The sequence below is a fragment of the Leucothrix arctica genome, assembly GCF_003172895.1.
Lineage (GTDB): Bacteria > Pseudomonadota > Gammaproteobacteria > Thiotrichales > Thiotrichaceae > Leucothrix > Leucothrix arctica.
In genome coordinates this window covers 1-57,671 of the sequence record NZ_QGKL01000004.1, presented here as the reverse complement: position 1 = coordinate 57,671, position 57,671 = coordinate 1, and the positions used below count along the sequence as shown (strand labels likewise).

The following is a 57,671-nucleotide window of genomic DNA, read 5'->3' as shown; positions in this document are numbered from 1 at the left end:
GTTTTGGTCGGATCAATACGATATTAAATTGCAAACGGCAGGCTTGTTTGAAGGCTATGACGAAGTGGTGGTTCGAGGTAATCCTTCTGAAAATAAGTTTTCGGTGTTCTACCTGAAAGCAGGGCGGGTGTTAGCCGTTGATGCTATTAACTCACCGATGGAGTTTATGATTGCTAAAAAACTTATTTTGGCGAAAGCAGTGCTTGAAGCATATGTGATACGTGACATGTCGATAAAGCCTAAAGATTTTTTGGGCTAAATTAATAGCGTGTTAGTAATGATGCGGATTGCAGTCGCTACCTCGGTGATAGAGATGTTTGAAAGGAGAAGGCTTGGTCAGAGTTGTCTCAAATTATAAATGTCTCACCCTTCGATGATTCAGATATTTCTCGTTTAACATTTACAAGTATTTCTTGGGTTTCCTGTAACAAGTACGCATAAAATCCATCCTTCAGTAGTGTCCGTTCTTGAACATCCATTGGTATAAATCGGCTCATCTCATCCTGAAACGGCTTACCATGAATAATATCAGGCAGGCGCTCTCGCATTTCATCCAGCTTGGTTAAGTAGTCGCTAATTTTATAGTCCTGAATCTTATTGTTAATCCAATCAGTATTTAGCGTAGCGCCTTGCTGTTTTAACCAACGCAAGTCCCAAATGTCACGGTGTCTGACATAGCGATGTGTATTGACTAGCGAAATGACTTTATCTGCCATGACTTCATTTAGTGACTCACATAAAACAAGGGTGTCGCTGTACCCATCGGGTAGGAAGTCATAGTTCACTTGTAGCGCACGTGGTTCTCGTGAGTAGCTTGGAATGTTGGCTATTTCAAGTTTGATTCGTTGCCTTGGTAGATCACGGCGTTCTGGTGATGTAACGATAGAGATTTGCCATTTATCAACATTAACCCCTTGGTATTCAGGCGCGTTTTTGAGCTCTGGTGGTTCTTTCACACTGACTTCAAGCTGGTAACGGTTACCGACATAGTGTTCGATACACGCTTTTATATCCAATAGTTTGTTGGTAGTAAAGTCACGTCCCCCTGTGAAGTCTAAGTCTTCACTAAACCTTGGTGAGCCATAGCAGAGTCTTAAGCTGGTACCGCCTTGGAAGGTCAGAGCGTTGAGTAGTCCTTCGTTATCCAAGGTGAAGAGTATGTCGTAGTGAAGGAGCTCTTTTTCGATAACAGGGCGCATATGGTTGCGTCCTGACACTGCCATCGCACGTTCAACTAGGGCTGGAAAGTCTGCTTGTTCAATCATGTGCCAGAGCCTTTTCGTCAACTAAGTGTAAGTTTCTGCCAACACGTTTTAGGTCTCGCCAAGCTGCATTGGCTTTGGCAAAACGTAATGGGCGGTTTACATCCAAAACATTTTTTAAAATATCACTGACGGCACGCTTAGTATGTGTGAACTCAATGGTGCCGTAAGGTGTTTTGTATGTACCTTTTCTGCCTGTAGTCATCACGGTTAGATGGTCGATGGGGATTTGAGAGATAGCACCATACTCAGAGAGGGCAGACTCAAGGCTGACGTAGTTGTATTCACCACGACGTAAGGTTTTAGCGATGTGTTCGATGGTGTTGGCGCCTGAGTGACTGCTGTGTGTGTATAAATAAGTGCCTTTCCCTACGCGTGTTAATAAGCCACTTTTAACTAAGCGGTTAACACCTTCTTTCAGTGTTTTTGGTTTGTCGTTAGGGAATAGTTTGCTGAGGTCGCTTAGGGTGTAAATATAGCGACCTTGCTTATCCCAGTGACTAAAGGTGTTGGTTGCAGATTGTTGATTCATAATTTAAGTCTACGTTTTGACTATTCATATATAGTCTATATGTAGACTTACTGCATGGCAAGTTTAGGATTTATAGGGGATGCTGTGAATAGCAGCAGTTGATTGGTGTTGGAATAGACTGCAACCTATGTGAATAAAAACAGGCTCCGATGATTTAATCATAAGGAGCCTGTTTCAGTTTAATGACTAATAATTAAAGCGCAGTCGTCGGCCCAAACACTTCGTAATGAAGCTGTTCATCTGTAAACCCAATCTCATTCAATAATGGTTTTAGTGCCTTCATAAACGGTAATGGCCCGCAGAAATAGACATGCGCTGATTTATTAGTAATCCAATTATTTAAAATTTCAGCAGTGATGTAGCCCGAATGGTCACCACCATCCCCCGTTTGAAACGCTTGTTTGAAGTTAATCGCTTCGCTCGCAATCAACGCTTGAATTTCAGGTTGGAATATTTGGTGTTCCTTACTTCGGCTGCACTCAATTAATGTAAGCGGTGACTTGTCAGTAGCGTTAGCTAGAGACTGTTGCAGCATTGAAAATAACGGCGTAATACCAACACCACCTGCAATGAAAACATGCTCTGGCGCATCTTCGACCAAGTTGAAACGACCATATGGGGCGCTCAGTTGTACGGTGTCACCTTGCTTATGTGCATGAAGGTCTTTTGAAACGATACCTTGAGACTCACTTTTGACCGAAAGACGGTAGTGGTTCGGTTCGCTTGACCAGTCTGATAGCGAGTATTGGCGAATTTGGTTAAAGCCACCAGCAACAGCAGGTAACTTGATAGACACGTATTGGCCACCTAAAAATTCCAATATTTCCTTTTCATCCGTCGGTACTAAAACAAACGAACTGACTTCTGGCGTTTCTTGGTGAATCTCTTTAATCGTAAAAGTTCTGAAGCCTCTCCAGCCGCCTTTTAACTGTTCGCTGTCAGTGTATAGCTGCTCTTCTGCTTGAGTAAATACGCTGGCTAATACGCCGTATGCCTCGCCCCAAGCCGTTAACGCAGGGTGCTTATCAGGTAGTCCAAGGACTGACTGTATCGCCTGCAATAAGCAACCACCAACGATAGGGTAGTGCTGCGGTAGGATACCAATACTGGCGTGCTTGTTTGCAATGCGCTCAACGGCTGGAAGCAGTGCGGCAAGGTTATCAATGTTGCAAGCGTAAGCTAATACAGCGTCAGCCAGTGCACGTGATTGAGAGTCATCGCGCTGGTTCGATGCGTTGAAGATATGCTTCAAATCTGGCTCTGCTTCAAATAGCGACTTATAAAAAGTGCTAGTGATGGTTGCACCATGCTCTTCGAGTAATGGAACGGTTGATTTGATGGTTTCGATTGTTTGTGCTGATAGCATGGTAAAGTCCAACTCTTAAAGATTCATTTAATATGAATGTTTAAATTACCTATGCCTTGTTGTATTGTCAATAACAGATGAGGATAAACTTTTGCAGCTAACCAAACACACCGACTTTGCTTTTCGCTCACTAATTTTCATGGCATCAATGCCTGATGAAATGGTGACCATTAAATTGATGGCAGATCGTTTTGAAATACCTAAAAGTCACTTGATGAAAGTGATTAGTACGCTTGTTGCGAAAGGTTATGTTAAATCAGTTCGAGGAAAGCAAGGTGGAGTACTACTAGCAAAACCCGCCGCTGAGATCAATCTGAGGGAAGTGGTCGAGACAATGGAGAAGACTCTAGAGCCCATCGACTGTGTAGGGCAGAAGTGTGTGATCTTGAAAGCCTGTCAGCTTAAGTTTGCTCTGGCTGGCGCGCGCGATAGTTATCTAGAACACCTCGAAGGATTTACATTGGCGGATGTTATTGATGAGCAGACCACTCATATTTTGCATCAGCAACTGGCTGCTACGAGCTGATTTTAAAGCCGCTCTACAAAGGCATAGAGCGACTTCAACGGCTTACATCACTTCGTTTAACGCCGTTTCTAGACTAGCAACGGTACGATCAACATTCATTAGCTTATCCAAACCAAATAGACCCAAACGGAAGGTTTTATAATCTTCACGTTCGTCACATTGTAACGGTACACCGGCTGCAATCTGCATACCGACCGCACCAAACTTCTTACCTGTTTGAACATCGCTGTCTTGCGTGTAACACACCACAACACCCGGTGCGCCAAAGCCATTAGCAGCAACACTGACAATGCCTTTTGAGGCTAATAAAGCGCGGACTTTCTCGCCTAATTCATACTGAGCGGCTTTAACTTTCTCGAAGCCAACTTCACGTGTTTCTAACATAATGTCACGGAAGCGACGTAGCGCATCAGTAGGCATGGTTGCATGATAAGCATGTGCGCCACCTTCGTAAGCCTTCATGATTTGGTGCCACTGCTTTAGGTTCATGGCAAAGCTACTGCTTGTGGTTTCTTCCATCACAGCCAGTGCACGGTCATTCATCATCACTAGGCCTGCACAGGGTGGGCCACTCCAGCCTTTCTGTGGCGCGCTGATGAGTACATCAACGTTGTTGGTTTCCATGTCTACCCAGATGGTACCTGACGCGATACAGTCCAATACAAACAAACCACCGACAGAGCGAACAGCGTCGCCAACGGCTTGTAAATATTCTTGAGGAAGGATAATGCCTGATGATGTTTCAACGTGCGGCGCAAACACAACTGCAGGTTTCTCCGCTTTGATGGTGGCAACCACTTCGTCGATAGCAGCAGGAGAGAATGGAGAGGCAGTCTCGTCTAAAGCTTGTGTCGCTTTCATCACGATATGTTCTGACGGCAACTTGCCCATGTCGAAAATCTGTGTCCAACGGTAACTAAACCAACCGTTGCGCAACACTAAACATTTCTTGTCGCTTGCAAATTGGCGAGCGACCGCTTCCATTCCGAAGGTACCACTACCCGGTACAACCACTGCGGCTTTGGCGTTATACACTTCTTTGAGTGTCGAAGAAATGTCGTTCATAACAGCCTGAAAAGACTGTGACATATGGTTCAACGAGCGATCTGTGTAAACGACTGAGTACTCTAACAACCCATCGGGATCGACGTTATCTAGTAATGCTGACATATATCCTCCTTGTAATTTTCTGAAAAAAGAACCGCTAATTGAGATCTTTTATATCATGCGATAAACACACTGTAAGGTAGCGCCAGTTTTTATCAAGGACGAATCAAGGTTTATAAAATTAACAGAAGCTTTGCATCGATTTTTCGTAAGTTACTGAGCTTTCTCAGCTAACCGCTTCAATACCTCTGATACGGCATAGAGTGCAAAGGTTGCCGTTACGGTAGTGCAAGACCCTAAACCACCCGCACAAGACAGCGAAGATGTCTTATCGGTAGGCTTATCGTTGCTCACCGTCCCATCATCTGCACCATAAAGCTGTATCTCATCCGAAAACACACACGGCACGTTAAAACGTTTTTTAGGCGTTTTAGTAAAATTATATTTTTGGCGTAACACTTTGCGCGTTTTAGAAAGCAGGGGATCTTGCTTAGTCAATATCAAGTCATTCACTTTAATTCGACTAGGATCAATTTTTCCACCGGCACCACCCAGTGTGATTATTTTAATCTTGCGACGTTTGCAGTGATTAATCATCGACGCTTTTGCTAAAGAGCTGTCGATACAGTCAATCACAAAGTCCAAATTATCGGTAATTAACTCAGGCGCATTCTCAACGGTTACGAAGTCATCAATGATGTGTACTTTGCAATTTGGGTTGATTTCTAAAATTCGATCGGCCAATACTGCCGTTTTGTCTCGGCCAATGGTGCTAGTCATTGCAGGTAACTGACGATTGATGTTGGATTCAGAGACAATATCCATGTCAATCATGGTTATTTCACCGATTCCACTGCGTGCTAATGACTCACATGCCCACGATCCAACACCGCCTACACCGACCACACAGACGTGACTTTGCATAAATTTAGTCAGCCCCTTGTCGCTATAGAGTTTTGCGATGCCGCCAAAGCGGCGTTTCAAATCAGCGGATTGTGTCATTTAAGGTGTCCATTTTCGGTGTTTTGGTGGGTATTTTCAAAAATCTTGCATATAACAACATAATTTCTTACCACTATCAGTCTATTTTTGGTTAGAATACTGCGGTTTCCAAGCTGGACAAAAAGAACGATAAGTTAAGCGACTGATTTTCTTAACGGTTCGACCTTTAACAGTTGATGATATTTTATCAACGACGGCCAGCAATTTTTTTTCGCATAACAAATTTTAGAGTACTGACATGAAAGACCTAACGCGTTACCGCAACATTGGTATTTTTGCCCATGTTGATGCGGGTAAAACAACCACTACTGAGCGTATCTTGAGCCTTACTGGAAAAATCCATAAGATCGGAGAAGTTCATGACGGTGAAGCTACTACTGACTTCATGGAACAGGAAGCAGAGCGTGGAATAACTATCCAGTCAGCAGCAGTAAGCTGTGAGTGGAATGAACATCGCCTAAACATCATCGATACACCGGGTCACGTTGACTTCACAGTTGAAGTTTACCGTTCACTTAAAGTACTAGATGGTGGTGTTGGTGTATTCTGTGGATCTGGTGGTGTTGAGCCTCAGTCAGAGACTAACTGGCGTTATGCAAATGATTCACGCGTTGCACGTGTAATCTTCGTAAACAAATTAGACCGTCTAGGTGCTGACTTCTACCGTGTTACTAAGCAGGTACAAGACGTACTAGGCGCACACCCACTAATCATGGTTCTACCTATCGGTACGGAAGATGACTTTACAGGTGTTGTTGACCTTCTAACTCGTAAGGCATGGGTTTGGGATGGTTCTGGTGATCCTCTTAAGTACACAATCCAAGACGTTCCAGCTGACATGGTTGACGACGTTGAAGAGTACCGTGAGAAGTTAATCGAGACTGCAGTTGAGCTTGATGACGATGCAATGGAAATGTACCTAGAAGGCGAAGAGCCATCTATGGAAGTGATCAAAGCTTGTATCCGTAAGGGTACTAAGAAGCTTCAGTTCTTCCCTACATACTGTGGTTCTGCGTTTAAGAACAAAGGTGTTCAGTTGGTATTGGATGCAGTCGTTGACTACCTTCCAAACCCAGTTGAAGTTGACCCTCAGCCACTAGTTGATGCTGAAGGTAACGAGACAGGCGAACTAGCTTACGTTGATGCTGACAAGCCACTACGCGCACTAGCATTTAAGATCATGGATGACCGTTATGGCGCCTTGACCTTTATCCGTATTTACTCTGGGCGTATTGAAAAAGGGACTAACATCCTAAATACGTTCACTGGTAAGACTGAGCGTGTTGGTCGTATCGTTGAGATGTCAGCTGAAGATCGTATCGAGCTAGACTCTGCACAGGCTGGTGACATCGTTGCTATCTTGGGTATGAAGAACGTTCAAACGGGTCACACTCTATGTGATCCTAAGTTCCCAGCGACATTGGAGCCTATGGTATTCCCAGAGCCAGTTATCTCAATCGCTGTTGCGCCTAAAGATAAAGCCGGTGCTGAGAAGATGGGTATCGCAATTGGTAAGATGGTTGCTGAAGATCCTACTTTCCAAGTTGAGACTGACGAAGATTCTGGTGAGACAATCCTTAAAGGAATGGGTGAGCTTCACCTAGACATTAAGATTGACATCATGAAGCGTACTCACGGTGTAGACGTTGTTGTTGGTAAGCCTCAGGTTGCATACCGCGAGACGATCACTGAAAAATGTGAAGACAGCTACACGCATAAGAAGCAATCAGGTGGTTCTGGTCAGTTTGGTAAGATCGACTTCCTTATTGAGCCAAATGAGCCAGGTGAAGGTTTTGCATTCGAGTGTAAAGTTACTGGTGGTAACGTTCCTCGTGAATTCTGGCCTGCTGTTGAGAAAGGCTTCAGAACTAGCATGGACAAAGGTGTTCTTGCTGGCTTCCCTTGCTTAGACGTTAAAGTAACGCTACTTGATGGTGCTTTCCACGCGGTTGATTCATCTGCACTTGCGTTTGAAATCGCTGCTAAAGGCGCTTACCGTCAATCGATCCCTAAGGCTGGTCCTCAGTTGATCGAGCCTATTATGGCTGTTGACGTGTTCACTCCTGACGATCACGTTGGTGATGTTATCGGTGACCTTAACCGTCGTCGTGGAATGATCAAGTCTCAAGAGTCTGGCGTAACAGGCGTTCGTATCAAGGCTGAAGTGCCATTGAGCGAAATGTTTGGTTACATCGGTGACTTGCGTACTATGACTTCTGGTCGTGGTCAATTCTCTATGGAGTTCGGTCACTATGCACCATGCCCGAACAACGTAGCTGAAGTAGTTATCAAAGAAACAAAAGAGCGCGAAGCAGCGAAGTAATCCTTCTCTGATTTGATCGTGAAAAAACTGGCCGGATATTTTATCCGGCCAGTTTTTTTTTGGGCGTATTAAAAATATAAAATAGTCGAGAGGAGATTCGTTATGGTTAAAGGTTTAGACCTTCACCCGAGTTGGTTAAATGTTATAGGCGATGAGTTTGAAAAGCCTTATATGCAACAGCTGAATGACTTTTTGAACGAAGAAGAAACTGCCCAGAAGGTGATTCTTCCACCTAAAAAATTACGTTTTAACGCACTCAATAGCACGCCGTTTGACCAAGTCAAAGTGGTCGTTCTAGGACAAGATCCTTACCCAACGGTAGGACATGCACATGGTTTATGTTTTTCTGCGATGCCAGAGGTTAAGCCACTGCCAAAATCGTTAATCAATATCAATAAAGAACTTTTAGAAGACCTTGATATTGATAATTCCCATACCGCTTACTTACAACCGTGGACCGAGCAGGGCGTGTTGTTGCTCAATGCTGTTTTAACGGTAGAAGCAGGAAATGCTAATGCTCATCAGGGTAAAGGTTGGGAAAGCTTCACAGACGCAATTATAGCGTCAATAAATGAACACGCTGAGTCGGTTGTTTTTATATTATGGGGCGCTTACGCACAAAAGAAGGCGAGTTTTATTGATACTAACCGCCACCTAGTAATTAAGTCGGTACACCCATCGCCATTATCAGCTTACCGCGGTTTTTATGGCAGCAAGCCCTTTTCAAAAACAAATGATTACCTTGTCAGTCATGGTAAATCCGCGATTAACTGGCAGCTATAGTTACTTTTATTTAACGGTAAAATGACTTATATGCATATATAGTTCGTCAAAAATATAATGATAGGAATAGGCAGATTATGCAGTATAGAGCCGAAATTGATGGCTTGAGAGCGCTCGCCGTTGTCCCCGTTGTACTCTTTCATGCAGGCATTACAGGGTTTAGTGGGGGATTTGTAGGCGTCGATATCTTCTTCGTCATTAGTGGTTACTTGATCACTTCCATTATTCTTAGTGAGCAACAAAAAGACAGCTTCACTCTAGCCAGCTTTTATGAGCGCCGTGCGCGACGCATATTGCCTGCGCTGATGTTTGTGGTGTTAATTAGTGTCATTGCCGCTTGGTATCTATTGCTACCCACAGAGTTAGTGGACTACGGTAAGAGTCTTATCTCAGTCGGTGTGTTTGCGTCCAATATCCTGTTTTGGCAGGAGAGTGACTACTTTGCCGCAACTTCTGAGTTTATTCCGCTGTTACACACATGGAGCTTGGCGGTTGAAGAGCAGTTTTACCTCGTCTTCCCACTGTTTATGATGGCGACAATTGCATGGCTGAAGCGAAGTCGTGTACTGGTACTAACGGCTTTGGCTGTGGTCAGTTTGTTGTATTGCGAATGGGCTTGGCGACATACACCAGAAGCAAACTTCTTTTTAGCGCCTTCGCGTGCGTGGGAGTTATTAGCGGGTGTGTTTTGCGCGTTTTACTTGCAACATTCTCGAACGATATCCTTTGGGCTAAAGCAGGTCGCTAGTGTAATTGGCCTGTTCATGACGCTGTTCTCGATCTTCTTTTTCACTAAAGCCATTCCATTTCCAAGTTTTTACGCCTTAGTACCTGTGGTGGGGACAGTACTTATCATCCTGTTTGCAGAGGGTAATACTTGGGTTGGGCGCTTATTGTCTTTGCCCGTATTTGTCGGTATTGGACTGGTTTCTTATAGTGCTTACTTGTGGCATCAGCCGTTATTTGTGTTTGCACGGATTAGTAGTTACGAAGAGTTGGCACCACTGCTGCTGGTTGGCTTAAGTGTATTGGCCTTTGTGCTGGCTTATATCAGTTGGCGTTGGGTAGAAAAACCATTCCGTAATCGTCACTGGTTGACTCAAAAGCAAGTGCTTTGGATGGCCTTGTTATGCAGTGTCGTACTGATCGCTCTGGGGGCGGGTTTGATCATGGGTGATGGGTTTAATGAACGTTTTGCAGATTTATAAGAACTGATTACTGATTATGTGGTCATAAAAAGACCACTAACTGAGAGTTAAAAAAAATGAAAAATCTAACAAAAGCTTCAGTTTCTAAACTGAGCGCGACGATGGGCATAGCGCTGTTGAGTGTAATGACGTTGATGCCATTAACTGCATCTGCGGCTAACGACTCGTATGACTTATTAAAAGCGGCTGATCCTGATCTTAACAAGCAGTACGTGAGAGGGGGCTTTGGTCAAATACAAAACAAGAAGTTTAACCGTAACGATGGTCGTAAAAAGCTACTACTGATTGGTGATAGTCAGGCGCAAGACTTTTTAAATACTGTTATGGAAAATGGTGCGTTGGCAGGCTATCAAATCCGTACACGTCACATTCCTGCGCAATGTCAGCCATACCTTGGTGATCCTGCTAAGTCTGGTATTGAAAGTAAAGACGAGGCTTTGTGTGCAAAAGTTGAGAGTTTAGCGAAGGCTAAGCCACAGATTGCTAATGCAGATGTGATTGTCATTGCTTCTTTATGGCGCGACTGGGCGGTTAACATGCTGCCAAAAACAATTGAAAACCTAGAGCTACGAGATAATCAAAAGTTAGTCGTAGTCGGTCGTAAAAGCTTCGGTCGTATTTCGTTACGCCACTACTTACGCATGTCACCGGCTAAGCGTGCGGCTCTAAAAAACGTGATCAATACTAAGTTTTTGAGAGCCAATAACACGCTCAGAAGCAGACTGCCAGCACATGTTTTTGTTGACCAATATGCATTAATTTGTGGCAGAGGACAGAGCAAATGTCCTGTGTTTACGCCCGATGGCGAGTTGATCTCGTTTGATGGTGGTCACTTAACAAAAGCGGGTGCTAAGTTTGTTGGTGAGAAAATATTCACAAGTCAGGCGCTCGCTGACTTGTAATCACCGCTTACTTTTTTTCACGTCTAAAGGTTACTTGGGGAATGTTTATCCCCAAGTATACCGATATCAAACGTATCGCAATAATGATTCCCATACCCGCGACTATCGCGACAGTCTCAGGGAAATAAAGGCGTATGAAGGTATAGCTGATAGTGCCGATAATCGCAGCACTGGCATAGACTTCACCTCGCATAACGAATGGGAGATTTTGACTCAATATATCTCGCATCATGCCGCCAGCAATACCGGTGATGACACCCATCACAACCGCGATTGGCTCTGCAAAACCCATTTGTAAGGTTTTTTCCGCACCTAAAATAGCAAATAAACCTAAGCCCACTGCGTCCACTGTATCTAATAGTAGGTGACGTATGCCTTTGCCTTCAGGAATAAACTTGAGTGCAATGATGGTGACACCTGTTGCGATAAGAATAGCGAAGATATAAATCAGGTCTTGTGTCCAAAATACGGGTGTAGCGCCTATGAGTAAGTCACGTAAACTTCCACCACCGACTGCGCAAACACAGGCCAGTACCAGTGCACCAAAGAAATCCATTTCACTGCGTGCTGCTTGAAGCACACCACTGATGGCGAGTGTGACGGTGGCAAACACCGATAGAATTTGGAGTAGTAGTTCAAATGACATGGCAATTGTTATTATGTTTTTTAGAGCGTGTAGTTTTCTTATTAATAGTCTTTTGGTCAACTACTATTTTTCTAGTAGTAGGCTCACTAGTAGCTTGTCTTCTTAAATGAATGGTAACGATGTAAATATTTTGAACACTATCATGACTAGTTTTTATTCAATATAATAATCAGCCAAGAAGCCGTGGTTTACGGCAAAATAACTATCTAAGGAGGGAAAGATGAAGCTGATCATTATAGGTGTTGTCTTTACATTAATCGCGGCTTACTTAATTCAAAACCAATGGCAAAACAAAGAGTCATGGGGCACTAACAAGGCTGATGCTATTGTATATCTTAGCGTTAATGGTCAATCACTGTCACGTGTTAGTCCTGAGTTACGCAAAGACCGTGATGTTGTGTTAGCTGCTATTAGTGCTGACTCTTCTGCGTTTCAGTATGCTGATAAATCGCTTAAAACAGACAAATCTTTCATTTTAGAGGCACTTCCGTTAGATGGTTCACTGTTTGAGTATGCTGATGATGAATTGAAATCAGACCCGACTTTTATTCAAGATGTAGTGATTGCTAATGGTTATGCTTTTGGATATTTAGATGAAGAGTTTAAAGATGATCCGCTGTTGGTACGTGACGCCTTACGGAGCAATGGTTCTGCAATAAAATTTGTTAGTGATCAGTATCGCTTTGATAAAAAATATGTACTGATGGCTTTGGAGTCTAATAATGATGCATTCCCCTACATAGACAAACAGTTTCAATCTGATAGGGCGTTTGTTTTACAAGCCATCAAGCTTAACGCTGGGGTGTATGAGCATCTGGACATCGCTTTTCAAAATGATAAAGAGATAACTATCGCTGCTCTCAACAGTGAGGGTGGCATGCTTGAATTCGCTCCAGATCATTTTAAGCAAGATAGAGATATGGTTCTCACTGCGCTTAGAGATGAGGGAGGTGATGCGCTAGCGTTTGTTGGTGAAGAACTTAAAAAGGATAGAGGAATTGTCCTGCTAGCTGTTGAGAATACTTACACTGGTTTGGCGTTGAGTTTTGCGGATGAGGCTCTTAAACGAGACAAGGGTGTTGTACTCAGGGCAGTGAAAGCAAACGGCTTAGCACTAAGATTTGCAGATAATAAATTCAGTCTAGATCGAGAGGTTGTGCTTGCTGCTGTTGAGGATAGCGGTCTGGCTTTAGAATTTGTCGGCCCCAGCTTTCGTAAAGATAAAATGGTTGTTTTAAAAGCGGTTGAAAGTAATGGTAACTCATTTGAGTTTGCTGATGAGGCTTTCCGAAAAGACAGAGCGTTTGTGCTTGAGGCAGTCGCTTTAAATGGTTTAGCACTAGAATTTGCTGATGAAGCGTTTAAAAAGGATAGAGAGATAGTTGTAGCGGCCGTTAGTAGTAATGGCTCTGCGCTTGAATTTGCTGATGAATCTTTTAAGCGGGATAAAGAAATCGTTACGTTGGCTGTTGAAAGTAACGGCAGTGCGCTTAAGTTTGCAGACAAGCGTTTTAGAAATGATGAGTCAGTCATGCTCGCAGCACTACGTAACTGGGGAGAATTATTTAAATTAGCTGATGAGGAGTTACGCCGAGACAGAGACTTTATACTTAAAGCCGTAGCGGTAAATGGTGGAGTACTGGCTTATGTCGGTAGTGCATTGCAAGCTGATAAAGAGATAGTCAGTACCGCAATTAAGCAGTCAGGGTCTGCTATTTCTTATGCCGATGAGTCGTTTAAAACAGATCCGGAGTTTGTTACTCAAGCCGTTAGTGAAAATTCTTGGGCGTTAAATTTTGTCGACGACAGTTTCAAAAAAGATAAAGACTTTGTCCTCGGTGTTATCTCAAGAACCGGTTTTGCACTGGAGTATGTAGATGACTCTCTTAAAAAAGATAGAGACGTTGTTCTAGCTGCTATAAGTAACTCTGGTAGTGAGTTGCAATATGCTGATGAGGTATTTCGTAAAGATAAAACGATTGTGCTTAAAGCAATAAAACAGCGTGCTGATGCATTTGAGTATGCAGATGTTTCGCTGAGAAAAGATAAAGCATTTGTGATGAGTTTTTTGGAAAATGTAGATTATTTTGATCCTGAAATATTTAAACATGTCGATCAACCCTTACTAGCAGATAAAGAGCTAATACTTGCAGCCGTCAAAAAGTTAGGAGGTGCACTTGAATATGCTGATGAGTCATTTAAGAAAGATAGAGAAATAGTATTAGCTGCAGTTAAAGAGGGTGGCTATGCTTTAGAGTTTGCAGATGAATCGCTTAGGAAAGACCGAGAGATTGTGTTGGCAGCAATTAAGCAAGACGGTTCTGCATTAGCGTTTGCGGATAAGGTGTTTAGGAAAGACAAAGCGCTAGTTCGACAGGTTGTGGGACAGTACTCTAGTTTTAACTTTCAGGCTGCTGATGAGTCACTAAAAAAAGATAAAGCTTTTGTCCTTGAGTTGATAAAGGAAGAGCCCGATGTATTTAAGTATATAGACCATTCACTGCAAAAAGATCAGGATGTGATCTTAGCTGCGATAGATGATTATGGTGCTGCACTTGAGTTCGCTACTCCTGAAATGAACAAAGATAGATCACTTGTATTGCGTGCAGTGATTGATGATGGAGATGCTTTAGAGTTTGCGGATGAGTCGTTTAAGAAAGACAGAATGATTGTGAAGCACGCCATAGCTAACTTTGGGAGTGGTTTCAAATTTGCTGACCAATCATTAAAGCAAGATAAAGCTTTTGTAGCTGATGCTATCACTAAGTCGTGGAGAGTTTTAACGGAAATTGATAAGTCCGTAAAAATCGATAAGCCGTTAGCTTTGATAGCCGTCAAACAACATCCTTATGCTATATCGTACTTGAGTGAGAGCTTACAAAAAGATAAAGACGTACTTCTGGCTGCATCAAAAAATGTACAAGATGAGCCTTTACAAAATTTAGAGTTGGACGAGTCTCTAACAAAAGATAAAGAGTTCATGGTTAAATTGCTAATCAACTCACCTGAGTTGATTGACCAAGTTGATGACAGTATAAAAAAAGAGGTGTTGATACAGGTTTCTAAGTCAACTCCGTATATCTTGAATTATATTGAAGAAACTGTGTTGATTAGAGATAAAGCCGAAGCGTTAGCGCTACTTGCAGAAGATGGTCGTTTCCTGAATGTTTTAAGTAGTGAGCTAAAACAGGATAGGGAAATTGTGCTTGCTGCAGTTCAAGAAAATGGAATCGCGCTTCAGTATGTACACAGAAAGTTCCAGAAAGACCAAGAAATTGTTGAGCTTGCAGTGGAAGAGGATGGCTATGCTTTGCAGTATGTTGATGACTCATTAAAAACAGATAAGGCAATTTTTTTAGCTGCGATTAATTCAGGTCGCTATCACTTTAGAAGCATACCTTCATCGCTTTTGAAAGACAGAGATGTCACTGTAGCTGCTATGAAAGATTCTGGTTATTATTTTGATAAATTGGATGCATTATTCAAGTCTGATGAAGAAATTCTCCGACTCGCTATTCCTGGCTCTGTTTATGCGCTTAGGTATGCTAGTGATAACTTGAAGCAAGACAGGGCGCTGATGTTAAAGGCCGCTACGAATAGTGATGCTTTAAAATATGTAAATAGGTCTTTTAGAAAAGATAGAGCTTTCATGTTGGAAGTCTTAGCTAACCGAGGTCCTTATGATCAGGTACTGCAATATGCGGATGAGTCATTGAAACGCGATAGAGGTATTGTCTTGGCTTCGGTAAAGGAAAATGGAAATACCTTAGAGTTTGCTGATAGCACGTTAAAAAACGATAAGGAAATAGTGATGGCAGCAGTTAAAACATCTGGTGAAGCGCTTAAGTATGCTGGTGATGATATGCGAAAAGATAAAGAAGTCGTGTTAGCTGCAATTAGGCAATCTGGTAGCGCAATACAGTATGCGGATGATCGCTTCAAAAAAGACAAGGTCATGGTGCTCGAAGTAGTCAAGCAAACTCAATTTGTCTATCGTTATATAGATATCTCCTTGAAGCTTGATGAGGATGTGCTGAAAGCTCGGCTTTTGCACTGATCAAACTCGCTGTGCGCATGCCGATCTCAATGACGGATCGGCATGCGCTTTTAATTAAGCACTGGCCTTAACCCCTGAGATTGCATTCTTTATCGTGCAACTGAATCTTCACATTCAGCGTTTACACAGCTTCTATTCATGTTTAAACCATTATGATGAACGGTATTATTTTGAAGCGTATGAAAATCATTCACTTTCTACGTTTTTAAACATCTGTTAATACAAAGCAGTTTAGCTTTGGTGCACAATGTTGAAGTATCGGTTAACGGATAGATAACAAAATCAAAAGGGAAATAAGATGAAGTTAATAATCAGTATGCTCGCGATGAGCTTAGTGACTAGCGCGGCATTTGCGGATAACACTGTGGTCAAGGCCGACCCAAAGGCGACGGAAGCGTCTGCTGAGGCTGTGACAGTTATTGAGGCGACTAGCATTGCATTGCGAGGCAAGCCGGTTTATTCGTCGGACGTGACTCACTTTAACTATGTAAACCCTGATGCGCCTAAGGGCGGAGAGGTTATAGAGTGGGCAAGAGGTACCTTTGATAACTTCAACGCGTACTCTCAACGGGGTGATGCAGCGAGAGATATTTCTGATATTAATGACTCGTTGATGGAAAGCTCAGCGGATGACATTAGCGCTTACTATCCTTTGATCGCTGAAAAAATTAGCTATAACAGCGACTACTCAGCAATTACGTTTCACCTAAATAAGAAAGCAGTGTTTCATGATGGTGAGCGAATCAAACCAAGTGATGTGAAGTTCTCATTTGAAAAGCTAAGTTCAGAGGGTTTACCCGGACTTAAGGCTTACTATAGTTACGTTGAAAAGATTGAGCTGCTTGATGACTACCGCGTTAAATTTCATCTAAGCACTAAAGATAAAGGCCGCATGATAGATTTGGTGGGCTTTACGGTATTCCCTGAGCACTTCTGGAAAGATCATAAGTTAAACGAACCTTTGAAAATACCACCGTTAGGTAGTGGCCCTTACAAAGTGGGTGACTATAAGTTCGGTAAATATGTCAGCTATGATCGCGTAAAAGACTATTGGGCCAAGGACTTACCCATACGTAAGGGCGCTGCGAATATCGGTACGATTCGTTTTGATTACTACCTCGATGAAACCGTTGCGTTTGAGGCGTTTAAAGCAGGTCATATTGATAAGTGGAGTGAGAACACTGCTAAGCGTTGGGCGACAGGTTATGATTTCCCTGCGATTGCCAGCGGACAAGTTATTAAGAAAACCACACCGCACAGTATTCCGTTACGTGCCTCTGGTTTGATCTTTAATCTTAAAAAGCCACTGTTTGCTGACATACGTGTGCGTAAAGCGATGACGCAGTTGTTGGACTTTGAGTGGATGAACAAAAACCTGTTTTACGATCAATATATACGTGTAAACAGCCTGTTCATGAATACAAAATACGTAGCAACAGGTCTGCCATCTGAAGCGGAATTGGCGCTACTAGAGCCGCTTAAAGATCAGTTACCTGCATCAGTATTTACCGAACCTTTTGAGTTACCAAAAACCAATGGTTCTGGAAATATCCGTAGTAATTTACGTCAAGCACTGCGTTTGTTTAAAGAAGCGGGATGGACTGTTAAGAACCAAAAGTTGGTTGATGCACAAGGCAAGCAGTTTGAGTTTGAGATCATGTTAGTGAGCGCTGGTTATGAAAAAGTTGCGCTGGCTTTTGGTAAGAACTTAAAACGTGCGGGTATTAAGTTGAACGTTCGTACGGTGGACTCTAGTCAGTATATGGCGCGTTACAGTGCGCATGACTTTGACATGATTGCGGGTGGTTATCGTGAATATAGTTACCCTAGCTCAGGATTCTCACAAGCGTTTGAGTCGAAGAGTGTTAACTCTAGTTATAACCCTGCAAATTTGACGAATGATGCTGTGGATTCTTTGTTAGAACATATGGAATCTGTTCAAGATGATGAGGAGAAGCTGTTAGTAGTCGGTCATGCACTAGATCGTGTATTGATGCATACCTACCTCATGATTCCGACGTGGAACTTAAGCAGTTTCCGCATGGCGCACTGGGATAAGTTTGGTAAGCCTGAAACGACACCGCTTTATGATGAAGGCGATAGTTTCTGGTGGGTGGATGAGAAAAAAGCCGCGACACTTAAATCAAACTAACTAGGAGTTACTGTGGCAGCTTATATTTTTAGGCGCTTGTTATTGATGATTCCTACTCTGTGGGCCGTCATCACGCTTAACTTTTTTATTATTCAGATTGCGCCTGGAGGCCCTGTTGAACAGCAAATTGCGGTAATGCAGGGTATCGATAACTCGATGCTAGACAGAGTGAGTGGTAATAACCAATCTGACCTTCAAGGCACCGCAACCACCGAGAGTAAGTACCTTGGTGCGCGTGGTTTAGACCCCGCTATCATCAAAGAGATCGAGCAGCGCTTTGGCTTTGATAAGCCGCTTATGGAGCGTTACTGGATGATGTTGAAGTCGTATGTGACTTTTGACTTTGGTGATAGCTTTTTTAAAGGTGAGTCGGTGATGGGGTTGGTGATGAACCGCTTGCCTGTGTCTGTTTCGCTTGGTCTGTGGAGTACTTTGATTATTTATATGATCAGTATTCCATTGGGTATTTATAAAGCGCGAAACCACGGCTCTCAGTTTGATACCAGTACCACGACGTTATTGATTACGCTGAGCGCGATTCCGGGCTTTTTATTGGCGGTATTATTGATTGTGCTATTTGCGGGAGGTAACTATTTTGACTGGTTCCCACTGCGGGGACTGGTGTCGGATAATTGGGATAGTTTGAGTTGGTTTGGTAAAATTACTGACTACTTGTGGCATATGTTTTTACCCACTATCGCACTAACTATTGGTGGTTTCCTTGGTTTGACTCTGCTGACCAAAAACTCCTTTTTGGATGAGATTGGTAAGCAGTATGTAATGACTGCACGTGCCAAAGGTAACACTGAGCGAAAAGTCATGTACGGCCATGTGTTTAGAAACGCGATGCTGATTATTATTGCGGGTTTCCCAGCGGCCTTTATCGGAATTTTGTTCGGCAGTTCTTTGTTGATCGAGGTTATTTTCTCATTGGAAGGTTTAGGCTTGTTGACTTATGAAGCGATAGTTCAGCGTGATTATCCAGTTATTTTTGCCACGCTTTATGTATTCACGTTTATAGGGTTGGTCATGAGTCTCATCGGTGATTTGATGTATACCGTCGTTGATCCACGAATCGATTTTGAGGGGCGATGATGAATTTATCTAAAATCAATCGACGTCGCTTTGACCGATTTAAAAGTAATCGTAAAGCGGTGTGGTCATTTTGGCTGTTTACGTTTTTGTTTGTAGTGAGTTTGTTTTCTGAGTTTGTCGCGAACGATAAGCCGCTCATTGTTTCTTACGATAACCAGTGGTATTACCCGGTTTTGAACTCTTATCCAGAGACCTTATTTGGTGGAGAGTTTGAAACGGAAGCGGAGTACAAAGACCCGTTTGTGGTTGAGTTGATCGAAGAAAAAGGCTGGCTGCTGTTTCCTATTGTGCGCTATAGCCACCAAACGGTCATTAGTGATTTACCATCGCCAGCGCCTTCGGGGCCTACGGCTGAGAACTGGCTAGGGACGGATGAGCACGGTCGAGATTTGTTTGCTCGTATATTGTACGGCTTTCGTTTGTCTGTGTTGTTTGGGTTTATTTTGACCATTGCTTCTGCCGTGATTGGAGTCTCTGCAGGTGCGGTACAAGGGTATTATGGCGGTTGGTTAGACTTGCTGGCTCAGCGTTTCATGGAGGTATGGGGCAGTATGCCGATGTTATATATCGTGATCATATTGGCCAGTGTGGTACAGCCCAGTTTTTGGGTGCTCCTGGTATTTATGTTGCTGTTTAGTTGGATGAGTTTCGTCGGCGTGGTGAGAGCCGAGTTTTTACGCTGTCGAAACTATGACTATGTAAAAGCAGCTAGGGTAATGGGCATGAGTGATCGACGTATTATGTTTAAGCATATTTTGCCAAACGCGATGGTCGCAACGATGACCTTTATGCCGATTGTGTTGAGTGGGTCGATTACCGCATTAACGGGCTTGGACTTTTTAGGGTTTGGTTTACCACCTGGGTCGGCAAGTTTGGGTGAGTTATTGTCTCAGGCTAAAAACAACCTGCAAGCACCGTGGATTGGTTTTTCTGTGTTTGCTGCACTGGGTATTATGACGATATTGCTGGTGTTTGTTGGTGAAGGTGTACGAGATGCGTTTGACCCGAGGCAGACTTACTAATGGATAATAAAAAACAAGCTAAGGGCGTTGTTCCTAGTATTTTGACGAGTGCAGTTAAGCTGCAAGACGAAAGTGTCATAGATACGACTAGCGCTACTGATAACCTAGTTGAAATTGACAATCTAACCGTCCAATTCAAGCAGGGTGAGTCAACGAATACTGTTGTTTCATCGGTCAGTTTAGCGGTTAAACGGGGTGAAACACTGGCGTTGGTAGGTGAGAGTGGTTCGGGTAAAACCGTCACTGCTATGTCTATTTTACGTTTGCTGCCATCGCCGCCTGCACAGTGGCCGTCAGGTGAAATTCGTTATGACGGACGCGATATGCTGACGCTTAATGAACGAGACCTGCGAGAGATGCGCGGTAATCGTATCGGGGTAATCTTCCAAGAGCCAATGATGTCGCTTAACCCCTTGCATACGGTGGGTAAGCAAATTGCTGAAGTATTGCAGATTCACAAAGGCTACTCGATGGTTAAGGCTCAACCGCTGATTTTGAAGTGGTTGGAGCGTGTTGGTATTGAGAATCCTAAAGAGAAGATCAACTCTTATCCTCATCAGTTATCAGGTGGTCAACAGCAGCGTGTGATGATTGCGATGGCCTTGGCTAATGAGCCAGAACTTCTTATTGCTGACGAGCCGACCACGGCTTTAGATGTGACGATACAAGCGCAAATTCTTGATCTGATCAATGAGCTAAAGCAAGAGTTAGGGATGTCAGTGTTGTTCATCACGCATGACTTAACGATTGTAAAACGCTTTTCTGATCGTGTGGTGGTAATGAAGCGTGGCGAGATAATGGAGCAAGGCGAGACGCAAGCACTGTTTGCTGACCCTCAGCATCCTTACACTAAAGAGTTACTGCAAACGCTGCATGTAAGACGTAAGGATACATTGTCATCGGATGCTTCCGTGTTATTGGAAGCAGAAGACTTGAAGGTGTGGTTTCCTATTCAAAAAGGTCTACTTCGTCGCACGGTTGATCATGTAAAAGCCGTGGATGGTATCTCGCTGAAGGTAAAGCAGGGTGAGTCACTAGGTATCGTTGGTGAGAGTGGTTCGGGTAAAACGACCTTGGCACATGCGCTTTTAAAGCTAGTGAAAAGTGAGGGTGGTTTTAGTTTTGACGGTCAGTCTATTGCTGACTTGGATAACAATGCCATGCGCCCGTTTCGTCAGTCCATGCAGCTTATCTTCCAAGATCCTTACGGTAGCTTGAGTCCACGTATGTCTGTGGAGGAGATTATTGGTGAAGGCTTGGAAATTCATAACATTGGTACGCAGGAAGAGCGTGATGCCAAGGTTATTGAAACCATGAGACTGGTGGAGTTAGAGCCTGAATGGAAAGACCGTTACCCGAATGAGTTTTCAGGTGGGCAGCGTCAACGGATTGCGATTGCTCGTGCTTTGATTATGGAGCCTAAGTTGGTGATTTTGGATGAACCAACTTCTGCGCTTGATCGGACCATTCAAATGCAGATTGTTGAATTGTTGTTGAAACTACAGCGTGAGAAAGGGCTGACTTATATCTTTATTACTCATGACCTGATGATCGTGCAGGCGATGTGCCATAACATTATGGTGATGCGTAAGGGGAAGGTAGTTGAGCAGGGGATGACAGAGTCTATCTTTGATAATCCGCAGGAGGCTTATACCAAGGAGTTGCTCAGCGCCGCTGTGGGTAATTAGATTAGTCTGATGTACACAAAAATCACCGCAGCTTATTGAGTTATCAATTCGCATGCGGTGATTAGTGACTTCCATCGTCTATCTTATGACTCAAAGAATATTCGACCGCTGATGACAATGTTCGTACCGTGATTTGGATTGTTAAAACACTGATTTTAATATCTTTATGGATTATTTTAATTCTTTATAAATCTCATGAGAATAAGGGTTTAACCAGATAAAGGGTGGGTAATACGTTGCTGGAAGCCATTTGTCTGCAAAATAGCACCGTCAATCTGTAGTTCTATTAAAACTTAAAAGTTTCAGAAAAACTCCAACCATACTTAAAGATAATAAGAATATAAAATCATTAAGTCAGGGAAGGATAAAATGTTTATTTTTATGGCAAAGATAGTTTGCTTCTTGGTACTAATATTACTTAGTTCAGGGAGTGCATATGGCGATACATTAGCGCCACCTGAAATAGTTGGACCAATCACAAAATCAAAAATAAGTTTAGGGACCAATATCGTTTATAAGTGGAAAGCATCGGAAAATGCGACTCACTATGTATTTCGAATTTCTGATACTTGGTTAAAAGAATATACCCATAGGGTCAGAGTTAATGCAGCCGACGTTTGCATAGAAGAGGAGTGTAGTTATCAACTGCCCGAATCAGAGCAACTCCCAGCTATAAGTCGTTATCGCTGGGTCGTGAGAGCGATGATTCCGTCCATATCAGTTTCAACCGTTAGTAGCAGTATTCTATTCATTTCTGGCGAAGTACCAGATGTTCCAGTCACAGTCAGCCCCGATGATAAATCGACTCATCAACTACCGGCATCACTTACTTACCAGTGGCAAGCTGTAGAAGGCGCTACGCGTTATCAGTTTGTTATTCGCAGTCGTTCACCTAGTAGCCGAGTTTATGTTGATTTAAACGTACCGACATCTGTCTGTGATATCGAAAGTGCGACTTGCTCTTACCAACTACGAGCAGACACTCAGCTGGGTGCAGGTTCCTATGTTTGGCGTGTAAGAGCCAGTAACCGTGTCGATCACTCAACATTCACTAAGTCGATAATGACATTTGAGCCGACTCCGGGTGAAATAGTTGCAGGCTATGATTGGGAATTACCCGAACAGGTGAGTGAAAATACCAATGGTGGTTTAGTTCGAGGTACATGGAAGCCAACGGATAAGGAATACACTAACACGGCTTTCTACTCCCTCCGTTGGAACGATGTGCCAGTGGATAAAGAGGGTAATTACGATTTTGCAGCGTTTGATTGGTGGCTGAACAACGGAGATGCAGACGGCGACAAGGTTTTGGTCAGGTTAGAAGTTAATTCAGTATGTGATGCACCGTCAGCAATGAGAAGTGCCTTTAACTATTACGCGGGTGGAAGCATTGCATTTTGGGAATATGGATATATTGATGCATTAACTGATTTTGTAACGGCATTTGCGGATAAATATGCCGATCAGTCAAATATTATTGGTGTGCATTTAGGCATTGCAGATGGTGAGTATAGTCATATTAAAGAAGGTGGATATACGGATGTCTGTTTAGCCGACTTATACGCCAATGAAGATGGTTGGGGAGAGTTCTGGGTTAATGAAAATGAGCTAAAGCATGCTATGGAGCAAGGGCTTACGGCTGAGAATTTCACAATATCCGTCAAAAAAATTATAGATGCCTATACAAGTGCTTTTGAAGGTCACACTTCAAAACTAGCAATGACTAATATCGGCACATTCGTTTATAACGCTCCTGATAGTGATCTAGTGGCAGATGATGTGATTGAAGTTTTTAATGAGCAAAAGATCAACGTGATAACTCCACATGCGTTGAAGGCAGGTGTTGGTAATCGTGATGGCTTAATCGAAGATTGGATGTCATACAATAGCCCCATTTACGGTATGAACTTTCGCCCTGGGCCAAATAACAGTTGTTACATGACAATGGATGAAGACTTTGCCGAAAACATGGGGTCACGCTACTCGGGTACAGAAAATGAAGAGTACGGCACCGCTGATTGGCTGGTTGAGCGATATGGTGCATTTGAAGGCCAACCTTATCGCTTTTTAATGTCATCGCTGCGTGCGCTACAAATGCGCCGTAACTATATGCAGCTACATACGGAAGGTCTTGATGAGTTGCCTGATACTGACTACAACACAGGTGATTTCCTCCACTATCTAGCAAGCACTATCGGTCGAGATAAAACCAATACACCCGATGCTTTTGCAGTACTTGGGGAACGTTATATTCGTAGCTCGTATGTGACAGGTTTTGATAACGAGCAATTTGCCAGTGCCGATTTTGAGAGTTGTGTTATTTCAGAGAAAGAGGGTGATGCGGCGTACTTGCAAGTACGCGAGTTCGGTCGCTGGTTGACTGAAGTGGGTGGTAAAGGCGTTAAGTCAAAACAAGTGGTACTTGAGGCGGGTAAAGAGCCTTGGAGTATTCCTTCATACCTACCTGATGTCGCTGGTTCTAAAAAGTACGAGTACTCCGCACGAGAAAGTCACGAGTTTACGTTTGATATCAATGATGAGGTTGTGAGCCATCGTTGTCCTACCGGCACGCTGTGTGAAATAGCGGTCAAAGTTGTATTTGAAGATAGCGTTGCAACGACACTATCCGTCCAGACAGAAGTCGGCACTATGGCGAGTATTAATACTATAGGTGATGGAGACATCAAAACGGCCACTCTAACCTTTAAAGGGCATTTTCAAAATGGCTTTAATGGCGCTGACTTTGGGTTAGCGACTGGTTCAGAAGCTGAAGCGCTTCCCGTTATGATTACACGTGTAAACTTTAACAGTGCTTTAGATGAGAGCGCAGAGCTTTTAGTGGATTAGATCGCTTACTGGTAGTCAGAAAAAAGGCGACTCAATGAGATGAGTCGCCTAGTTTTACCAGCAGAGACAGTCTGCGATTAATAGATCAAGAGAATTAGCCCTTGTTCTTGTTATGCTTACCATGGCCTTTCTTACCGCCACGCTTACTTTTCATTGCTTCAAACTTCGCTAGCTGCTCAGTTGTTAACACCGCTGCAAACTGTTGACGTGCCTGACTGCGTTGGATAAAGATTCGCCTTCTTATCTGCAATCACTGCAACTTGGCTATCGTAATCCGCGCTTGTTGTATCCAGTGCTTTCATGTCTGTGCGAACTGTCTTCATCTGCTCACGTAGTACTGAAGCGCTAGCTTTTTGCTGCGTACGAAGTGTCTTTAGCTCTGCTTGCTGTGCGTCAGTCAACTCAAGCTTTTCTGCGATGCGCTTCATGTTACCGCCACGTTGCTTACTGTCTTTCTTGTGGTGCTTTCCACCTTCTTGCTTAGAGTATCCATCACGTTGTCCGCTGCTGTTGTCTGCTTGAGAAACAGATGCGCCAAGTGCCAAAGTGCTTGCTAAAAGTGCTACTAATAAAGTCTTTTTCATTTTAAATCCATCCAGTTTAGTTAATTAAGGTTCGACTTGTTTTGCGTCGATGGATGAACTATAAACGTGGTAAATATTAAGTTGGGTAAGGGAGTCGTAAGTTTTGGTAAAGGGAGTTTTCTTCTTATCTCATCATTAATGCTCTGTCATCGACAAGTTGTTGCCGTCAGAGTCTTTCAACCAAGCAACCTTTCCAACCTTCTTTTGTATTCTAAGCTCCGTTCCATCAAAATGAAGAATTGTTAAAAAAGACTAAAGCAGACATCGATAAGCAAAAGGTCATTAGCAAGGTATTGGCTAATATCAATGGAAAAGTTGCTATCTGCTCTTCTCATGTTGGCTAAGATATTTTTAGTGCTATACCACTTAAGGAACAAACAATGAGCTTTTTAAAGTTTGCAGGTATTTTGACTGCAATAGCGTCGTTAACTCATATTGTCATCATTATTGGTGGCGCTAATTTTTACCGCTTTTTCGGTGCAGGTGAAAAGATGGCTGTGATGAGCGAGCAGGGGTCTAAATATCCTACTATGGTGACGTTTGTCATTGCGAGTATTTTGGCTATTTGGAGTTTGTACGCTTTTTCAGGTGCTAAGCTGGTAAAGCAATTGCCATTTACAAAGGTCATACTATCGCTGGTCACGCTTGTGTTTTTGGCTAGAGGGTTACTCGCGATCCCTGTTGTCATTTTTGCTGACTCACCCTACATGTTAGAACTAGCAGAAAACATGACGTTTATGATTGTATCGTCAGTGATTTGTTTGATTATCGGCATTTGCTATGGGCTAGGTACTTACCAAGTTATTAAACAGCAGGATATTGTATAACCGCATTAATGCTCTGTAATTGACAAGTTGTTACCGTCAGGGTCTTTAAACCAAGCAACTTTTGCACCGCTCTGCGAACTCCATATACATAGTTCATCCTGCTCAAGCATGTCATAACGTTCAAAGTTCACACCATTAGATGTCAACGTTGATACGACGCTCTTAATGTCCTCTACAGACCAACCAAGAGTGGTGTACTGAGGTGCGTTAACAGATTCTACCTTTTGTATTCTAAGTTCGATACCGTCAACATCAAACACTAGTGCAAAGTCATCTTCGGAAATGAACGTTAGCTCCAGTTGTGTCTCATAAAACTGCTTTGACTCTACAGGGTTTGATGTAGCTAAGAATAAGATTGAGTTATTAAGCATGGTTCGTTCCTCTTTAGAAATGATAGCTCATATACAGCACGCCAAATGGGAGGTGTGGAAAGGTTTTGATTGCGCCTTCTGTATAGCCAAGTTTCAAGTGCCGGCCTTTTGAGATGCGTATGTTCAGCAATAATACCAATGCTTATTCGCTAGTTCTGAATTGTTATGGATAGGCTAATCTGCGAACAACACGATAGCTATAAGTGCTGCTAGGCTCGTCGAAGAGATGAGTATAAATAAAAAAAGAAACTGCCAAGGTCCTTTATCTTTTGAAATGAATAACCCTATGGCTTTAGCGAGATAAATTATAGAGGTACATAACGATATAAACGCAAAGTAAAGAAGTAGGTTATAGACATAAAGAAGCTGGTGACTTTTGGTTATGTAGTCAGCGTTACCAGTAAAGAATACAGCAAAGCTTGATATGGCGATTAATGTACAAAGAAACGCTTGAATATAACCTAGTGAAACCAGCTTATGCCTACTCATACTGTTAAGCCTTGCTCAACAAGTAAGAAACAATCGCAATTTGTATCGGTAGTAATAAAGCCTTCTGCTCGTAACCAACAAAGTTTTCGGTGTCATACAATGGTTGCTTCAACTCATTGCCAACTGTCACAGGCGGTGTTGGCAGTACCATCGGGCTACTCATGCCACGTAAATGGTCATTAGAAAGGCAGTAGTTACTATCCGAGAATCCCTTAGGCCAAGCGTCTGTGATAACTACGTCATAGTGTCCCGTTAGCTGATCGGTATAGGTCACGTTTTTCGTATCCTGGTGGTATTCACTAGGGCAGTAGTGAGTCATGTTAAGACCTAAAACACCTGATAAAGAATGCCACGACTTAAACACATTAGTGACTGGCCCCCAGAGTAAAATACGCACATTTGTTAATGACTCGAACTTAGTTGAGAGATAGTAAGCATCGGTCAATACTTCACATGGGTGAGCCTCACTAGACATAGCGTTGATGATTGGCTTTGTTGTGGCTGCTGCAAATGCTTTTAGCCTTTGGTGATTTGACTCTCTGATAACATACATCGAATAGAATGCATCCATATAGCTAGCTAAGTCTTCTACGGACTCATTCGTTTTTAGAAAGTTGGGAAGTTCTACGAAATTAACGCCAAGCGTTTGGAAGGTTTGAACAAACGTGGTTCTGGTTCGAATGCCGTTACCTTCAAACGACCAAGCGATATTGGCTTCTAGTTTGTCAGCCGTGCCGTTGTTGGCACTGTCCCAGATTTTGTAGATATCTTCTTGAGATAAATCATCAATATTGAGTAGGTTTAGCATGTTGGTATTATTCCTACGAAATTTCCAACGCTCTGAGAATAAGCTACTTAGAGAGTATTTTGTTTATCTTATAGTAAAAACTACTCTTTTCTAATTGGTATTTATTTTTGTCAGTAGGGTGCTTAGTATGAAGCGCCTGCTTGAGTGTGTTTAACTCTAATAACAGTTCGGGTGTTGTCTGCAATAATTGAACGAAACCGAAATGTTTATCTATCTCAGCAGAGCCCTCTTGAAATATATGAAGGTGAACCTGTCTGTGAGGTTTAGAAAAATACTCTCTTCCTTCAATGCCATAACTACCTTTGTGTTTGTAGCCAAGCTCTTTGAGTGCAGCTACACTTTTTTGTACAACTGATAAATCACTCACTATACCTAATATGTCGATGCAGTCTTTTGCATATAGACCTTCAACAGCAGTTGATCCGATGTGTTTTAGTGTGATTGAACCGTTATAGGCGGCTTGTATTAACTCAGCTTCGTATTGGTATTCGTCGAACCATTCTGCTTTATGAGGATAAATATACATTCTGAGCGTTATTTTCCAATTTCGCTCGTTAGTAACTTCAATCCTGCAACACCAAAAAACAAAGCAAAAATACTCTCAAATACCACTTTAGATTTTAAGTATCGTTGCCTAGCAAGTCTGTTTGAAAAGAGAAAGGCATAGCCTAGGAAGATCAGCGAACTTACCGAACCAACGACGAAAATCACCGATAAAAGCTCAATAGGTTGTGCAGTTGAGGGAACACCAATAGAGTATAGAGAGCCAAAGAAAAGAATAGCTTTCGGGTTAGTAAGGTGGATTAGCAAGCCTTTAAAGTAATTGCCTTTCAATGTTGATTTTTGGTTCTCAGGTAGGCTTATCGATATTGAGCTAAGTGCATAACGTAGGGACTTGAATGCTAAAAATAATAGATACAGCGCGCCACAGTATCTGAGAATTTCAAACAACCAAACGTTGGTATGAAGAACTGTTGCAAGTCCGAATGCAGCTGTAGCAGACCAAATCAGTGACCCTGTAAGAACACCAGCTGCTAGAGATAAGCCAAAGTAGCGGCCATGGCTCATGGAAGTGCCTGCGATGGCGAGAGTTGCAGGGCCGGGACTGGCAATCGCAGCAAGTGCAGATAGGATAATTAGTAGATAGTTGATTTCTGCCATTTGTTTTACCATTCTAATTCAAAATTAAGGGCAAGCTAGTGTGGTAAAAGTACAGGTCACCATACTTTATTTAGCCCCAAGTGTTTCGTAATTCATTCGCTCTTGTAACAACTCACGTTCTCTTTCCAGTTCAAGTCGTAACTCTTCTTCACTTGGTAACTCAGTCATGTACTTAGAGGCAAATAGGTTTGCGTTGTCATTCAGAACAGAATACTTGGCAACCGTATGATTGTTTTCAGTGCAGAGAATTAAACCAATAGTGGGGTTGTCATCTGCCCGTCGCTTTTTTTCGTCATACATGCGTACATACATATCCATCTGACCCACATCTTGATGCGTAAGACGGTGCATTTTTAGGTCAATGAGTAAGAAACACTTGAGGTGGAAGTTGTAGAACACCAGATCAATATAATAATCGCCATCGTCGGTACTGATACGTTGTTGGCGTTCAACAAAAGCAAAGCCTTTACCCAGCTCTAACAGGAACTTTTGGAGGTTCTCAATTAGGGCTTGTTCCAGCTCGCTTTCTTGAAGTGAACCAGATGGTAAGCCAAGAAAGTCAAAGATATAAGGGTCACGCAAATAATCCTTTGATGAGGTTGCTAGAGACGTTGTCTTTTGTCCTGCTTCCTCAAGTACTGGTTGTTTTTCCTTACTAGATAATAAGCGCTCGTAATAGAGCGAACCAATTTGACGGTCTAACGCTCTAGAGCTCCAGCTTTGTTCAATGGATTCATTCACATACCATTGTCGTGCTTGCTCGTTATCAATACGAGAAAGCATACGGTAATGTGTCCAACTCAATTCGAGACGCAGTGCGTCTCGAATTGGAAACGCTTGATAAACTGAGCGCATGAAGCGCAGGTTTGTCATATCAAAGCCTTTACCAAACTCAGCTGTCAGTGATTGTGATAATTCTTTTAGTAACGCTTTTCCATACTCTGCACGGCTTTCACCTTGCTGCTCATGTTCAACAATCAAATAACCAATCTGCCAGTAGGTTTGAACCATCACTGTGTTGACAGTGGTCACTACTTTTTGGCGGCTTTGAGTGAGTAGCTCTCGAACACTATCCAGCAATTGCTTGTCTTGTGAGGCTGGGGTATTGGTCATAATGCGTGTCCTTCGAGGCTTAATACATTAGACGATTATACTGCTCTTGAGTGCTACAGGTTGATTACTTTTCAGGGAAAATGAATTGATGTGCTTTAACTGTCACCGCAATACAAACTCACTCACTCATTGATGATGGTGTAAGCTAAGTGATTTACTTAAATAAATCCCTACCTCCCTATCTGGTTAACCGCACGCAACTCATTCTTAAGTCGCTCAACATTCACCACACCACCTCGATACTGCTGAATCAACACACCCTCATGGTTGATCAAGTAAAGCAATGAACGATGGTCTAACTGATCACCACCCAACGGTTTAACACCTACACCAAACTGCTCAGATAGCTCATCAGTATTTGCCTGACTAGTCACGGCAAAGCGCCAGCTCGGAGTATCAATCTCAAAACGTTGTGCATATGCCTTTAACTGCTTCGGCGTATCGCTCAGTGGAGCAATCGAAATAGATAAGAGTTTGATGCGGTTTTTCTTAGGGTCAAGTCTCAACTCTTTGTGAAGGTCGCGCAGCCCAACCGTTTGCACAGGGCAAATAGTAGTGCACCCCGCAAACATGAAGTTGACCAGCACTGTATCGCCTTTCAACTCATCAAGAGTGAAAGCCTTTCCATCTTGGTCTACTAACTCAATATGCTTTAGTTCTGCAGTATTAAGTGGGCCTCTTACAGGTGCATTTGGCCCTGTTAGATCAACTGCTGCCTTAGGGGCTGTTTTTGATTGTGAATAGTCAAACACGGCATAACACAATGCTAACGCGATTAATAACAGTCCAATTATTGAAGGAATTTTTTTCATTATTTTTAACCAGTAATTGCTTGGAATAGAGTGACCTAGCTTAGTATCAGGCCACTCTTTTAGGTATAGAAACCTTAGACCTAATTAAGGCGTCACATTAACCGTGACTTCACCCCAGCTGCTACGCCCTTCAACTTCTGAGAAGGTATACCAGATTTTGTCTTCACCAACGTAGCCAGCTTTTGACTGATAGTTTAGCTTGTTATTAGATAACGAAACCGTACCACCATTGAGCGACCATGCGCTATTCAATGTGTTAATCGAAAGACCGTTACCAATGTCATTGGCCAATACATCAATAACAGTCGTCGTCGCTGTAGTCGCCTGTACTGAGTCCGCATTACCAATTGGCGCTGGGTTATTGTCTCCGCCGTTTATGACATTGATCGTGACTACACTCCAAGATTGACGGTTTTCAATGTCTCTAAAACTATACCAAATCTTATCTTCACCCACGTAGCTAGCATCTGCGGTGTAGGTGATTTGATTATTCGCCAACGCCACATTGCCGCCATTTAGAGACCAAGTGTTTGGTGCGATTAGTACCAAGCCATTTCCTGTGTCATTGGCAAGTACATCGATAGTAACGGTATTGCCTGACGTGGCCGTAAGTGTGTCAGGCGTGCCAACAGGGAATGGGTTGTTGATGCCACCAGTCACATTGACAGTCACTTTGGCACTATTGGTACGGCCAATATTATCGGTAATCACATACCAGAAAGTGTCCTCACCACTAAATGTAGCGGCTGACGTGTAAACAAGGTTATTGCCATTCTTAGTAATGGTTCCGCCATTTTGCGAGTACTGGTTGTAGTCGCTAACGGTTAGGCTTGAACCAATATCGTTGGTTAATACATTAAGCGTTAAAGCAGTGCCTGCGGTTGCAGACGCAGCATCAGTCAGTGCTACAGGGTAAGGGCTTTCGTTGTAAACCGCAGTGTCTGAAATTCTGATGATATGCCCAGTTGACGGTACACCTTTATCATTAATTAAGAACATCAAATAATGACCGGGTGTCGCAACGTTGGCCGAGTCAGGTATTTGTACTCGCACACCTTCTGATGTATCCGTGAACTCTGCTTCAATGAAGCGTTGCTCCATATTAAAGGCATGAGTGACAGCACCTGTTTTAATTAAGGTTACGCGGGTGATGGTATCGCTAGTAGGGTGACTAACGCTGATGCTTGCACCGTAAGGCGCTTCCTCTGGTGCGCTAGATATTGTTGGGCGTTGCGCTAAGCCTGACTCATCAAACAGATAAGGCGGTGTGAATATCTCAGCGTTTTTATTGTCTTCAGGGCCTGGAGCACCGCCACCAGCGACGAGTATGCGGCCATCTTCTAACAGAATAGCGACTGAGTGGTATAAACGCATTCGACGTGCAATTGACTCCGCCATCAAAGACCACTGTTCAGTCGCAGGGTCCCAAATTTCAGGACGGTAAGATGCACCACCAGCCGCATTTAAAACGGCAGAGCCACCAACAACCATTACTTTACCGTTTGGCAAAACCACCGTATTTGCCCAAAGGCGTCCAGCTTCCGCAGGTTTGTTAGTCTCACGTACGCTAGGTGAAGAGCCAGTAACATCGACTAACAATGTGCCGTTAGTAGTACTGCTGCTTTCACCAGAAATTTGCATGATTTTGCCGGGGCTATACATAACTGCGGTAGAGCTGTTGCCTCGGCTAGTTTGTGGCAAAGTGCCTGCAGTCGTTAGCGTACCTTGACCATCAGCTGTCATGTAGTACATGCGCTCGCTTTGCATACCAAATATGCGCCCGTCAGGGATGACCCAAAGCTTAGGGTAGTAGTAACCGTAACCTGTCGTATTGACACCAAATAGAGAGCGCCACTGGTTTTCCGAAGGTGAATACACTTCTGGCGTAACGATTTCACGGAGCTGTCCATCTCGACCACCCGATACCAAAATATCCCCATCAGGTAAGGTAATAGAGGTTGGATACCAGCGAGCGTAGCTCATTTCAGCGGCTCTGCTGAGTCCATTATTTTGAGGGTTAAACTCAGCAACGGAGGTGATTCCAGAGTTTGTTAAACCTTCAGGTCGAGCATCACCGCCGGGCATAAGGACGTTGCCACTCTCAGGTAACACAAGTCCCGCTGAGCAAAAGGATGTGACACTGATATCACTGGTGATGACGGTATGTGATGAGTTGTCTAAACCTAACGCAGGGTCCCACATGTCATATTGAAATTGGCCAGAGCTAATACCATCAACGCCCCAAGTCAGTATCTTTCCTTGCGGTGTTAAAACGGCATGAATCGCGATCATTGGCCAGTCAGCTTGTTGCGTCCATTGACCTTCTGTATCTGGGGCAGCATTGGCAGCAGTAAAGGCGCTGGCTAGGAGTAGGCTGGTCGCTAAGTTTATTTTTAGATTCATGGTTACCACTCTGGAGTATTGGGGTGATTCAGAGCTGTGGGGGCAGCTCTAACCGTATTTACTTAGAGTAGACGGACGAACGGTGGGTGTTCCATTATGGCGTAGGTGGATGGGGGAGAAATTACGATAAGCTGAAATTTTTTGAAACCTGTGTAGCTCACAACTCCGACAGGGGCCGGTTTATAAGTTGGCCTGATTACTCAAGCAGACCCAGATGGTAGTAACTTCCCCGTTGAAAACGATTGCGCCTTTTCTGAGTCACCCATATAAAGCTCACCTTGGTAAATGAAAAGAAGTACAGGTGCGAAGTCATCAATGCTTTCGTTTCTGTACGAGCCAACATAACCTGATGTAGCACTTACTGATGCCAACCATGACAAAAAGGGCAGGCAGTCTTCATAGATACTTTCAAGCTTCTGATTTGGTATGTATAAATTAATCGCGTGTCTAGTAACCTCTCCCAGAGTATCTTTCTCTATCCAAGCTTGGCTTATATATGATTCTTTTGGGAAGTCGCGGTACTGAAAGCCAAAAGGATAGTTAGACAGGGCGCTTTCAAAGTAGTTGTGTTCTTTTACTAAGTTTGGTGTCTCATTAGAGTCACCGACCATGTAGTTAATAACGGCGATTTCTTCAGCTATTAGGTCGAGCTTAAAATCGATTGAAAAGGCAAGTATTGAAGGTGCTGAGTTTGTTGATGGCTTTATGGCATTTAAAGACTAACTAAATAAGGTCCAATAACTTATCGCACGAATAAATACCAATATGGGGAAGTTGTACTCATCTTCTAATAAGTACCTGTACTTTTCTAGTTTTCGTGGGACTATAGAATTACAAGGATGTATCTATGAAACACATACTACTTACCATTGCATTAGTGTCTTGCCTCACATCTTTTTCAGTGACGGCGGAGTCTCCATCTGAAGTGAAAGAGAAATGTTTAAAAGGTGGCGTATTTCAAAAAGCTGCTGCCAAAGGTGATATTGCATTAGTTCAATCGTGCATTGAGGCGGGCACTCCAGTTGATTCGGTTGAAGGTAATGGTTGGACTTCATTACATGCTGCGGCTTTTAGTGGGCAGGGTGAGGTTGTTCTATGGTTATTGAAGTCTGGTGCTGATCGAACATTAAAAGATAAAAATGGTAAAACGCCTTTGGATTTGGCGAACAGTAACAAGCACCAAATAATGATAGATCTATTGAGTGATGCGAAAGCTAAGACATTGACGACGACTGATCCCAAGGTATTGGAAATAGCCGAGGCATTACGTTATGAACTAAATAATTATGGCGCTACTTCATCAGATGATTCGATTGATCGTCAAATAGTAAAAATTCTACATATTAAAACGGTTCAAAGTGACTCAGCCTCTCAGACATATAGCATTAGAGTGAAGTTCAAAACGGGTGTTTTCTTTGAGGGATCAGATGAGGTGACTTATGAGGGTCTAGTTTTGGAGGACGCTCAGGGGCGCTTTACAGTGAGTGAGTATGATCTTGTGGATGCCTAGCGACTCTTGAAGTAAACACTATTCGTAATTCTTAAAAAACTGGAGCACAACTAGCGACCAACACTCCCTCCTGTTATGCTTGTTTCAAACAAGTATCCTGAGAGCGACCATGAAATTCCAAGGCACAGAACAATATATAGCTACCGACGACCTACAAATCGCCGTCAATGCAGCCATTACTTTGCAGCGTCCACTCCTTATCAAAGGTGAGCCGGGCACAGGTAAAACCATGCTAGCGGAACAAGTCGCCGACTCCCTAGGGATGCGCCTAGTCCAATGGCACGTCAAGTCCACGACCAAAGCTCAACAAGGCTTGTATGAGTACGATGCTGTCTCTCGTTTACGTGATTCGCAACTCGCCACGGGTGACGTGGATGTAGGTAACATCGGTAATTACATACGTCAAGGAAAGCTGTGGGAAGCCTTTGCCGCCGATGAGCAAGTCGTATTATTGATTGATGAAATCGATAAAGCGGACATCGAGTTTCCCAATGACTTGCTGCAAGAGCTGGATAAAATGGAGTTCTTCGTTTACGAAACGGGTGAGACGATAAAGGCAAAGCATCGCCCAATCATTATTATCACCAGTAATAATGAAAAAGAGCTACCAGACGCGTTCTTACGTCGTTGTTTCTTCCACTTCATCAACTTTCCTGACCGCAACACCATGCAGGAAATCATCAAGGTTCACTATCCTGATATCCAAAAGAACTTGGTGAATGAAGCGCTGGAAGTATTCTTTGAGTTGCGTACTGTGGCAGGGCTTAAAAAGCGTCCATCAACCAGTGAGCTTATCGATTGGTTGAAGTTGCTGATGTCTGACGATATTCCAGAGAATATTTTGAAAGATCGCGATCAGAGCAGTGCTATTCCACCACTTTATGGTGCGCTGTTAAAGAACGAGCAGGACGTCTCTTTACTAGAACGCTTAGCGTTTATGCACCGTCGCGCAAAGTCTTAAGTCATGTTGACCAATCTATTTTATACCCTAAAAGCGCACGGTGTGCCTGTCTCGATTCGTGAGCATTTGGACTTGCTGTCAGCACTTAGAGCTGACTTAGTCGTTGCAGATAGCGAAGAGTTTTACTATCTCGCGCGCACCTTACTCGTCAAAGATGAAAAGCATTTTGATAAGTACGACAAAGGCTTTCAGGCATTTCTGAGTGGCTTCGATTCGTTGGATGGTTTGGTTGAAGCGTTGATCCCAGATGATTGGTTACGCCAAGAATTTACCAAGCAACTGAGTGACGAAGATAAAGAGAAAGTTAAAAGCCTGGGCGGTTTGGATGAGTTGATCAAGCAGTTTAAAGAGCGTCTGGAAGAGCAGAAAGAACGTCATGCGGGCGGTAGCAAATGGATTGGTACCGGTGGCACATCGCCATTTGGTCATGGTGGTCACAACCCTGCGGGAATTCGTGTCGGTGGTGAAGGGCGTAACCGTAGTGCGGTAAAAGTTTGGGAAAAGCGCGAGTTTAAAAACCTTGATGACTCTACCGACCTGAGCCCTCGAAACCTCAAAGTTGCGCTGCGTCGTTTACGTAAGTTTGCGCGTGAGGGCGCGCAGGATAAATTGGACTTAGACGATACCATTCGTAGTACTGCCAATAACGCGGGACTGCTGGATATAAAAATGAAAGCAGAGCGCCACAATGCCGTGAAAGTGCTGCTGTTTTTTGATGTAGGCGGCTCGATGGATGATTACATCAAGCTATGTGAAACCCTGTTTTCTGCGGCACGTACTGAGTTCAAACATTTAGAGTATTTCTATTTCCATAACTTCATTTATGACTCGGTGTGGAAGGATAATAATCGTCGTTTTGACCAACAAATACCTGTGTTGGATATTCTGAATAAATACAGTAAGGATTATAAAGTTATTTTTGTCGGTGATGCGGCAATGGCCCCTTGGGAAATTACCTACCGTGGCGGCAGTATTGAGCACAATAACGAAGAAGCTGGTCAAGCTTGGATGCAACGTCTAATGAACAGCTTTGAGAAGATTGTCTGGATTAACCCAACACAGCGCGAGCATTGGGACTACACCCAAACTATCGGCATGATCCGTAAGATTGTTGACGACAAAATGTACCCGCTAACAGCTAAAGGTTTGGAAGAGGCAATGACTGAATTAAGTCGTTAATGGCTTAGAAGTTATTTTCTGATATTCACTCAGTATTTTCCTGTTACCCAAATAAACAGAAATTAATTACGATGGCGACTTTTAGTATATCCACGTGATGCTTATTTTTGGTAAAGTCACGAAATTTCTAGAGGGTTTGTGTCGTGTTTGATAATCGGTTTGAAGATGTAAACCTTAAAGGCGATCTGTTTGGTGGCGTCACCACCGCAGTCGTTTCGTTGCCATTGGCATTAGCGTTTGGCGTTGCCTCAGGGGCTGGAGCGGAAGCAGGTCTTTGGGGAGCAATATTGGTTGGCTTTTTTGCCGCTCTTTTTGGTGGCTCGACAAGTCTTATCTCCGAACCTACTGGCCCGATGACGGTGATTATGACCGCCATTTTAACTAGTATGATGGCTCAATACCCAGAATCAGGTGTTGCGATCTCATTCACTATTGTGATGATGGCAGGCGCGTTCCAAGTGCTGTTAGGCACGTTAAAGCTGGGTAAATACGTCACTTTAATGCCCTATAGCGTCATTTCTGGTTTTATGTCAGGAATCGGCGTAATTCTAATCATCCTCCAGCTATCACCGCTATTAGGTCATGCCGCACCTTCAGGTGGCGTGATGGGCACACTGTCAGAACTGCCAAATACCCTTTCTAATATAAAATTGAGTGAATTATTTTTGGGAGTATTGACCTTAGTCATCCTATTCTTATTCCCTAAGCGCTTTAGAAAATTTGTACCGCCACAGCTCATTGTTTTAGTCGTTGTGACAGTGCTTTCAGTGCTATTTTTTAGTAATGAAGATATACGTCGAATTGGCGAAATACCGGCAGGCTTGCCGTCATTAGTTATCCCAGAGTTTAACGTTGAAATACTGACTAGCATGGTGCTAAACGCAATGGTACTGGGCACACTAGGGTGTATCGACACCTTGCTGACAGCGGTTATTGGCGACTCGCTCACACGTAAAGAACATGACTCAGACAAGGAGTTACGTGGCCAAGGTTACGCGAATATGATCTCGGGTCTATTTGGTGCTTTGCCGGGTGCAGGCGCAACCATGGGGACGGTCACAAACATTCAAGTGGGTGCTCGTTCACCAGTATCAGGCATGGTGCGTGCGGCAGTATTGGCCTTGGTAGTGCTAGTTGCGGGTGGTTTAACAGAACCGATTCCTATGACTGTATTGGCAGGTATTGCTGTTTATGTCGGGTTTAATATCCTCGATTGGAGCTTCATACAACGCGCTCATAAAGTGAATATGCCTGCGATGGCCATCATGTATGGCGTGATGCTGTTGACTGTCTTTGTTGATTTGATGGTGGCGGTTGGTCTTGGTGTGTTTATTTCCAATATCATTATTATCGAGCGTTTAAGTAGAGCAGGCGTGCGTCAGGTCAGAGCGATCAGTGATGCTGATGGCGATAACGTGCCACTCACAGAAACTGAAAGAGGCTTGCTGGATAAAGCGAATGGAAAGCTGCTGTTCTTCTACCTCACAGGACCAATGATTTTCAGTGTTTCCAAAGCTATCTCACGACAACACAGAAGGATCGCTGACTATAAAGTGATGGTGCTTGACCTAACAGATGTGCCAATGTTCGATGTAACGGTTGGCTTGGCGCTTGAAAATGCGATTAAAGATGCGCTTGAAGCTAAGTGTGAAGTATTTTTACTGTGCCCAAATGAACAAACTCGAGAACAGCTAGAGAAGTTTGATGTGATGAGTTTAGTGCCTGTAAGTAATATGTATGCACATCGTTATGAAGCGCTGGAAGCAGGGCTTAGGTTTGTTGAGCAGAGTGAAGAAACTACTGCTGTAGCAGCTGTTTAATCGAGTAATGATTAGAGTTGCTTGGTGGGTCAACTAGCAAGCAACTCCTTAACCGCTACACCATAAGTACGACTAATCGGAACTTCATTCCCATTAGAAAGCACCAAGCATGCTTTACCATTAACCCGTTGCAGCTCAACCACATGACCACTCATGACCCACCAAGAGCGGTGTGTTTGAATACCATGCTCAGCACCCAACTCTTGAATAGCATCTGATAACCGTATCAGTACCAACTCACGGCCAAGTGTTGTCGTCACTTCCACATAATGATCTTGCGCACGCAGACAAATCACATCCGTTCCTAGCGCTTTTGGTAGTCGTTGAAAAAAGGTCGATTCAGCTTTTTCTTCTGGTTTAGCAATTGCTTCTTGCTTGCTTTCCCTACTGGCTACAACATAAAAAATACCAGTCACCGCAAGTGAGATTAGTACCGTTTGGCCAGCCAATATTAAGAATGCTCCTAAACTAAATTCCTGAATGCCAATAACAGTGAAATTAATAAAACACACCAATAACGCCACAAAAATAGACGCGATAACACTGGCAATAAGCTGTGCTTTTTTGTCACTCATTCCATAGGTTTTTATCTTCTCGCCAGAGTAGGTAATTATAAAAATAGCTAAAAAACAGGTGCTGCTAGCAATAGCGCCCCAATAAAAGAACAGAGGAATCGTTCCGAACAACTCAGCAGTCCGAAATGGAGCAGACACTGTCAAAATACACACAATGCCCAGTAGACCTAATAAAAACTTAGCTGTAGCTAACTGCTTCATTTCACGAAGCGTGAGTTGCAGGGGTGTGTTCTTCACGAATTGCTTGTCCTTTTGACGTAGTTTCAGTTGAGTCATCGCTAAATATGGCTAATCTGCAGACAGCTTAACAAATGAGAGACAAACAATGAATTTTGACGCACTATTTTCCTCACCACTCGCCATACAGATGCATGTCTTCGCCGCCGTTTCAGCAGCCATTATTGGTCTTGTGGTGTTGTGGCGACGTAAAGGAACGGCTACACATAAACGCTGGGGAAAGGTGTGGGTTGTGCTTATGTTAGTGACATCACTCACATCATTTTTTATTCACGAAATTAAGCTAGTAGGGATTTTTAGCCCCATACATATTATTTCAGTCTTGGTATTAATTACACTGTATCGAGGGGTAGGTCAGGCAAGAGTAGGTCAGATTAATGATCATAAACGAAGTATGAAATCGACGTATATTGGTGGGATTGGTGTCGCGGGTACGTTGTCATTCTTTCCGGGTCGCTTAATGCACCGAGTGACGATTGAGCCTACGTATGAAAGAATTTTTGGGGAAATGGATAAGATAGATCTATTGGCTAGTCCGTGGTTATCACCAGCGGTGTTAGCAATTGTGCTTATTGCAGGTTTTGTTATCCAAAGACTCTTATCAAAGTAAAGCTTACTACAGTGCCAAATGAAGCGGGGAGGGGCAGCACTGTAGTAAGGGTATATTCGACTTACTTCTTTAGCTTAAGGAAGTAGTCGTATATTTCTGGAACGTTGCCGTTACCCATACCTGCATCAAGTGCAGCTTGTAGGTTATGTGAAGTACCTTCAGCAATTTCAGCACGTGTTCCTAAGTCGCTTACCATTTCTAGGAAGTAACCAAGATCTTTGTTTGCATTAGCGATTGAGAAACCAAGGTCGCTTACGCCGTCAACTGCGTAGTTTTTGCAGAAGTTCATGAATGGTGAGTTAGATGGGCCAGCAGACATGATGTCGAACAGTTGCTTACGATCAACGCCAGCAAGCTCAGCAACAGCAAACGCCTGAGACATAGCAGCCGCAGTTGTCATACCCATGAAGTTGTTAATTAGCTTAGTCGTGTGACCTGCACCTAGTGCGCCAAGGTGGAATACGTTCTCGCCTTGCTCATCTAGAACAGGCTTAACTTTTTCAAATGTCGCCATGTCGCCAGACGCCATAATGTTCAGTAGTCCGTCTTTAGCGTGAGCTGGAGTACGGCCTAGAGGAGCGTCGATCATGCCCGCGCCTTTCTTAGCAAGGTCAGCACCGATCTTACGAGTAGACGCTGGGATTGATGTACCGAAGTCAACCAATGTAGCACCTTCTTTAATACCCGCTAAGATACCGTCGTCGCTATAAACAAGTTTCTCAACAACGTCAGAAGTTGTCAGGCAAAGCATAACGATGTCACTGTTTGCCGCAAGCTCTTTAGCAGAAGCTGCTTCGGTAGCACCACGTGCAACGGTTGCTGCCACTGCCGCCTTGTCTAGATCCATTACAGTAAGCTCGTAACCTTTGTTCTGTAGGTTTTCGACCATGTTGCCGCCCATAAGGCCAAGACCGATAAAACCGATAGTTGGTTTAGACATGTGTAACTCCTGAAGATAATGTTGTGTGTAGACGGATTCTGAAGAATTTGTTTCAATTTGTAAACGTGTAATTTACAAATTTGTTTTTGTTTAATGTTAATGAACGTTTGAATATATTGCGGTTGTTACTAATATTTAGCCGAGATGGCTTGTCTTCTTTGGAAGCTCCCTCACAGCTTTCTTCATATCTTGATGTCTGCGCCAAAACCTATTACCTTGCCCATTTTATTCAAACCATAGACAGACCATGCGGCCAACCGACATAAAAGCAGAAAACTATACTGAGCAACTACAAAGTAAAACAGACTTTGTTCAAACTCAGTTTGCACACTTACCCATGCCTGTCTTAGAAGTATTTGAGTCTGCTCCTTTGCGTTACCGAATGCGCGCCGAGTTTCGTATGTGGCACGAAGGTGATGACCTTCAGCACATTATGTTTGATCAAGTGACGAAGGATAAATACGAGGTCACTCATTTCCCTCCTGCCAGTGAGTTGATTAATCAGGTCATGCACGATTTAGTCGAGCTATTACGACCTAACACCATCGCGCGCAAACGTTTATTTGAAATCGATTATTTAGCGACAGTCAGTGGTGAGATTCTCGTGTCTTTGCTTTATCACAAAGCATTGGATGAAGCATGGGTTGAAGAGATCAAAAAGATACGTGCCACACTTAGGGAGAAATACTCTCTCGATATCGTCGGTCGCGCCAAAAAACAAAAGTTTGTATTGGACAGAGATTTCGTCATGGAGTCGCTGACGATTAAAGATAAGGCCTATACATTCAAGCAGGTTGAAAATAGCTTCACTCAACCGAATGCTGGCGTGAATATCAAAATGATAGAGTGGGCACTAAATGCCACTAAAGCAGACAATGCACAACATGATTTACTTGAGTTGTACTGTGGCGCGGGAAATTTCTCCGTTCCCTTAGCGCAGAACTTTAGACGCGTATTAGCGACCGAAATATCCAAAACATCGGTGTATGCGGCCCAAGATAATATTGAGCAAAATGGCATTGATAATTTAACTATTTTACGAATGTCGAGTGAAGAATTTGTGCAAGCACAAAAAGGTGAGCGGAAGTTTCGACGCTTAGAGGGTGTCGAGCTGAGTGATTACGATTGCCGAACAGTATTGGTTGATCCACCTAGAGCAGGGTTAGATGACGCAACACTCGAAATGGTAAAAGAGTACGACAATATTCTGTATTTCTCATGTAATCCAGACACGTTAAACGAGAACTTAGTTAGTCTGTTAAAGACTCATAAAGTCAGTAAGTTTGCGTTGTTTGATCAGTTCCCTTACACGCATCATGCGGAGTGTGGCATTTACCTAACGGCCATTAACTCCCCCGAGGCTTAACCCGCCTCGTCGCCACTGCCACTAACGGATCATCCGGCCAAGGGTGCTTAGGATAGCGCCCTTTCATATCCTTTTTCACATCGTGATAAGACGTTCGCCAAAAGCCCGCTAGGTCTTGGGTGATCTGCAAGGGTCGCTTAGCGGGTGATAACAAATGCACCAACAATGCAATCTTGCCATTAGCAATGCTCGGCGTCTGCTCACAACCAAACATCTCCTGTAGTTTCACCGCTAACACTGGCGGATTCACCGCATAATCAATCGCAATTGAAGAGCCAGTAGGTACTTTAAAACGAGTCGGTGCAAGCTGGTTTAGCTGTTGTTGCTTATCCCAAGGTAGCAACGTACTGAGTATCTCTTGAAGGTTTAACTTCTTAAAATCTTGCAGCAGTTTGATGTTATCGAGGTAAGGCACAAGCCAGTCTTCTAAGGTATCCAGCAACGCCTCATCGCTGACGTCGGGCCAATCACCAGACACATCAACTGAGCGTAACAACGCGACTCGCGCACGCCACTGCAACTGCTCTGGTTTCCAAGGCAACAGACTTAACCCTTCTTTACGAATGTGTTGAACTAGAGCGGTACGTTTCGCTTCCACAGGAACCGTTTTCAACTCACTACAATGCAGTACCAATAAACCGATTTTTTCCTGTTCTTCAGCCACAAAACGCTGGGTCTTTTTGTCCCAAGCTGCAAAGGTGTCTAACGTCACGTGGTCACTAAGTAGCGTTTCAAATAGCTTCTCATCTAACAGCGCAGCCGAGCGAATCGTATCGCCTTTACCGCCAACGGTACTGCTGACTTCTGCCACGGCCAACCACTGACTGTTGCCTAACGCATGATGACCTGTAAGGCTCGCACTACGCCCATTACTCAGTTGATAACCACCAGAGTGACGACGACGCGCAATACGGTCAGGGTAAGCGCAAGCAAGTAAATAGCCTGTGACTTGCTTAGGTTGTATAAGGTAACTGACGTTTGAGTCTGGCTTGTTAAATCGCTTAACTTGAGTCTCAATTTGTTTCGCGAGTTGTTGAGTTCGGTATAACCAACCGCGATGCTGTGCAGGGCAGTTAACATCGCCAACTAACAGGTCGAGGCGATGAGCAATATCAGGGTTATCGCGACTGAACGGGTCACGGTCAGATAGCAAGCTGGCAAGGTATGTTGCTTGCTGAGTAAAACCGTTATTCATGCCGCACAGGAGTAGGTGCGCAAGGCGAGGGTGTAGTGGCAGTTGCGTCATCATTTGACCGTGTTTACTGAGCGCTAAGTGCTTGCTGCTGGTGTCGATGGCACCGAGTGACGTTAACAAATCAATCGCTTGTTGCCACGGGCCTTTCGGTGGTGCATCAAGCCAGACCAATTCTGCGGGGTCATTCACGCCCCATTGTAATAACTGGAGGGCTAATGGGGCGAGGTCAGCTTTTAATATTTCAGCACCGCCATGTGGCACCATTTGTTGTTGCTGGCTCTCAGACCAAAGCCGGTAACATTTTCCGGGTCTAATACGTCCGGCACGACCTGCGCGCTGGATGCTTGATGCATTGGATATTTTAACGGTATGTAAGCCCGTCATTCCAGTGGAAGGGTTGAAGCGTGACTCTCGCACTAATCCTGAGTCAACAACCACGTCAACACCTTCGATGGTGAGGCTGGTTTCGGCAATATTAGTCGCTAACACAACTTTCTGTTCACCCTCGAACTTGCCTGTTAGCGGTGCGATGGCTTGCTGTTGTTCCTCAATGGAGAGGTTACCAAAGAGTGGTTTTAGGTGAATGCCTTGCAGCTTTCGTTCGCTTAACCACTGCGCCAATTCGTCGTTGGTTCGGTGTATTTCGCCTTGGCCTGGCAGGAAAGCGAGTACGCTACTTTCTGGGTTGTCGGTGACCGCTAGTTTGATGGCTGCAACCATACGATCAACGATTCTTTCACGCGGTTGACTGGCGCCACCGTAAACGATATCGACAGGAAAGGTGCGGCCTTCACTGCGTACGATTGGCGCGTCACCCAGTAGGCTGGATACCGCTGCGCCATCGAGTGTTGCTGACATGACTAGTAGCTTTAACGGCTGATCACCGGAGGCTTCGTCGCGAAACAGGGCGCGTCCTTTTAAGCAAAGGCTTAAGGCTAAGTCGGAGTCTAGGTTGCGTTCGTGAAACTCATCGAAGATAACTAGGCCGACTTCCTCAAGAGATGGATCATTTTGTAGCATACGTGTCAGTATGCCTTCTGTTATCACTTCGACTTTAGTATGCTTGCTGCTCTTAGTATCCAATCGCATACGGTAACCAATTGATTTTCCGACAGTTTCATTGAGTAAGCTAGCCATTCTGTGCGCCGCTGACTTGGTGGCAATACGACGGGGCTCTAGCATTAATATTTTCTTACCCGCTAGCCAAGGTTCATCCATCAGCGCTAGGGGTACTAAGGTCGTTTTACCAGCACCTGGGGGCGCCTCCAACACAACTTCGTGACGCTCAGTTAAGCGTTGTTTGAGTGTGTCTAATACGGCTTCTATGGGTAAATTTAGCGAGATCATCTGATAGTGAGGTGGCTTGCGAGTACGGGCAATTCTACACTTTTTGTGGTATCAGCCATACGAAGCCATTCAAATATAACGTAAAAAGTGAACTATTCATGAACAATTATGTTCAATGTGTACGGGTACACCGTTATTTATTATATCTATCAAAGGGGAGAAAGGTATGCCAATACGTCGTATTAAAGCTCACTACGCCATTGAAGAAGGCGATACATTGAGAATAATAACTAAGTCTAATCGTGTTTCATCAGTCATGATTGCAATATTCTTGGCAATCATTGTTAGTCTTATTGCCCTTTCGAATATGAGCTATATCGCTCAATTGGTGTTTATCCTTTTAGCGGGGGCTACGGGGTTTTTATTGGGATCAGGTCGCATTGAGCGAGAAGTTCCGCGTGTCGATATTGTTGAGATCAAACGTTATAACTGGCCACCAAGAGTGACCGTTATTTTGGATGACGAGAGGGCTAGGATGGCAAGACCGGTTCAACCACCCAAGCCCAAAGATGCAGTAAAACCTAAGGATGAAATAAAACCCAAAGATCTAAAGAAATAATGCTATTGGGAGTTAACGTTTAGCCCAGATGTTAACGCCCATTTCTTTAGCATGTTGGTCGATTGCAGTAAGTTCATCCGCTTCAAAGTCTAGTTGGTTTGTCGCCGCTAGACTTTCCTCTAATTGCTTCACGCTGCTCGCACCAATCAACGCGGTTGTGACGCGTTGGTCACGTAGTACCCATGCGATTGCCATTTGAGCCAAGCTTTGTCCACGTTGTAGTGCGATATCATTTAACGCACGGACATGGCCGAGACTCTTTTCGTTTAAGAACTCTTTTCTAAAACTGCCGGCATTGAGTGCGCGTGAGTCTTTAGGTACGCCATTTAGGTACTTATTAGTCAGTAAGCCCTGTGCTAATGGTGAGAAAGCGATGCAACCGATGCCTTCATCTTCCAGCACGTCTAACAAACCATCTTCAACCCAACGGTTAAACATGGAGTAAGACGGTTGGTGGATCAAACACGGTGTGCCTAGTTCTTTCAGAATGCGTGCCGCTTCTTTCGTTTGCTCTGGCGGGTAAGATGAAATACCCACGTATAACGCTTTTCCAGAACGTACTGCATAGTCGAGCGCACCCATGGTTTCTTCTAGTGGCGTATCTGGGTCAAAGCGATGCGAGTAGAAAATATCAACGTATTCCAGTCCCATGCGCTTTAGACTTTGGTCAAGACTCGCCAGTAAATACTTACGAGAACCCATTTGCCCATAAGGGCCATTCCACATTTTATAGCCTGCTTTACTAGAGATGATGAGTTCATCACGGTAAGGCAAGAAGTCTTGCTTGAGTAAGCGGCCAAAGTTTTCTTCTGATGAGCCAGCTGGGGGGCCGTAGTTGTTTGCAAGATCAAAATGAGTGACACCAAGGTCGAAGGCACGGCGCAGCATTGCACGTTGGTTTTCTAGTGAGTCAGAGCCACCAAAGTTGTGCCATAGGCCGAGTGAGATAGGAGGAAGCTGTAAACCACTTTTGCCTGTACGTCGATATTCAGCGCTATCATATCGGTTGTCGGCTGCTAAATAGGGCATCGATTTTTCCTTTTGTAAGATGATTGGAGAACACGATTAGTTAACCTTTTTCAGCTTAAAACCTTACCGATTGGACTGCAACCATAAATCGTATTCGATGATATGATACCGAAAACACGGTAGCGAGGAGGCTATCTGGATAAGCCATTCAACCTAATACAAAAACTGAGACACCTTAATGACTTTGCAACAACAAGTAATCGAAGCACTCGTTCCTGCGCCAACATTACTCACCGAAAATATTATTTCTTGGCAACCGCTTGATGGTTTCGATTTTACTTATTACGTAAAGTTTTTTCCTGAAGATATTGCGTGTAATGTAACGGTAGGTGGGAAGCATGACACCGCTTTGGTGAAGGCTTTTCTGGATGAAACCACTGCGGAATCCTTGTTATTGGTGACTAAAGAGAATCCTTTTGTACTCACTTATTCTCCTGCGTTAAAACACACGCCTTTTGACAATCGATTGATACTTCATCCCTCGGTCGAAGATAGCGAGCTCTCAGACGCAACGTCGTTCATGAATAGTAAAACATACTCCACCGCTGCTGTTTATCAAAATGAATTTCTAGAAGACGATAATATTGAAGAAACACACTCACGCTGTGAAAATGTAAATACTGCTCTGTGGGGTCGAGAGCCGTCGCCAGCCATAAGTGCAAGGTTCACGCTTGGCACTGTGTTAAAGAGTCAATATAAGCAACCACTTGGGGTTTACAGCTATAAGAAAATTCAAAGACATCTTTGGAATATAAAAAAATCTGGTGGCTTTATGGACGTACAAAACTTTGAGAGAAAAGAAGTCCATATTGAAATAGAAAATGATATTTGTGAAATTACCGCAGATGATGACACTTGGGTGCAAAGCATGGATACCTTCGATCTATGGTTTAAAACGTTTCTCCTTGAGGGGCTTAATAAAAGCATGGATGTCCTTTGAATGTAGTAGAAGCAATAGTGTTTACGCTAAATAGGGCGTGATATGGATAGACTAAAACAGCTAACACGATCTCAAATAAGCCTGACTTTAGTTATCTCTGGAGTAGTGTTTAGCGCCTTGGTTTTATGGCAAACCGCTTATTGGACCAAGCAGGTTGCGATTGATGACATTCGTGATCGCAGTAAAAATAATCTGACGTTGGTTGTCTCAAATATCAGCTCTGAACTAAAGCGTTACCGCTCGCAACCTGAACTTATTTCTGCCGATGAAAAGCTTATTCCTGCGTTGCTAGGAACGGCTAATACTCAAGAAATCCAAGCATTAAACGCTGACCTTAAACGCATTAACGATGTGATTGATGCCAGTGATATTTACATTATGGATGCAACGGGTAACACCATTGCCGCCAGTAATTACCAAAAGGAAAAGACCTTTATAGGCAAGAACTTTGAGTTCCGGCCTTATTTCAATTTAGCTATGCAGGGGCAGCGTAGCAACTACTTTGCCTATGGTATTACGTCAAATAAACGCGGTTATTTCTTTTCATACCCAGTCAGGCACCTAGGTAAAATTATTGGTGTCGTGGCGGTCAAAATAACCGTTGAGAGGCTTGAGGAAAAGTGGCGAGAGTCACACGATGAGATATTAGTGATTGATGACTACGGTATCGTGTTTCTTGCGTCAGACACGAGCTGGCATTATCGCTATCTCAGGTCGCTCTCTGATGATGACACACAAGCGCTGGCGGATAGCTTTCAGTATGGTGAAAAGACCTTAAAACCAATGCCCATCGTCAATCAAACCCGTGATGTAAATGACAGTGTGCTTTCCTTATCATTAGAGCGAGGGGAAATCGTTTCCGATGCCAGAGACTACCTTGTTGAGCAGGTAGATATGGTCGACGAGGGTTGGAAAGTACTGTTGTTGGTTAAAGATGAAGAAGTTGGCAAGCGCGTTAAATTAGCCATGATGGTAGCCGCTTTGGTGTTAGCGAGTCTGTTTTTAGCCGTTATCAATATCGTGCAGCGCAGACGTCGCTCAGCGGAGCGTATGGCCATGAAGGATGCGCACAGTCTTGAGCTAGAGCAAAAAGTTAAAAATAGAACCAAAGAACTGACTCAAACCAACGAGCTGTTAGAGGCTGAGGTGGTTGAGCGTAAACAGGCCGAGTCTGCGTTACGTGACACTCAAGCGGGTTTGGTACAAGCGACTAAGTTAGCCGCCTTGGGTAAAATGTCAGCCGGTGTGAGTCATGAATTAAATCAGCCATTAGCCGCCATTCGTTCTTATTCTGATAACGCCAAAGCCTTTATTGAGCGCGGTAATGTGGAAACCGCCAGTGATAATTTGCAGTTGATCAGCGAGCTAGTTGATCGCATGGATCGCATTATCAAAAACCTACGAACCTATGCCCGCGATGAGTCTATTTCAATGCGTCCAGTGGTGGTTGCAGAAGTGCTTAATGACACTTTAATCTTGATGAAAGAACGCATTCAAACCGAGTCTATCGACATTATCAATAACATGACTGAGCCGTCACCCGTGGTGGTTGCAGGCGATGTGCGTTTGCAGCAAGTGTTTGTAAACCTTTTCTCCAATGCGTTTGACTCGATGCGTAGCAGTGACGTCAGGCAGTTACAGATAAGTACGCACGAACAAGGTGACACTGTTCACATAAGTATTTCAGATACCGGTACGGGTGTGCCTCAAGCATTGCGTGAACATGTATTTGATCCTTTTTATTCCACCAAATCGGTGGGCGAAGGGATGGGATTAGGTTTGTCGATTACTTATGGCATTGTTGATCAGTTTGGTGGCAAGATTCTTATTGGTGACAGTCCATTAGGTGGGGCGCTGTTTACCATTATTTTAAAGAAATCAACGTAGGGCGAGGTTATGCAAGAGGCACAGTTTCAGCAGTCTATTATTTTAGTGGATGATGAAAAACATCTTAGGCATGCCTGCACCCAAGCTCTGGAGTTAGCAGGGTTAACCGTACAAAGTTTTGCTTCTGCGGAAGGTGTGTTGGATGCGTTAGGTCAAGACTGGGCAGGCATCGTTGTCACGGACATTCGTATGCCAGGCATGGATGGTCTTGAGTTAATGTCTGAGATATTGGCGCTTGATGCCGAGCTACCCGTGATACTCATTAGTGGTCATGGTGATGTGCCAATGGCGGTGCAAGCGATGCGCGATGGGGCTTACGATTTTATCGAAAAGCCATTCCCATCTGACATGTTAGTGGACGCAGTTAAGCGTGCTATGGAAAAGCGTCATCTGGTACTAGAAAATCGTCGCCTGCGTCAAAAGCTTGTCGGTGCCAATAACTTAGACAAAAAGTTGATCGGTACTAACCCGCAAATAGTGTCCTTAAGAAAACAGATTTTAAACTTAGCCGATATCGATATTGATATCCTAATCAATGGAGAAACAGGTGTCGGTAAAGACCTCGTCGCACGCTGTTTACACCAGTTTAGTATGCGAGCGAATAAGCGTTTTGTCGCGATTAACTGCGGTAGTTTGCCAGCCAATATTATCGAAAGTGAATTGTTTGGTCATGAGGCGGGTGCGTTTGTCGGAGCGACTGAGCAGCGCATTGGTAAGTTTGAACATGCCAATGGCGGCACCTTGTTTCTCGATGAAATAGAAAGCATGCCGCTAGAGTTACAAATTAAGTTATTACGCGTGTTGCAGGACCGCGTAGTGGTTCGTTTAGGCTCTAATGATGAAGTGCCTATTGATGTCGTGGTATTGGCCGCGAGTAAAGTAGACTTGCTAGAAGAGTGCAAAGCAGGGCGCTTCCGTGAAGACTTATATTATCGATTGAATGTATTGAGTTTGCAGGTGCCGCCACTGCGCGAGAGACCGGATGATATTGCTTTATTATTTCAGCACTTTGTTAACCAAGCGTCTGTCTTACATAAGCGTGATGCGCCCGAGGTGTCCTCTGATGTGATCGCGTCACTCGTTGCGCATGACTGGCCGGGTAATGTGCGTGAGTTGCAAAATGTCGCATCGCGTTATGCGCTCGGTGTGCCTACAACATTACTCCAACCACAGCACGAAATCATGCCTGAGCATGGCACCTTGGCTGAGAAGGTCAATGCCTTTGAAAAACAGGTGATTGAATATTGTATTCGTGAGCAGCAAGGGAGTTTGAAAGCGACTTATGAGGTGCTAGGCGTATCTCGAAAGACGCTGTACGACAAAATCCAAAAGCATGATATCGATTCAACAAAGCTCGCAAACAAGTAAGTTTTAAGCACTGTGTAACAATCTATACACGAGGCTGTAGCCGTTTGTGTAGGTTTCTATACGGAAGCTTGAGCGGTTAAAACAGAGTTTATGAACTAAGTTTATATTTTTCAGTAGTTTAAGTGGTTAAATCTAAGCGCGGTTTATAGTTCTATTTATAGTTTCCCCCAGTTGTTAACATGTTCATAAGGTTGCACTTAGTAATCTTGTTACTAAGAAAATGTTCAAAAAGGAGAGGAATCAATGCGTAAATTAATGTTATCTGTAATGGTTAGTGGCGTTTTAATGGCAGGTGCAACATCTGCTTATGCGGCTGATGCATGCCAAGACGGCGAAGTTAAAGTTAAATTTAGCCACGTAACAAATACTGACAAGCACCCTAAGGGTATCGCAGCTTCATTACTTCAAAAGCGTGTCAATGAAGAAATGAACGGTAAGATGTGTATCGAAGTATTCCCAAACACAACGCTATATAACGATGATCAAGTTCTAGAAGCAATGCTTCAGGGCGACGTTCAATTAGCGGCACCAAGCCTTTCTAAGTTTGAAAAATTCACTAAGAAATACCGTATCTTTGACCTTCCTTTCATGTTCAACAACGTTGAAGCGGTTAACGCATTTCAACAGTCTGAAGCGGGTCAAAAGTTAAAAGATGGCATGCAGCGTCGTGGCCTTCAAGGTCTAGCGTTCTGGCATAATGGTATGAAGCAGATGTCTGCTAACAAGCCTCTGATGGTTCCTACTGACGCTAAAGGTTTGAAGTTCCGTGTTCAATCTTCTGACGTGTTGAAAGCACAGATGGCGGCAATCGGTGCAAGCCCACAAGCAATGTCTTTCTCTGAAGTATACGGTGCACTACAAACTGGTGTTGTTGATGGGCAGGCAAACACATGGTCTAACATCTTTGGTAAGAAATTCTTTGAAGTACAGGACGGAACAACTGAAACAAACCACGGTATCTTGGACTACATGTTGGTGACATCAACAGAGTTCCTTGACTCTTTAAAGCCTGACGTTCGTGAGCAGTTCTTGAAGATTATCGCTGAAGTGACTGAAGCGCGTAATGCAGAGTCTTTCAATGTAAACCAAGCAGCTAAAGCATCGGTCATCGCTGCTGGTGGTGTTGTTCGTACATTGAACGAAGCACAGCGTGCGGAGTGGGTGGCTGCAATGAAGCCAGTATGGACTCAGTTTGAAGGTGATGTTGGTAAAGAAAACATCGATGCTGCACAAAAAATCAATGGCGTAATGGATCAGATTGCGGGTCTTGAGTCACAGATTCAAGCACTACGTAGCTCATTGAAGTAAGTATTAAGACCCTCTGATAAGGCACTGTTTTGTGTTTTATCAGCTTGCTTAATATTAGTCTAAATTCAGCTCTGGCGGCCTATGTTGTCAGAGCTGTGTTTTTTAGAAATACCTGAAAAGAGAGGGAGCTATGAGTTCAACTACTCAGGCAACACCTAAAGGTTTTATCGGTCGCTGGGTAAACTCATTTGAAGAAAATGGGATTGCTGTGATTCTCGGCCTGATGACACTTATCACATTCGTTAACGTTGTGCTTCGCTATGGATTTGATGGCGGCCTCATTTGGGGCTTAGAAGCGACAGCGATTCTATTTGCATGGTTGGTGCTTTTTGGCATGAGCTATTGCGTAAAAGTCACCGCCCACTTAGGAGTTGATGCATTAATTACTTATTTTCCGCCAAAGGTACGCCGCACTATTGCCTTGTTAGTGGGCGCTATTTGTATTGCCTATGCCTTGTTACTGATGAAGGGTGCATGGGATTACTGGGCAAACTTCGCTAACTTACCGGGAACAGAAGGGCGTTGGTTTCCTGAAGGTTTTCAGGAAAAGTTTTTAGCGAAGGCGTGGTATGAAGTTGAAGATATTCCGTTTCCTGAGTTCTTACGCTTCCTTGAAGTCAGTATGAATGAAGGTGAAGCGTATGAAAAACTGCCACGTTTTATCCCGTATACAATTTTACCGTTTGGTGTTGCACTATTTTTGTTCCGTTTGGTTCAAGCAACCGTTCGTGTTTACAAAGGCACGGCAGACGGTTTTATTGCCAGTCACGAAGTTGAAGACGAGCTTGATGAGTTAGCGCGCGAAAGGGGTGAGAAATAATGGAAGTTGCAATTCTATTTGGCTTAATTATCGGGCTGTTGTTATTGGGTGTGCCTATTGCGGTAGCACTGGGTTTCAGTTCAATCATATTCTTATTGGTACTGTCTGATACGTCACTAGCATCTGTTGCTCAGACGCTATACCAAGCGATGGCCGCACATTATACGTTATTGGCTATTCCGTTCTTTATCTTAGCCTCCAGTTTCATGTCTACCGGTGGCGTAGCGAAGCGAATCATTCGTTTCTCGATTGCGTGTGTAGGTCACTTTCACGGTGGTCTAGCGATTGCGGGTGTATTTGCTTGTATGCTTTTTGCCGCACTTTCTGGCTCTTCACCAGCGACGGTTGTTGCTATTGGTGGAATCGTTATTGCCGGTATGCGTCAAGCGGGTTACACCAAAGAATTTGCCGCAGGTGTTATTTGTAATGCGGGTACGCTAGGTATTTTGATCCCACCTTCAATCGTTATGGTTGTTTACGCGTCATCGGTTGATGTGTCAGTGGGACGTATGTTCTTGGCGGGTGTGATTCCTGGATTGCTTGCAGGTTTCATGTTGATGCTGGCGATTTATATCATTGCACGTATTCGTAATATGCCTAAAGGTAAGTGGGCGGGTTGGCCTGAAATCTTTAGCGCAGGTACAGAAGCTGGTTGGGGTTTATTCCTCATCGTTATTATTCTGGGTGGTATCTATGGTGGAATCTTTACACCAACAGAAGCCGCTGCGGTTGCTGCGATTTACGCATTCCTAATTTCGAACCTTATCTATCGAGATATGGGGCCTCTAGCGAATAAAGAGTTAGCACCAACGAAATCATTTAAGGAGCTATTACTACGAATAGTTAGATATGTTGTTGAGGGTATTGTTTATCTGATTCCTTCGATGCTGCATAAAGACACGCGCAAGACATTGTTTGAAGCGGGTAAGTTGACCGTGACGCTGATGTTTATCATTGCCAATGCGTTGATCTTGAAGCACGTACTAACGGATGAGCAGATTCCTCAGCAGATTACAGCAGCAATGTTGGCTGCGGGTCTTGGACCGATTATGTTCCTAGTCGTGGTGAATGTGATTTTGCTGATTGGTGGACAGTTCATGGAGCCGTCTGGCTTGTTGGTTATCGTTGCACCACTTGTGTTCCCGATAGCGATGGAGCTAGGTATTGATCCGATTCACCTTGGTATTATCATGGTGGTGAATATGGAAATAGGGATGATCACGCCGCCGGTTGGACTCAATCTGTTTGTGACCAGTGGAGTCGCGGGTATGCCGATGATGGCCGTTGTTCGTGCAGCGCTTCCGTTCTTGGTGATCTTGTTTGTCTTCCTGATTATGGTGACTTACATTCCTTGGTTGTCGACGTTCTTGCCAAACCACTTCATGGGGCCGGAGTTGGTGCTTAAGTAAGTTCTTTTGCGGTCGGAACCGTATTAGCGTCACGCCGTTCACGAGTTTTGCTCGAAGGACTTTGTGATGTTAATACGGTTTTTTGGCTTTGGGGATTACTTAGTTGGTTTCGGGTGAGACAGGCATATTGAGAGGTCATACGTCACTATCCAATACATCTGGCTTATTGAGCGATTTTTTCTCTTCAGATTTAAGACGACGCGCTACTTTTTTGACATCCTCGGCGGGTGGTAAGTTTTCAGGATGGATACCACGCTCGATTAATGTGTTACGAACCGCCTTGTTGTTAGTAATGTGCTCATTGGAAATTGCTGATTCCGTTCCCATCCCGTGGGATTTAGCGTTAAAAATGGTTATTTCCGTCGCGAAGTCTTTGGCTTTAAGAATAATCGTCGGTGCAAAGTCAGCTAGCGGGCGGTTGTCAGGAACCTTCCATTGAGTCTTCATTGATTGGGTCGGCTTGCCAAATAGTGCGGTATCGCCTTTGCTGCGGATTAACGCAAAGTTTTTATTATCACCTGTTTGCTCATAGATAACTTGGGAAAGCTCCTTTTCTGTTTCAGCTAGTTTTTTGCGAGCTGAAACACGTTCCATTGCTAACAGTCGTTGCTCAATCAGCTCAGCTTTACGAGTTTGCATGGCAAAGTAAGTCTGGGCAAAAGCTATCTCCTGCTTACGCGGATCACCATTTTGTGCGACCAGGTAACAGGCATAACGTGTGAGCATGATGTCATCAACTTCACGTGTGCTACCCGAACCAAGTTCGACCATTTTGTTGACGTCAACAAAATGGTCTGTGATGGCGTGACCAGATACCTCACAAGCAGTTTTTGCCTTACTAATAGCTAAGGTGAAATTACGCCATTCGGCATAACCCAACAAGTGTTGGAGGTCACGAGCCAGCCAAAATTCCACCTCATTTTCAGTGGTTTGTGCATGCACCTCAAACGTTGAGGTTAGTTCATATAACTGCTCTTTCTTCATAATCGGACCGTGGTTTTAATGTTGTAATCAAATTGATGATATAACATAATTGTTTAGCTTGTATTATATAATATAGAAAAGCATAATGTTGTACATGAAACAGTCAACTACCAACACTTCATCTGAAAAAATCAGCAGCTCCAGTTTAGCGCAACGAGAGCGTCTAGCTTATATCGAGTTTCGCTTATTTTTTCTCGGAGATATACGCAGACAAGACCTTATGGAGCGCTTCAGTATTGCGCCAGCCGCAGCAACCCGTGACTTCACGCTGTACCGTGAACAGTGTCCTGACAATATTGATTTTGAAGGCAGCCGTAAAACCTACGTATTAGGTAAAGCATTCAAGCCCATATTTGAACACAACATTGAACGCGTATTGCTGATGTTATCGCGTGGCTTTGGGGATGGTATCGGTCAGGTGCAAGATGCTTTGTTATCGTGTGAACTTCCTCCGATGTTGAATCGCCCTTCGGCGGATATTCTGGCTCCAGTGACTCGGGCGATACATCAGCATAAAGCCGTGAAGATGCGCTACTTCTCACATTCTAGCGGACTATCAAAACGAGAAGTTGTGCCATTTGCTTTAGCCAATGACGGTCTGCGCTGGCATGTGCGTGCTTTTGACCGTAAGTCTGGGGAGTTTCGGGACTTTGTGTTTACGCGTATGGAATCTACGCAGTTATTGACAGACAGCTTGCTGGCTAAGAACGAATTACTGGAACAAGATCACCAATGGAATCGCGTTGTGGAGCTGGATATTGTTGCGCATCCTGATCGGCCTCACCCAGAGATTATTGAGCGGGATTATGGGATGGTGAATGGGATATTGCATTTGAAAATGCGGGCGACAATGGCAGGGTATGTGTTGCGGCAGTGGCAGGTGGATTGTTCAAGTGACCACCGTATTGAGGATCTTGGGTGTCGATTGTGGTTGCGGGATGTGTTGGCGCTTTATGGGGTTAATAGTGCGGTATTGGCTTTGGGGTATCAGAGAGATGTCGAAACTTGATGAGTAGTAAATAAAATAACTTAAAAATTAGATTTGATGAAGCATTATATTTTAATTGGTGGTACCTCATGTTCAGACTTACAAAATTAGTATTCATTGACTCCTACTCTACGGGGAAAAGAGCCATTGTGAACCTGCAAGGGAATACTAACCTCAATGGTGATAATGGCTTTGGAAAAACAACAATGCTGCGTGTATTACCGCTATTCTTTGGAGCCGCACCAGGGCAGCTTGTCAGGCAAAGTGGTACAAATAAATCATTTGTAGATTATTACCTGCCGAGATCTACAAGTTACATCATTTTTGAATACGAGCGTGAGTCTGAGAAAAATCTTGTTGTCATCTTTCGTGGGGATAACGCACTGCGCTTTTGCTTCATGAAACAACCATACGATGATAAATTTTTCTTTAGTGAAACCCATGAGAAATCAAATGTAATTGCCGCTTCTGATTGGTTCAGGACAATGAAGTTAGATGGCTATGATCCCTCTCAAAGGTTTGGGGTCGCGGATTATAAAAGTATTATACAGAGTGGTCTTAACTTTACAGAGACTAGTGACCGTAAGCGCAAAGCTATTATTAATGAACACAGAGTACTCTACTCATTTTGTCGTAGAGGAACGAGCATTCAGAATATTGATTTGATTACGACAGCGATTCTTGAACGTGAGCCGAGTATTGATGCTATTAAAGAGATATTGTCGAATATATTGACGCAAAACAGTATGGCCGGTTTCGAGGAAATACCAAAACTTACGATCAAGTCATCAAAACTAACAGAGTGGATTAACGATCGAGACTCATATCAGGCTATGAGTCAATGTGAGCCTGATATTGCAGAGCTTGTTCGACTCAAGTATCAGTATGATGACTGTATAAGCAGACAGAGAACCTTAAGATCTCAAGCCAAAATGACGTTCAATAGTTTGGAAAAAGAGTTTGATGTTGCTATGTAGTGGCACACTAAATTTGGCCACCTGATTAGAGGTGATAAACTCACTTTAACTAAGCAGGTGTAAATATGACAAAACGAACCAGACCAACCTACTCACCCGAGTTCCGCCTTGAAGTTGCTCAAGAGGTCGTCGATAAAGGGCGCAATGTTAAGGACGTCTCAGAGAGTTTAGGATTAGGAAAATCGACGGTCGATAAATGGGCAAGACAGCTTAAACAAGCGCGTAACGGTCAGCTTTCTAGCGCTGCACCACTGACCTCTGATCAACTTAAAATTCGTGAGCTTGAACGTAAAATCAAACGGTTGGAAGGCGATAACGACATCCTAAAAAAGGCTTCAGCTCTCTTGATGCAGGACTCAATCAAAGGTTTGCGCTGATCCGTCAGCAGCAAGAGAGCCACAGTGTCAGCCGTTTATGTCGAGTATTGGCGGTCAACCGAAGTAGTTACCGTTACTGGTGCAAACCATCTAAAACTGTTTCACCACAACGCCTTAAACTGATCGCGGAGCTCAAGCGCTGGTTTGGCCTAAGTGGAGGGTCAGCAGGTCAGCGAAGCTTAGTTACACTGCTTGTTAG

At 43.7% G+C, this 57,671-nt stretch carries 49 protein-coding genes (1 of these 49 running past the window's edge); 29 read left to right on the top strand and 20 right to left on the bottom strand.

Features of this window, described 5'->3' with window-relative positions; all coding sequences use genetic code 11:
* Nucleotides 1–259, top strand: the 3' portion of a protein-coding gene (locus DKT75_RS00465) for an NAD(P)/FAD-dependent oxidoreductase (RefSeq protein ID WP_109821473.1). 956 nt of this gene lie to the left of the window's left edge; the window shows 259 of its 1,215 coding nt (coding positions 957–1,215); the start codon falls outside the window, past its left edge; the stop codon is at nucleotides 257–259.
* A gap of 88 nt (nucleotides 260–347) precedes the next feature.
* Here the strand turns inward: DKT75_RS00465 and DKT75_RS00460 are convergent, their stop codons facing one another.
* The 3 genes from DKT75_RS00460 to hmpA form a co-directional block, all read right to left on the bottom strand.
* Nucleotides 348–1,265 carry a nucleotidyl transferase AbiEii/AbiGii toxin family protein gene (locus DKT75_RS00460; RefSeq protein WP_109821472.1) on the bottom strand — a complete coding sequence of 306 codons (918 nt, stop codon included), beginning with the start codon at nucleotides 1,263–1,265 and terminating at the stop codon, nucleotides 348–350.
* Entirely contained in the window at nucleotides 1,258–1,794 is a 537-nt protein-coding gene (gene abiEi / locus DKT75_RS00455) for a type IV toxin-antitoxin system AbiEi family antitoxin (RefSeq protein WP_109821471.1), read from the bottom strand. The genes DKT75_RS00460 and abiEi overlap by 8 nt, the downstream gene beginning before the upstream one ends.
* A 193-nt stretch (nucleotides 1,795–1,987) precedes the next feature.
* On the bottom strand, nucleotides 1,988–3,160 hold the full coding sequence (gene hmpA / locus DKT75_RS00450; protein WP_109821470.1) for an NO-inducible flavohemoprotein: 1,173 nt from the start codon (nucleotides 3,158–3,160) through the stop codon (nucleotides 1,988–1,990).
* A gap of 91 nt (nucleotides 3,161–3,251) precedes the next feature.
* On the opposite strand from hmpA, the gene DKT75_RS00445 reads away from it, so the two are divergent.
* Nucleotides 3,252–3,686: an RrF2 family transcriptional regulator gene (locus tag DKT75_RS00445; protein ID WP_109821469.1), complete on the top strand. Its 435-nt coding sequence runs from the start codon at nucleotides 3,252–3,254 to the stop codon at nucleotides 3,684–3,686.
* Nucleotides 3,687–3,728: 42 nt separating this feature from the next.
* On the opposite strand, the gene DKT75_RS00440 is transcribed toward DKT75_RS00445, so the two are convergent.
* The gene (locus DKT75_RS00440) at nucleotides 3,729–4,856 is read right to left on the bottom strand and encodes an aminotransferase class V-fold PLP-dependent enzyme (protein WP_109821468.1); all 1,128 of its coding nucleotides are present in this window, start codon (nucleotides 4,854–4,856) and stop codon (nucleotides 3,729–3,731) included.
* 150 nt (nucleotides 4,857–5,006) lie between these two features.
* The gene (gene tcdA / locus DKT75_RS00435; RefSeq protein WP_109821467.1) at nucleotides 5,007–5,795 is read right to left on the bottom strand and encodes a tRNA cyclic N6-threonylcarbamoyladenosine(37) synthase TcdA; all 789 of its coding nucleotides are present in this window, start codon (nucleotides 5,793–5,795) and stop codon (nucleotides 5,007–5,009) included.
* 238 nt (nucleotides 5,796–6,033) lie between these two features.
* Here tcdA and fusA point away from each other — a divergent pair, with 238 nt between their 5' ends.
* From fusA to DKT75_RS00415, 4 genes are all read left to right on the top strand, one after another.
* On the top strand, nucleotides 6,034–8,118 hold the full coding sequence (fusA, locus tag DKT75_RS00430; protein ID WP_109821466.1) for an elongation factor G: 2,085 nt from the start codon (nucleotides 6,034–6,036) through the stop codon (nucleotides 8,116–8,118).
* A 102-nt stretch (nucleotides 8,119–8,220) separates the two neighbouring features.
* Nucleotides 8,221–8,901 carry a uracil-DNA glycosylase gene (ung, locus tag DKT75_RS00425; protein WP_109821465.1) on the top strand — a complete coding sequence of 227 codons (681 nt, stop codon included), beginning with the start codon at nucleotides 8,221–8,223 and terminating at the stop codon, nucleotides 8,899–8,901.
* Nucleotides 8,902–8,978: 77 nt separating this feature from the next.
* Nucleotides 8,979–10,109, top strand: coding sequence for an acyltransferase family protein (locus DKT75_RS00420; protein WP_109821464.1), 1,131 nt, complete (start codon nucleotides 8,979–8,981; stop codon nucleotides 10,107–10,109).
* A 56-nt stretch (nucleotides 10,110–10,165) separates the two neighbouring features.
* The gene (locus DKT75_RS00415) at nucleotides 10,166–11,011 is read left to right on the top strand and encodes an SGNH hydrolase domain-containing protein (protein WP_109821463.1); all 846 of its coding nucleotides are present in this window, start codon (nucleotides 10,166–10,168) and stop codon (nucleotides 11,009–11,011) included.
* A gap of 7 nt (nucleotides 11,012–11,018) precedes the next feature.
* Here DKT75_RS00415 and DKT75_RS00410 read toward each other — a convergent pair whose 3' ends face one another.
* Nucleotides 11,019–11,657: a trimeric intracellular cation channel family protein gene (locus DKT75_RS00410; RefSeq protein ID WP_109821462.1), complete on the bottom strand. Its 639-nt coding sequence runs from the start codon at nucleotides 11,655–11,657 to the stop codon at nucleotides 11,019–11,021.
* Between the two features lie 220 nt (nucleotides 11,658–11,877).
* Between DKT75_RS00410 and DKT75_RS00405 the strand changes: the two genes are divergently transcribed.
* The 6 genes from DKT75_RS00405 to DKT75_RS00380 all read left to right on the top strand — a co-directional run bounded on the left by DKT75_RS00405 (nucleotide 11,878) and on the right by DKT75_RS00380 (nucleotide 24,518).
* The gene (locus tag DKT75_RS00405; protein ID WP_109821461.1) at nucleotides 11,878–15,714 is read left to right on the top strand and encodes a DUF4116 domain-containing protein; all 3,837 of its coding nucleotides are present in this window, start codon (nucleotides 11,878–11,880) and stop codon (nucleotides 15,712–15,714) included.
* A gap of 298 nt (nucleotides 15,715–16,012) precedes the next feature.
* A complete protein-coding gene (locus DKT75_RS00400; RefSeq protein WP_109821460.1) occupies nucleotides 16,013–17,866 on the top strand; it encodes an extracellular solute-binding protein in 1,854 nt (617 codons plus the stop codon).
* 12 nt (nucleotides 17,867–17,878) lie between these two features.
* Complete coding sequence (locus DKT75_RS00395) at nucleotides 17,879–18,961, top strand: microcin C ABC transporter permease YejB (RefSeq protein ID WP_109821459.1); 1,083 nt, start codon at nucleotides 17,879–17,881, stop codon at nucleotides 18,959–18,961.
* Nucleotides 18,961–19,983 carry an ABC transporter permease gene (locus DKT75_RS00390; protein ID WP_245923018.1) on the top strand — a complete coding sequence of 341 codons (1,023 nt, stop codon included), beginning with the start codon at nucleotides 18,961–18,963 and terminating at the stop codon, nucleotides 19,981–19,983. The genes DKT75_RS00395 and DKT75_RS00390 overlap by 1 nt, the downstream gene beginning before the upstream one ends.
* Nucleotides 19,983–21,671, top strand: coding sequence for an ABC transporter ATP-binding protein (locus DKT75_RS00385; RefSeq protein WP_109821457.1), 1,689 nt, complete (start codon nucleotides 19,983–19,985; stop codon nucleotides 21,669–21,671). Before DKT75_RS00390 ends, DKT75_RS00385 begins: the two co-directional genes overlap by 1 nt.
* A gap of 369 nt (nucleotides 21,672–22,040) precedes the next feature.
* Nucleotides 22,041–24,518 carry a hypothetical protein gene (locus tag DKT75_RS00380; protein ID WP_109821456.1) on the top strand — a complete coding sequence of 826 codons (2,478 nt, stop codon included), beginning with the start codon at nucleotides 22,041–22,043 and terminating at the stop codon, nucleotides 24,516–24,518.
* Between the two features lie 176 nt (nucleotides 24,519–24,694).
* Here the strand turns inward: DKT75_RS00380 and DKT75_RS00375 are convergent, their stop codons facing one another.
* Nucleotides 24,695–25,102, bottom strand: coding sequence for a Spy/CpxP family protein refolding chaperone (locus tag DKT75_RS00375; protein WP_109821455.1), 408 nt, complete (start codon nucleotides 25,100–25,102; stop codon nucleotides 24,695–24,697).
* Between the two features lie 380 nt (nucleotides 25,103–25,482).
* Between DKT75_RS00375 and DKT75_RS00370 the strand changes: the two genes are divergently transcribed.
* Entirely contained in the window at nucleotides 25,483–25,929 is a 447-nt protein-coding gene (locus DKT75_RS00370; RefSeq protein ID WP_109821454.1) for a hypothetical protein, read from the top strand.
* Between the two features lie 5 nt (nucleotides 25,930–25,934).
* Here the strand turns inward: DKT75_RS00370 and DKT75_RS00365 are convergent, their stop codons facing one another.
* From DKT75_RS00365 to DKT75_RS00325, 8 genes are all read right to left on the bottom strand, one after another.
* On the bottom strand, nucleotides 25,935–26,300 hold the full coding sequence (locus DKT75_RS00365) for a VOC family protein (RefSeq protein WP_109821453.1): 366 nt from the start codon (nucleotides 26,298–26,300) through the stop codon (nucleotides 25,935–25,937).
* A gap of 493 nt (nucleotides 26,301–26,793) precedes the next feature.
* Nucleotides 26,794–27,597: an ornithine carbamoyltransferase gene (locus tag DKT75_RS00355; RefSeq protein WP_109821451.1), complete on the bottom strand. Its 804-nt coding sequence runs from the start codon at nucleotides 27,595–27,597 to the stop codon at nucleotides 26,794–26,796.
* Nucleotides 27,598–27,640: 43 nt separating this feature from the next.
* Nucleotides 27,641–28,123: a GrpB family protein gene (locus tag DKT75_RS00350; protein WP_109821450.1), complete on the bottom strand. Its 483-nt coding sequence runs from the start codon at nucleotides 28,121–28,123 to the stop codon at nucleotides 27,641–27,643.
* Between the two features lie 8 nt (nucleotides 28,124–28,131).
* Complete coding sequence (locus DKT75_RS00345) at nucleotides 28,132–28,758, bottom strand: LysE family translocator (protein WP_109821449.1); 627 nt, start codon at nucleotides 28,756–28,758, stop codon at nucleotides 28,132–28,134.
* A 66-nt stretch (nucleotides 28,759–28,824) separates the two neighbouring features.
* A complete protein-coding gene (locus tag DKT75_RS00340; RefSeq protein WP_170310648.1) occupies nucleotides 28,825–29,871 on the bottom strand; it encodes a PDDEXK nuclease domain-containing protein in 1,047 nt (348 codons plus the stop codon).
* A 170-nt stretch (nucleotides 29,872–30,041) separates the two neighbouring features.
* Nucleotides 30,042–30,683, bottom strand: a complete 642-nt coding sequence (locus DKT75_RS00335; protein ID WP_109821447.1) for an SCO family protein — start codon at nucleotides 30,681–30,683, stop codon at nucleotides 30,042–30,044.
* Between the two features lie 84 nt (nucleotides 30,684–30,767).
* Nucleotides 30,768–33,086 carry an Ig-like domain-containing protein gene (locus tag DKT75_RS00330; protein WP_109821446.1) on the bottom strand — a complete coding sequence of 773 codons (2,319 nt, stop codon included), beginning with the start codon at nucleotides 33,084–33,086 and terminating at the stop codon, nucleotides 30,768–30,770.
* A gap of 200 nt (nucleotides 33,087–33,286) precedes the next feature.
* Nucleotides 33,287–33,697 carry a hypothetical protein gene (locus DKT75_RS00325; RefSeq protein ID WP_109821445.1) on the bottom strand — a complete coding sequence of 137 codons (411 nt, stop codon included), beginning with the start codon at nucleotides 33,695–33,697 and terminating at the stop codon, nucleotides 33,287–33,289.
* 236 nt (nucleotides 33,698–33,933) lie between these two features.
* On the opposite strand from DKT75_RS00325, the gene DKT75_RS00320 reads away from it, so the two are divergent.
* The 4 genes from DKT75_RS00320 (at nucleotide 33,934) to DKT75_RS00305 (ending at nucleotide 38,556) form a co-directional block, all read left to right on the top strand.
* Nucleotides 33,934–34,596, top strand: coding sequence for an ankyrin repeat domain-containing protein (locus DKT75_RS00320; protein WP_109821444.1), 663 nt, complete (start codon nucleotides 33,934–33,936; stop codon nucleotides 34,594–34,596).
* A 109-nt stretch (nucleotides 34,597–34,705) separates the two neighbouring features.
* Nucleotides 34,706–35,557 (top strand): AAA family ATPase, encoded by an 852-nt coding sequence (locus tag DKT75_RS00315; protein WP_109821443.1) that lies wholly within the window; start codon nucleotides 34,706–34,708, stop codon nucleotides 35,555–35,557.
* Between the two features lie 3 nt (nucleotides 35,558–35,560).
* Nucleotides 35,561–36,736, top strand: coding sequence for a vWA domain-containing protein (locus DKT75_RS00310; RefSeq protein WP_109821442.1), 1,176 nt, complete (start codon nucleotides 35,561–35,563; stop codon nucleotides 36,734–36,736).
* Between the two features lie 143 nt (nucleotides 36,737–36,879).
* Nucleotides 36,880–38,556: a SulP family inorganic anion transporter gene (locus DKT75_RS00305; RefSeq protein WP_109821441.1), complete on the top strand. Its 1,677-nt coding sequence runs from the start codon at nucleotides 36,880–36,882 to the stop codon at nucleotides 38,554–38,556.
* Between the two features lie 29 nt (nucleotides 38,557–38,585).
* On the opposite strand, the gene DKT75_RS00300 is transcribed toward DKT75_RS00305, so the two are convergent.
* Complete coding sequence (locus DKT75_RS00300; RefSeq protein ID WP_158278761.1) at nucleotides 38,586–39,368, bottom strand: LytTR family DNA-binding domain-containing protein; 783 nt, start codon at nucleotides 39,366–39,368, stop codon at nucleotides 38,586–38,588.
* Between the two features lie 88 nt (nucleotides 39,369–39,456).
* Here DKT75_RS00300 and DKT75_RS00295 point away from each other — a divergent pair, with 88 nt between their 5' ends.
* Entirely contained in the window at nucleotides 39,457–39,978 is a 522-nt protein-coding gene (locus DKT75_RS00295) for a DUF2306 domain-containing protein (protein WP_109821439.1), read from the top strand.
* A 61-nt stretch (nucleotides 39,979–40,039) separates the two neighbouring features.
* Here the strand turns inward: DKT75_RS00295 and DKT75_RS00290 are convergent, their stop codons facing one another.
* Nucleotides 40,040–40,975 (bottom strand): NAD(P)-dependent oxidoreductase, encoded by a 936-nt coding sequence (locus tag DKT75_RS00290; protein ID WP_281271397.1) that lies wholly within the window; start codon nucleotides 40,973–40,975, stop codon nucleotides 40,040–40,042.
* A gap of 190 nt (nucleotides 40,976–41,165) precedes the next feature.
* Between DKT75_RS00290 and trmA the strand changes: the two genes are divergently transcribed.
* Nucleotides 41,166–42,284: a tRNA (uridine(54)-C5)-methyltransferase TrmA gene (gene trmA / locus DKT75_RS00285; RefSeq protein ID WP_109821437.1), complete on the top strand. Its 1,119-nt coding sequence runs from the start codon at nucleotides 41,166–41,168 to the stop codon at nucleotides 42,282–42,284.
* Here trmA and hrpB read toward each other — a convergent pair.
* Nucleotides 42,265–44,826 carry an ATP-dependent helicase HrpB gene (hrpB, locus tag DKT75_RS00280; protein WP_109821436.1) on the bottom strand — a complete coding sequence of 854 codons (2,562 nt, stop codon included), beginning with the start codon at nucleotides 44,824–44,826 and terminating at the stop codon, nucleotides 42,265–42,267. The genes trmA and hrpB overlap by 20 nt on opposite strands.
* A gap of 166 nt (nucleotides 44,827–44,992) precedes the next feature.
* Here hrpB and DKT75_RS00275 point away from each other — a divergent pair, with 166 nt between their 5' ends.
* The gene (locus DKT75_RS00275; protein ID WP_109821435.1) at nucleotides 44,993–45,385 is read left to right on the top strand and encodes a hypothetical protein; all 393 of its coding nucleotides are present in this window, start codon (nucleotides 44,993–44,995) and stop codon (nucleotides 45,383–45,385) included.
* 12 nt (nucleotides 45,386–45,397) lie between these two features.
* Here the strand turns inward: DKT75_RS00275 and mgrA are convergent, their stop codons facing one another.
* Nucleotides 45,398–46,414 (bottom strand): L-glyceraldehyde 3-phosphate reductase, encoded by a 1,017-nt coding sequence (gene mgrA / locus DKT75_RS00270; protein WP_109821434.1) that lies wholly within the window; start codon nucleotides 46,412–46,414, stop codon nucleotides 45,398–45,400.
* Between the two features lie 178 nt (nucleotides 46,415–46,592).
* Between mgrA and DKT75_RS00265 the strand changes: the two genes are divergently transcribed.
* The 6 genes from DKT75_RS00265 (at nucleotide 46,593) to DKT75_RS00240 (ending at nucleotide 54,146) form a co-directional block, all read left to right on the top strand.
* Nucleotides 46,593–47,354 carry a hypothetical protein gene (locus DKT75_RS00265; RefSeq protein ID WP_109821433.1) on the top strand — a complete coding sequence of 254 codons (762 nt, stop codon included), beginning with the start codon at nucleotides 46,593–46,595 and terminating at the stop codon, nucleotides 47,352–47,354.
* 42 nt (nucleotides 47,355–47,396) lie between these two features.
* Nucleotides 47,397–49,241: a sensor histidine kinase gene (locus tag DKT75_RS00260; RefSeq protein ID WP_109821432.1), complete on the top strand. Its 1,845-nt coding sequence runs from the start codon at nucleotides 47,397–47,399 to the stop codon at nucleotides 49,239–49,241.
* A 9-nt stretch (nucleotides 49,242–49,250) separates the two neighbouring features.
* Nucleotides 49,251–50,609 (top strand): sigma-54-dependent transcriptional regulator, encoded by a 1,359-nt coding sequence (locus tag DKT75_RS00255; RefSeq protein ID WP_109821431.1) that lies wholly within the window; start codon nucleotides 49,251–49,253, stop codon nucleotides 50,607–50,609.
* A 243-nt stretch (nucleotides 50,610–50,852) separates the two neighbouring features.
* Nucleotides 50,853–51,917 carry a DctP family TRAP transporter solute-binding subunit gene (locus DKT75_RS00250; RefSeq protein WP_109821430.1) on the top strand — a complete coding sequence of 355 codons (1,065 nt, stop codon included), beginning with the start codon at nucleotides 50,853–50,855 and terminating at the stop codon, nucleotides 51,915–51,917.
* Between the two features lie 130 nt (nucleotides 51,918–52,047).
* The gene (locus DKT75_RS00245) at nucleotides 52,048–52,737 is read left to right on the top strand and encodes a TRAP transporter small permease (protein ID WP_109821429.1); all 690 of its coding nucleotides are present in this window, start codon (nucleotides 52,048–52,050) and stop codon (nucleotides 52,735–52,737) included.
* Nucleotides 52,737–54,146, top strand: coding sequence for a TRAP transporter large permease (locus tag DKT75_RS00240; protein WP_109821428.1), 1,410 nt, complete (start codon nucleotides 52,737–52,739; stop codon nucleotides 54,144–54,146). Before DKT75_RS00245 ends, DKT75_RS00240 begins: the two co-directional genes overlap by 1 nt.
* Nucleotides 54,147–54,281: 135 nt before the next feature.
* On the opposite strand, the gene dinD is transcribed toward DKT75_RS00240, so the two are convergent.
* Nucleotides 54,282–55,130 carry a DNA damage-inducible protein D gene (gene dinD / locus DKT75_RS00235; protein ID WP_109821427.1) on the bottom strand — a complete coding sequence of 283 codons (849 nt, stop codon included), beginning with the start codon at nucleotides 55,128–55,130 and terminating at the stop codon, nucleotides 54,282–54,284.
* 94 nt (nucleotides 55,131–55,224) lie between these two features.
* Between dinD and DKT75_RS00230 the strand changes: the two genes are divergently transcribed.
* The 3 genes from DKT75_RS00230 to DKT75_RS00220 all read left to right on the top strand — a co-directional run bounded on the left by DKT75_RS00230 (nucleotide 55,225) and on the right by DKT75_RS00220 (nucleotide 57,472).
* Nucleotides 55,225–56,139 (top strand): helix-turn-helix transcriptional regulator, encoded by a 915-nt coding sequence (locus tag DKT75_RS00230; protein WP_109821552.1) that lies wholly within the window; start codon nucleotides 55,225–55,227, stop codon nucleotides 56,137–56,139.
* A 68-nt stretch (nucleotides 56,140–56,207) separates the two neighbouring features.
* Nucleotides 56,208–57,095, top strand: a complete 888-nt coding sequence (locus DKT75_RS00225) for an ATP-binding protein (protein ID WP_109821426.1) — start codon at nucleotides 56,208–56,210, stop codon at nucleotides 57,093–57,095.
* A 65-nt stretch (nucleotides 57,096–57,160) separates the two neighbouring features.
* On the top strand, nucleotides 57,161–57,472 hold the full coding sequence (locus DKT75_RS00220; RefSeq protein WP_109821425.1) for a transposase: 312 nt from the start codon (nucleotides 57,161–57,163) through the stop codon (nucleotides 57,470–57,472).
* Nucleotides 57,473–57,671: the final 199 nt, after the last annotated feature.

What these genes read in the sequence shown, in the direction of transcription:
- DKT75_RS00460 (WP_109821472.1), bottom strand. Translation starts at nt 1,265, where the DNA reads ATGATTGAACAAGCAGACTTTCCAGCCCTAGTTGAACGTGCGATGGCA.
- abiEi (WP_109821471.1), bottom strand. Translation starts at nt 1,794, where the DNA reads ATGAATCAACAATCTGCAACCAACACCTTTAGTCACTGGGATAAGCAA.
- hmpA (WP_109821470.1), bottom strand. Translation starts at nt 3,160, where the DNA reads ATGCTATCAGCACAAACAATCGAAACCATCAAATCAACCGTTCCATTA.
- DKT75_RS00440 (WP_109821468.1), bottom strand. Translation starts at nt 4,856, where the DNA reads ATGTCAGCATTACTAGATAACGTCGATCCCGATGGGTTGTTAGAGTAC.
- tcdA (WP_109821467.1), bottom strand. Translation starts at nt 5,795, where the DNA reads ATGACACAATCCGCTGATTTGAAACGCCGCTTTGGCGGCATCGCAAAA.
- fusA (WP_109821466.1), top strand. Translation starts at nt 6,034, where the DNA reads ATGAAAGACCTAACGCGTTACCGCAACATTGGTATTTTTGCCCATGTT.
- ung (WP_109821465.1), top strand. Translation starts at nt 8,221, where the DNA reads ATGGTTAAAGGTTTAGACCTTCACCCGAGTTGGTTAAATGTTATAGGC.
- DKT75_RS00420 (WP_109821464.1), top strand. Translation starts at nt 8,979, where the DNA reads ATGCAGTATAGAGCCGAAATTGATGGCTTGAGAGCGCTCGCCGTTGTC.
- DKT75_RS00415 (WP_109821463.1), top strand. Translation starts at nt 10,166, where the DNA reads ATGAAAAATCTAACAAAAGCTTCAGTTTCTAAACTGAGCGCGACGATG.
- DKT75_RS00410 (WP_109821462.1), bottom strand. Translation starts at nt 11,657, where the DNA reads ATGTCATTTGAACTACTACTCCAAATTCTATCGGTGTTTGCCACCGTC.
- DKT75_RS00405 (WP_109821461.1), top strand. Translation starts at nt 11,878, where the DNA reads ATGAAGCTGATCATTATAGGTGTTGTCTTTACATTAATCGCGGCTTAC.
- DKT75_RS00400 (WP_109821460.1), top strand. Translation starts at nt 16,013, where the DNA reads ATGAAGTTAATAATCAGTATGCTCGCGATGAGCTTAGTGACTAGCGCG.
- DKT75_RS00390 (WP_245923018.1), top strand. Translation starts at nt 18,961, where the DNA reads ATGAATTTATCTAAAATCAATCGACGTCGCTTTGACCGATTTAAAAGT.
- DKT75_RS00385 (WP_109821457.1), top strand. Translation starts at nt 19,983, where the DNA reads ATGGATAATAAAAAACAAGCTAAGGGCGTTGTTCCTAGTATTTTGACG.
- DKT75_RS00380 (WP_109821456.1), top strand. Translation starts at nt 22,041, where the DNA reads ATGTTTATTTTTATGGCAAAGATAGTTTGCTTCTTGGTACTAATATTA.
- DKT75_RS00375 (WP_109821455.1), bottom strand. Translation starts at nt 25,102, where the DNA reads ATGAAAAAGACTTTATTAGTAGCACTTTTAGCAAGCACTTTGGCACTT.
- DKT75_RS00370 (WP_109821454.1), top strand. Translation starts at nt 25,483, where the DNA reads ATGAGCTTTTTAAAGTTTGCAGGTATTTTGACTGCAATAGCGTCGTTA.
- DKT75_RS00365 (WP_109821453.1), bottom strand. Translation starts at nt 26,300, where the DNA reads ATGCTTAATAACTCAATCTTATTCTTAGCTACATCAAACCCTGTAGAG.
- DKT75_RS00355 (WP_109821451.1), bottom strand. Translation starts at nt 27,597, where the DNA reads ATGCTAAACCTACTCAATATTGATGATTTATCTCAAGAAGATATCTAC.
- DKT75_RS00350 (WP_109821450.1), bottom strand. Translation starts at nt 28,123, where the DNA reads ATGTATATTTATCCTCATAAAGCAGAATGGTTCGACGAATACCAATAC.
- DKT75_RS00345 (WP_109821449.1), bottom strand. Translation starts at nt 28,758, where the DNA reads ATGGCAGAAATCAACTATCTACTAATTATCCTATCTGCACTTGCTGCG.
- DKT75_RS00340 (WP_170310648.1), bottom strand. Translation starts at nt 29,871, where the DNA reads ATGACCAATACCCCAGCCTCACAAGACAAGCAATTGCTGGATAGTGTT.
- DKT75_RS00335 (WP_109821447.1), bottom strand. Translation starts at nt 30,683, where the DNA reads ATGAAAAAAATTCCTTCAATAATTGGACTGTTATTAATCGCGTTAGCA.
- DKT75_RS00330 (WP_109821446.1), bottom strand. Translation starts at nt 33,086, where the DNA reads ATGAATCTAAAAATAAACTTAGCGACCAGCCTACTCCTAGCCAGCGCC.
- DKT75_RS00325 (WP_109821445.1), bottom strand. Translation starts at nt 33,697, where the DNA reads ATGGTCGGTGACTCTAATGAGACACCAAACTTAGTAAAAGAACACAAC.
- DKT75_RS00320 (WP_109821444.1), top strand. Translation starts at nt 33,934, where the DNA reads ATGAAACACATACTACTTACCATTGCATTAGTGTCTTGCCTCACATCT.
- DKT75_RS00315 (WP_109821443.1), top strand. Translation starts at nt 34,706, where the DNA reads ATGAAATTCCAAGGCACAGAACAATATATAGCTACCGACGACCTACAA.
- DKT75_RS00310 (WP_109821442.1), top strand. Translation starts at nt 35,561, where the DNA reads ATGTTGACCAATCTATTTTATACCCTAAAAGCGCACGGTGTGCCTGTC.
- DKT75_RS00295 (WP_109821439.1), top strand. Translation starts at nt 39,457, where the DNA reads ATGAATTTTGACGCACTATTTTCCTCACCACTCGCCATACAGATGCAT.
- trmA (WP_109821437.1), top strand. Translation starts at nt 41,166, where the DNA reads ATGCGGCCAACCGACATAAAAGCAGAAAACTATACTGAGCAACTACAA.
- hrpB (WP_109821436.1), bottom strand. Translation starts at nt 44,826, where the DNA reads ATGATCTCGCTAAATTTACCCATAGAAGCCGTATTAGACACACTCAAA.
- DKT75_RS00275 (WP_109821435.1), top strand. Translation starts at nt 44,993, where the DNA reads ATGCCAATACGTCGTATTAAAGCTCACTACGCCATTGAAGAAGGCGAT.
- mgrA (WP_109821434.1), bottom strand. Translation starts at nt 46,414, where the DNA reads ATGCCCTATTTAGCAGCCGACAACCGATATGATAGCGCTGAATATCGA.
- DKT75_RS00265 (WP_109821433.1), top strand. Translation starts at nt 46,593, where the DNA reads ATGACTTTGCAACAACAAGTAATCGAAGCACTCGTTCCTGCGCCAACA.
- DKT75_RS00260 (WP_109821432.1), top strand. Translation starts at nt 47,397, where the DNA reads ATGGATAGACTAAAACAGCTAACACGATCTCAAATAAGCCTGACTTTA.
- DKT75_RS00255 (WP_109821431.1), top strand. Translation starts at nt 49,251, where the DNA reads ATGCAAGAGGCACAGTTTCAGCAGTCTATTATTTTAGTGGATGATGAA.
- DKT75_RS00250 (WP_109821430.1), top strand. Translation starts at nt 50,853, where the DNA reads ATGCGTAAATTAATGTTATCTGTAATGGTTAGTGGCGTTTTAATGGCA.
- DKT75_RS00245 (WP_109821429.1), top strand. Translation starts at nt 52,048, where the DNA reads ATGAGTTCAACTACTCAGGCAACACCTAAAGGTTTTATCGGTCGCTGG.
- DKT75_RS00240 (WP_109821428.1), top strand. Translation starts at nt 52,737, where the DNA reads ATGGAAGTTGCAATTCTATTTGGCTTAATTATCGGGCTGTTGTTATTG.
- dinD (WP_109821427.1), bottom strand. Translation starts at nt 55,130, where the DNA reads ATGAAGAAAGAGCAGTTATATGAACTAACCTCAACGTTTGAGGTGCAT.
- DKT75_RS00230 (WP_109821552.1), top strand. Translation starts at nt 55,225, where the DNA reads ATGAAACAGTCAACTACCAACACTTCATCTGAAAAAATCAGCAGCTCC.
- DKT75_RS00225 (WP_109821426.1), top strand. Translation starts at nt 56,208, where the DNA reads ATGTTCAGACTTACAAAATTAGTATTCATTGACTCCTACTCTACGGGG.
- DKT75_RS00220 (WP_109821425.1), top strand. Translation starts at nt 57,161, where the DNA reads ATGACAAAACGAACCAGACCAACCTACTCACCCGAGTTCCGCCTTGAA.